The following is a 55,787-nucleotide window of genomic DNA, read 5'->3' on the forward strand; positions in this document are numbered from 1 at the left end:
ACCGTGCTCTTGCGGGCATCCCGGCCGCGTCCGCGCGGGCGGGCCTGGGCCGCGTAGAGCTCGTTTTCGGTGAGGATCGCGATGTTGGCGCCGGGCAGCACGAAGCCCGCCGAGAGCGGTCCACTGGCCAGCCCGAGGCGGGCGTCGGTGGCGAGGAAGCCGGCCAGATCGGCACTGGCGGCGGGTTTCAGATCGTATTCGTGAAAATACTCGGTGATGGTCTGGGCACGGCCGGCTGACTCGGCCAGCACCAACACCCGCCACGGGAAGTTGGCGAGGTAGTGCTTGAGTTTGTGCAGCGGGTCGCTGGCTTTGCGCTCTACGCCAAGATCCGGCAGCGCCGAGCTGAGCGCGTGGCCCTCATTCTTCTCGCCCATGGCGACGCGTGGCAGCGCTTTGGCGGCAAGCCAGAAAGCCTCTGCCGGCAGGAAGAGTTGCTCGGGGGGCAGCAGGGGCCGCGCGCGGTCACCGGCCATCAGGCGGTAGCGGCTGTTGGCCTCGACCCAGAAGGCTTCGATGGCGGCAGGCACATCTTGATGGGTGACCAGCAGCACATTCTTCGGCAGATAGTCGAAAAGGCTGGCGGTGGCATCGAAGAACAATGGCAGGTAGTACTCGATGCCGGCGGAGGCGACGCCGTTGGAGACATCCTTGTAGATCGGGCTCTTGGTCGGATCACCCTCAAAGGCTTCACGGAAGGCGGCACGGAAATGACTGCGCCCCTTGTCGTCCATCGGGAATTCGCGCGCCGGCAGGAGGCGGATTTCCGGCACCGGGTAGACGGTGCGCTGGGTGTCCGGATCGAAGGTGCGGATGGTGTCGATCTCGTCATCGAAAAGATCGATCCGGTAAGGCAGCTTCACACCCATCGGAAACAGGTCGATCAGGCCGCCGCGCACCGAGAATTCGCCGGGGCGCACCACCTGGGTCACATGCTCGTAACCGGCCAGCGCCATCTGCAGCTTGAAGGCCTCCACATCCAGCACCTGCTTGGCCTTCATGAAGAAGGTGTGGCCGGCGAGATACTGGGGCGGCGCCATGCGGTACAAGGCGGTCGTGGCCGGCAGCAGAGTGATGTCCGACTCGCCCTTGTGGATCGCGTAGAGCGTGGCGAGGCGCTCGGAGATCAGATCCTGGTGCGGCGAGAAGTTGTCATAGGGCAGGGTTTCCCAGTCCGGCAGCAAATGCACGCGCAAGCCCTGGGCGAACCAGGCGATCTCTTCGACGAGGCGCTGCGCATCAAGCGGATTGGCGGTGATGACGATCAGCTTCTGCCCGCTGGCCGCGAGCTGGGCGAGTGCGGCGGCATCGGCCGAACCGTGCAGGCGCGGCAGGTCGAAACGCTGGCCGGGCTTGGGCAGGCTAAAGGCGGCGAGGGGCTGGAGCGGGGGCAGGGCTGGGGAGCTCATCGTGGTGTGCAGCAATGGAAAACGCCGCGCAAAAGCCCTTGCGGGCTGCGCGGCCGGTGTGGCGGGGCAGGTTCTGGTGCGCCGGCCGTGCTAGCTGGCCAAGCGCTGACAGGAGCGGATTATAAGGCGTCCGGGCGCGGCCGATGCTGCGCGGTGATTTTCGGCCCCGTCTGCAGGCATGGGTTTCCGTTCGACGGAGCTATCTGCACTCTGGAGGAAAAGACTTGATTGCAGTATTGAACAATCCTCAAGCTCCGCCTACCGGATCCAATTGACATGCCGCAGAGCAAGGGAGAGCGCCCACAGGGAGCGCAGGGATCCGCAACATTATTGGAGAAATAGATGAAGCTGAACCCTCTGTTTGTCGGGCTGCTCGCGGCATTGCTGGCGAGTGGGGCCCAGGCCGCCAACCGGCCGTCAGGCTATACAACCATCTGCAAGGAAGGGGCTGCCTGCAACGTGGCGAGTTCGACCAAAGTCGCTTTTGGTCGCGCTGACAAGTTCTTCTACCGGCAACTTACAGGTGCCTTTACCTGTAGCCAGGCTACCTTCGGTGCGCGAATTCCCGGGGGTGTGAATGAATGTTCGGTGCCGCTGGCAGGATCGAGCAGCAGTTCGTCAACCGCGTCGTCGCGTGCTTCGTCGAGCGCGCTGAGCAGTTCGAGTGCCGCGAGTTCTTCGGTTGCGAAATCCTCTGCTACCAGCTCTGTCTCCAGCAGCGTGACTTCCTCGCGGGCCGCATCGTCGGTGGCGGTTTCGAGTGCCGCAGCTTCTTCCGTGGCTTCCTCGGCAGCTTCGTCCAGCAGCAGTTCGGCCGCGCAATGCAGCGCCTATACCTGGCCGAAGTACACGCCCGATCTGAACTACGACATGAAGACCGATAGCACCAATGCCACGGTGAATCCGGCCAACTTCAAGCTCTATCTGGGTTGCAACGCCAGCCTCGTGGCCGGCTACAAGACCTCCGGGCGCTTTGCCTTCATCTGGGGCAAGAACCGCAACCCGGCTATTACCGATGCCCACATCGATGCCTTGCTCGCACACATGAACAAGGACGCCGACTACATCCACAACGTGATGGGCTGGCCGGTCGATAAGCTGCAGCAGCAAGGCTACTTCAGCAACATCTATCTCTTTGGCTCGGGTCTGTGCACCGACAGCGCCAGCAATACCGAGAAGGGGGGCTGGCAGAGCGGTATCAATGGCTATCCGATGGTGTTGCTGTCCTACTACCCGGTGGTGACCGCTAGCGAGTACAACGGCGTCACGCATGAATACATCCACGCCATCATGGCCAGCATGGGCAACAAGGCTGCCTGGTTCAACGAAGGCTCCAACACCTGGCTGCAGATGACCATGACGGGCAATCGCACTGGCTCGCGTGGCGTGGGCTTCCTGGATGGCGCACCTTTCCTGGCTCCGCACATGCCGGTCGAGAACTACAGCGGCTGGCTGCAGGACGGCACTTTCGGCGGCCCGAACGCTGAAGGCGTGCACATGGAAACTGCGAGCGGACAGCAGATCGGCACCTGGCGGGAATACCTCGGCGGCAACCAGTACAACGCTGCCTTCTCCCACTTCATCGCGCTTTATCTGTCGCAGGGTTCGAACGCCTGGATCTGGAAGAAAGGTACGCAGAACAACATCCTGGCTTCTCTTTCCGAAGGTCTGGGTGATGCGCAGACCCGCCGCCTGATCACTGAATACCGTGCCCGCCAGGCCATGGTCGACTTCGGTGTCTGGACGGATGGTTTCAAGGTGCCCATCAATGACAACTGGGCACGCACCATCGTCTCCGAGGGGTCGGCTGGCGGCTACTACAAGCAGACCAGCCACAAGCTGAGTTTCTACGCGGCCACCACCCAGAGCAGCACGACCCTGATCCCGGCGACCGATACCTTGCCGGGCTGGAGTGGTGCCAACCAGATCCCGTTGAAGGTCAGTGGTAACAAGGTGCGGGTCAACTTCCAGCCGCTGGGCAACAACATGCGCTTCCAGCTGGCCTATCGTGCAGCCGATGGCACGGCGGTCTATAGCCAGCCTGTGGAAAGCGGTGAGTCGTGTCTGGATCTGAGCAAGACGCCGAAGAACGGCGTCGTGGTCGGCATCGCCACCAGCACGGATTACCTCTACAGCGGCGAGGCTACGCGCAAGGCCAAGTATGACTACCGCGTCCACCTGCTTGAAGGGGTGAGCGGTACGGCTCCGCTCTACGACAAGTACTACCAGTAATTCAAGCTCTTGAGTCCTGGCCGTTCTCCCGCTTTGGCGGGGAACGGCCTTTTTTTTCGGACTCAGCGCCGGTAAAGCCGGCACAGGCTGGCGAGCAGTTCGCCATGGCGCGGCTGCAACTGCGCCCATTCGAAGCGCCACTGCCAGTAGCCCTCGGCCTTGCCGGGGAAGTTCATGCGCGCTTCGGTGCCGAGGCCGAGCACATCCTGCAGCGGATGGATGGCGGTGTCGGCTACGCTGGCGCAGGCAGCGCGGATCAGGCTCCAGTGGATGTCAGCGCCGTCGATGGCGAGGTAGTCACGCACATGCTGGCGTTCGGCCTCGCTGATTTCGGCCCACCAGCCGCGCGTGGTGTCGTTGTCGTGGGTGCCGGTGTAGACCACGGTGTCCGGGCTGTAGTTGTGCGGCAGGTAGGCGTTTGCGCTGCGTTCCTCCCCCTGACTGCCAAAGGCGAAATGCAGGATGCGCATGCCGGGCAGGCCCAGTTGCTGGCGCAGGGCGTCGACCGCCGGGGTCAGGATGCCCAGGTCCTCGGCGATGATCGGGAGCGGGCCCAGCGCTGCGCTGATGGCCTCGAACAGCGCAGCGCCCGGGCCGGCCAGCCAGCGTCCCTTGATCGCATTGGGCTCGCTAGCCGGAATCTCCCAGTAGTCGACGAAGCCACGAAAGTGATCGATGCGCACGATGTCGACCAGCTCGAAAGTGCGACGGATGCGGGTGATCCACCAGGCGTAGTGCTCGGCGGCGTGGGCGCTCCAGCGATACAGCGGATTGCCCCAGCGCTGGCCCTCTGCGGTGAAAGCATCCGGTGGCACGCCGGCCACTACCTGCGGCTTGCCATCCGTATCAAGTTCGAACAGATCAGGCCGAGCCCACACTTCGGCGCTCTGATAGGCGATGAAGATCGGTGCGTCGCCAATGATCTGGATGCCTTTTGAATGAGCATAGGTTTTGAGTGAATGCCACTGGCGGAAGAAGGCGCACTGACAGAATTTCCAGAAGTTGATGCGCTCGGCATGCTGCTGGCGTGCTTCATTCAGCGCGGCGGGCTCACGCCGGGCCAGCGGCGCAGGCCAGTCGCACCAGTCCTGCCAGCCATAGTGGTCGGCGAGCGCCATGAACAGAGCGTAGTCGTCCAGCCATCCGGCCTGCGCGGCACAGAAATTGGCGTAGTTCTGGCGGGCCTGGCTGCTGGCAGAGAGGAAGAAACAAGTGGCGGCTTCCTGCAGGCGGGCCATGCGCCAGGGGACGACAGCGGAGAAGTGGATGGCCGTGCCGCTGAACGCCGGATCGGGCGTGAGCGTGGCGGGCAACCAGCCTTGCGCCTGCAACTCGGCCAGATCGATCAGCAGCACATTGCCGGCAAAGGCCGAGCTGCTCATATAGGGCGAGTTGCCGGGGCCAATGCCGCCTAGTGGCAGGATCTGCCACAGCGACTGGCCGCTGGCGGCGAGCCAATCGACGAAGTGGCGCGCTTCGATGCCCAGATCGCCAGAACCATGCGGGCCGGGGAGCGAGGTGGGGTGGAGGAGGATGCCGCTGGCTCGGGGGAAGCGCATGGGGTGAGTCCTTTTTGCTGCAGATACAGAAGATATTTGTAGCCCGGATGGAGGCCGAAGTCCCGAATCCGGGGGCTGCTTCCCGGATTCCGCTGCGCTGCATCCGGGCTACGGGTGTTGCAAGCTGCGGCCTCTGGTCGCGTTTTGTGTAGGTGCGGCTTCAGCCGCATGCCAAGCGAGGACGCCGACTGAAGTCGGCCCTACAGATTCAGTTTCGCTGCTCCCGCCGCGAGCAGCACCATGCTGTGCGCGCCGAGGGCGAAGGGCGTGGTGCTGGACCCGTGCCAGTCGCGTTCGCCGGTGCTGGCCGTGGTGTCGAACCAGCAGCGCCATTCACCGGCAGGCAGGGCGAAGTGGCAGTCGGTGGGTTCGGCATTCACGAGCAACAGCAGGGGTACGCTGGCGCGGCCGGGGTGATTGATCAGGCAGCCCAGCGTGCGGGCGCCAGCATCGCGCCATTCGTGGCTGTGCAGAGCTTCACCATCCTTGCGTAGCCACACGAGGTCGCTTGGCCCGCGCCGGTACCAGTGCGTGGCGAAAAGCATGGCCTGGCGGCGCAGTGACAGCAGCCTGGCAGTGAAGGCAATCAGATCCTGATCAGCTTTGGCCCAGGCAATCCAGGTGCCCGGATTGTCCTGACAATAGGGGTTGTTGTTGCCGCCCTGCGAATGCCCCAACTCATCACCGGCAGACAGCATCGGTGTGCCCTGTGAGAACAGGGCACTGGCCAGCAACACGCGCTGCATACGGGTGCGCAAGGCGAGTACAACCGGGTCGGTGCTGGGCCCTTCTTCGCCGCAGTTACTGGAGAGGTTGTGATTGTGACCGTCGCGATTGTCTTCACCGTTGGCCTGGTTGCGGCGGGCGACATAGCTCACCAGATCACGCAAGGTGTAGCCATCGTGCGAGACGATGTAATTGACTGAGGCCAGTGGCTCGCGCCGGTTGGCCTGGAACAGATCAGAGGAGCCGCACAGGCGCATCGCGAAATCGCCGCGCGTGCACGGGTGACCCAGCCAGAAGGCACGCAGGGTGTCGCGGAAGCGGTCGTTCCACTCCTGCCAGCCGCGCGGGAAACCGCCCAGCTGGTAGCCGCCAGGGCCGATATCCCAGGGCTCGGCGATCATCGTCACGCGCGAGAGCACCGGATCTTGCGCCACGGCTGCGAAGAAGGCCGCACGCGGGTTGAAGCCGCTGTCGTCCCGTCCGAGGATGGGCGCCAGGTCAAAGCGGAAACCATCGACATGCATTTCGCTGACCCAGTAGCGCAGGCTATCCAGCACCAGTCGCAAGACATTGGGCTGACGGATATCCAGTGTGTTGCCGCAGCCGGTGTCGTTGATGAAGATGCGCTTGTTGTTGGCGTCCAGGCGGTAATAGCTGGCGTTGTCCAGCCCGCGGAAGCTGATGGAGGGGCCGGTGGCGTCGCCTTCTGCGGTGTGGTTGTAGACCACGTCGAGCAATACCTTGATGCCTGCCGCATGTAGCGCACGGACCATGCTGCGGAACTCGTCGCGTACCGAAAGGCCATCCGCGCCGCTGGCGTAGCGTGGGTCCGGCGTGAAGAAATTGATGCTGTTGTAGCCCCAGTAATTAACGAGGCCCATCTGCGTGAGGCGTAACTCGTCAAGGTGGTAATGCACCGGCAGGATGCTCAGGGCGGTGACGCCCAGTCGTTTCAGATGAGCGAGGGAGGCGGGGTGGGCGAGGCCGGCGTAGGTGCCACGCAAGCCCTCCGGAATGGCCGGATTTGATTTCGAGAAGCCCTTCACGTGCAGTTCGTAGATCACCGTGTCGGCAGGGCTGATCTCGGGCGGGGCGTCGTCGCCCCAGTCAAAGCCATCCGGGGCGGGCACGCGTGCCTTGAGGGCGTAGCGGCCGTTGTCTTCGGGGCAGGGCTGTTCGTGACTCTCAGGGATCGCGCAGAAGTGGGCGTCGTTCCAGTTGAACTGGCCAACGATCTCGCGCGCGTAGGGGTCGAGCAGGAGCTTTTCCGGATTGAAGTAATGCCCTTCCTGCGGGGCCCACGGGCCTTCGCAGCGCAGGCCATAGATCAGGCCTGGCAGCGCTTCGGGCAAATAACCATGCCACACGTCCAGGGTGTGGCCGAGTAGCGGCAGGCGCGCCAGCTCGGTCTGGCCGTCGGAGTCGAACAGGCACAGGAAGACGGCCGTGGCGTTGGCCGAGAAGACCGCGAAATTCACCCCGCCTGAGTCAGCATGGGCGCCGAGCGGCCAGGGCTTGCCGGGGAGCAGGGTGTGCAGTTCCATCAGGTCTCTCTCAGGTTTGCCACTCGAAAATCACGGTCGCCAGTGGCGGCAGGTCGATCTGGATCGAGTCCGGTTTGTCTTGCCAGGCGAGCCCCTGGGTGCGTGCTGAGGGCGTGCCGACATTGCTGCCGCCATAGAATCCGGAATCGGTGTTGAGGCGTTCGATGTAATGGCCCTCACGTGGCACGCCCAGGCGCCAGGCGTGATGCACGGTAGGCGTGAAGTTGCAGATCACCACCACCGGCGGTGTCTCGCCGTGGCCGTAGCGGACGAAGCTGTAGATTGAATGCTCGGCATCGCTGTGGGCGATCCATTCGAAGCCTCCGCCTTCCACATCGCGCTGGTGCAGGGCAGGGCAATCGCGATAGACGTGGTTCAGATCCCGCACCAGATGCTGAACACCGGCGTGCAGGGCGTCATCGGTGAGGTGCCAGTCCAGACTCTGGTCGTGATTCCACTCGCGCTCCTGCGCGAACTCGCCACCCATGAAGAGCAGTTTCTTGCCCGGGTGAGCCCACATGAAGCCGTAGTAGGCGCGCAAATTGGCGAATTTCTGCCAGCGGTCGCCCGGCATCTTGCCGAGCAGCGAGCCCTTGCCATGCACCACTTCGTCGTGCGAGAGCGGCAGCACGAAGTTTTCGCTGAAGGCATACACCAGCCCGAAGCTCATCTCGTTGTGATGATGCTTGCGGTGGATCGGGTCGCGCGCCATGTACTGCAGGGTGTCGTGCATCCAGCCCATGTTCCACTTGTAGTGAAAGCCCAGTCCGCCTGCGAAAGTTGGGCGCGAAACGGCCGGGTAGGAGGTGGATTCCTCGGCCAGCGTGATGGCCTGTGGGCGCTCTGCGCCGACGATCTCGTTCATGCGCTTGAGGAAATCAATGGCTTCGAGGTTTTCACGCCCGCCCTGCGCATTCGGAATCCACTCGCCTTCCTTGCGCGAGTAGTCGCGGTAGAGCATGGAGGCCACGGCGTCCACGCGCAGGCCGTCGACGTTGTAGCGCTCCAGCCAGTACAAGGCATTGGCGATTAGGAAGTTGCGCACCTCGGTGCGGCCAAAGTTGTAGATCAGGGTGTTCCAGTCCTGATGGAAGCCTTCGCGCGGATCAGCGTACTCATACAGATGTGTGCCGTCGAAGTTCGCCAGCCCGTGCGCATCGGTCGGGAAGTGTGCCGGCACCCAGTCGAGCAGCACGCCGATGCCTGCGGCATGAGCGCGTTCGACAAAACGGGTGAAGCCGGCGGTATCCCCAAAGCGCGCAGTGGGCGAATACAGGCCGATGCTCTGATAACCCCAGGAGCCATCGAAGGGGTGCTCGCTGATCGGCATCAGCTCCAGATGGGTGAAGCCCATCCATTGGGCGTAGGGCAGCAGTTGCTCGGCGAGTTCATCCCAGTTGAGCCAGTCCTGTCCGTCGTTTTTCTTCCGCCATGAAGCCAGATGGACTTCGTAGATGCTCACTGGCTGATCCAGCGCGTTGGCACGCTGGCGCTCAGGGGAGGGGGCAACAGCTGGCGGCAGATGGCTGACCACGCTGGCGGTGGAGGGGCGCAGCTCGCATTGCAGCGCGTAGGGGTCGGCCTTCAGCGGCAGGGTGTGGCCGTTGCTGGCGCGCACTTCGTACTTGTAGCAGGCACCTTCTGGCACATCCGGCAGGAAGATTTCCCACACGCCGCATTCGCGCCGCAGGCGCATCGGGTGACGGCGATTGTCCCAGTCGTTGAAGTCCCCGAGCACGGCGACGCGCGAGGCATTCGGTGCCCATACCGCGAAGCTGGTGCCGGCCATGCCATCCATCTCGCGATGGCGTGCACCGAGGATTTCATAGGGACGCAGATGGGTGCCTTCGCCGAGCCACCACACGTCCTGCTCGCCGAGCACCGGCGGAAAGCGATAGGGGTCTTCGAGGGTAAGGACGCTGCCATCCTGCCAAGTGACGCGCAGGCGGTAATGAAAAGCCTTTTTTGTGTCGATCAGGCCTTCGAAGAACCCGGCCGGGTGGCGCTGGCTGAGCGTGCCGCGGCGTTTGCGGGCCCGGTCCACTACGTCGACGCTGGCGGCGCCGGGCACAAAGCAGCGCAGCCAGAAGCCGTCGTCCGCAGTGGCATGCAGGCCCATGATGGAAAACGGATCGCCGTGGCGAGCCTCGCAGAAAGCCTGGATGTCGGATTCGTTCAGCATACGGCCAGAGTAATCCAATTCCTGTTGCAGGGTGGGGGCAGCTCGGCAGGTGCAACCTGTATGTTGCAGGCCATGCAGGTGTAGGGCCGGCTTCAGCCGGCCTGCCAGGCGCTAAGTGCGGCTGAAGCCGCACCTGCGGGCGCACCTGCAGGGCTCGTTCTTGCTGTTCAGGGCGCTACCGGGATATTCCAGATCTCCTTCGCGTACTGGGCGATGGTGCGGTCTGACGAGAATGTGCCCATGTTGGCCATGTTGATGATGGCCTTGCTGGCCCACTCGTCCGGCTTCGCGTAGAGCGCATCCACTCTGGCCTGGGTGTCGATGTAGGACTGGTAGTCCGCCAGCAACATGTAGTGGTCTCCCCCCCAAAGCAGCGCATCGACCAGCCCGCGATAGCGGCCCGGTTCGTTGGGCGAGAACTGGCCACCGGCAATCGCATCGAGCACCGCCTTGAGGCCCGGGCTGCTCTCGTAGATGCGCATCGGCTGATAGCCGCCTTGCTTCATGGCCAGTACCTCGGGGGTGCGCAGGCCGAAGATGAAGATGTTGTCGTCGCCCACGTTTTCGCGGATTTCGATGTTGGCGCCATCATCCGTGCCGATGGTCAGCGCGCCATTCAGAGCGAGCTTCATGTTGCCGGTGCCCGAGGCTTCGGTGCCGGCGGTGGAGATCTGCTCGGAGAGATCGGCGCCGGGCATGATCACCTCGGCAACCGATACGCCGTAGTTGGGGATGAACACGAGTTTCAACTTATCGCCGATGCGCGGGTCGTTGTTGATGACGTTGCCCACATCGTGGATCAGATGAATGATCGATTTGGCGGCGGTGTAGCTGGAGGCAGCCTTGCCGGCGAAGATCGTGACGCGCGGTGTCCAGTCTGCCGCCGGGTTGGCGAGGATGGCCTGGTAGCGCCAGATTACGTGCAGTACGTTGAGCAACTGGCGCTTGTACTCGTGGATACGCTTGATCTGCACATCGAAGAGGCTGTCCGGATTGACCTTGATGCCGGTGCTGCGGGCGATCAGGGCGGCGAGGCGGGCCTTGTTCTGGCGCTTGACGGCCATGAAATCGGCACGGAACGCGGCATCGTCTTTGAGGGCTTCGAGCTGCTTGAGCTGGTCCAGATGGTTGCGCCAGTCGGGCCCGATGTTCTTGTCAATCAGGGCGGCGAGCCCTGGATTGGCCTGAGAGAGCCAGCGCCGGGGCGTGATGCCGTTGGTCATGTTGGTGAAGCGCTCCGGCCACAGGCTGGCGAAGTCTGCGAACAGGGTTTTGACCAGCAGATCCGAGTGCAGGGCCGACACCCCATTGATCATGTGGCTGCCTACCACCGACAGGTTGGCCATGCGTACGCGGCGTTCGCCGGTTTCGTCGATCAGAGACAGGCGGGCGAGGAAACCGTTGTCTCCCGGCCGATGCTTGGCGGCTTCAGCGAGGAATTCGGCATTAATGCGGAAGATGATTTCCAGATGGCGTGGCAGCACATGCTGCATCAGGGCCACCGGCCAGGTTTCCAGTGCTTCCGGCATCAAGGTGTGGTTGGTGTAGGAGAAGGTCTTCTGGCAGATGCTCCAGGCCTTGGCCCAGGGCATGCTGTGCTCGTCACAGAGCACATGCATCAGCTCGGCGACCGCGATGGCCGGGTGGGTGTCATTCAGATGCATGGCAACCTGCTCATGCAGGTTATCGAGCGTGCCATGTTCCATCATGTGGCGCAGCAGGATGTCGCGTACCGAAGCGGCAACGAAGAAGTACTCCTGGCGCAGGCGCAGTTCGCGGCCAGCCGGCGTGCTGTCGTTCGGATACAGCACCCAGGAAATGTTCTCGTACTCGTTCTTCACCTGGGCGGCGCGGCCATAGTCGCCGGTGTTGAAGGCCTGAAGATCGAGGTCGGCCGGGGCAACGGCTTTCCACAATCGGAGGGTGCTGACTTTGCGGGTGCCGTAACCGGGAATCACCATGTCATAAGCCTTCGCCACCACCTCGCCGGCGTGGCGCCATACCGCGCGATCGCCGATGTGCTCAACCCAGCCACCGAAGCGCACCGGGAAGCTGATGTCGGCACGCGGAAATTCCCAGGGTGTGCCATCGGCCAGCCAGGGATCGGGCAACTCGGTCTGCGCACCGCCGACGATCTTCTGCTTGAACATGCCGTATTCGTAACGGATGCCATAGCCGAAGGAAGGCAGGCCCAGGTTGGCCATCGAGTCGAGAAAACAGGCGGCGAGACGCCCCAGGCCGCCATTGCCCAGCGCCGCATCCGGCTCCTGATCGGCGATTTCTTCAAGGGTATGGGCGTGGTCCAGCATGCCCTGGGCGCCGGCATTGCTCAGGCGCAGCGCGCCGAGCGCGTTGGAGAGCGTACGACCGATCAGAAACTCCATCGACAGGTAGTACACGCGGCGCGCCTTGCCGCCGCGGTCCGCTGCCTGGGTTTCAACCCAGCGCAGCGAGAGCTCTTCGCGAGCCACTTGCGACAGGGCCTTCATCAGATCGGTGCTGGTGGCGTCCTGGCGGGCTACGCCCACGGTGCGCAGAAGCTGTTCATCGATGGCCGCGTTCAGGGCCGGAATGGAGTCTGGGGTCGGTGAATTCACGGCATCTCCTTGTATCGATCTGGCTGGGGTCGGGTTTATTGTCTTGCGCGGCAGACAGGCTGGAATGATTCGTGCCACGTCCTCGTATGTCTGCCTTGTTTCGGTGCATCGAGCGCAATAGACTCATCACCACGCAAGTAGCGGGCCTTGTTGCATTGCGTAGCGCTCGTAGCGCTTCCGTCAGTGGCATTTATAGCGCGGTTTGGGTTTAGGTATTGCAAGTGGTGGTGGTTTCAGCCTGTTTTTCCGAATAACTGGATGAGGATGAATACATGGTCTCCCCCGATCTGGCGCAGAGCCTGGATCTGCCGAAACGTACCGTAGCGCTGGTTCTTGCGGGTGGGCGCGGCAGTCGCCTGAAGAACCTGACTGACCGCCGCGCCAAGCCTGCGGTGTATTTCGGTGGCAAATTTCGCATCGTGGATTTCGCGCTCTCCAACTGCCTCAATTCCGGTATCCGCCGTATCGGTGTGATCACCCAGTACAAGTCCCACAGCCTCTTGCGCCACCTGCAGCGGGGCTGGGCTTTTCTCAAGCCGGAGATGAACGAGTTCATTGATCTCCTGCCGGCTCAGCAGCGCACTGAAGATGAGCGCTGGTATCAGGGTACGGCCGACGCGGTGTACCAGAACCAGGACATCATTGCGGCTTACCGCGCCGACTATATCCTGGTGCTCGCGGGCGACCATATCTACAAGCAGAACTACGCGCTGATGATCGCCGATCACGTAGCGAAAGGCCGCGAATGCACGGTGGGCTGCATCGCTGTGCCGCGCAAGGAAGCCTGTGATTTCGGAGTGATGGCGGTCGATGAAAGCGACAACATCATCGAGTTCGTCGAGAAACCGGCCGATCCGCCGGCGATGCCGGGCAACCCGGAGATGTCGCTGGCCAGCATGGGCATCTATGTGTTTAACGCGCGCTATCTCTACAAGGAGTTGGAGCGCGATCTGGCCGATCCCACTTCCAGCCATGATTTCGGCAAGGACATCATCCCGCGTGCGGTGCGCAATGCCCAGGCTGCGGCCCATCCGTTTGCACTCAGTTGTGTGCGCAATCGTTCCGGCGAAGCACCATATTGGCGCGACGTGGGCACCATTGATGCGTATTGGGATGCCAACATCGATCTCACTGCCACCGAGCCGCAACTGAATCTGTACGACACCCGCTGGCCGATCTGGAGCTATCAGGCCCAGCTGCCGCCTGCCAAGTTCGTGCATAACGAGCCGGGTCGGCGCGGAGCGGCCATCGAATCGGTCGTGTCCGGCGGTTGCATCATTTCCGGTGAAGTCGTGCGCACCATGCTCTTCAACAACGTGCGGGTGCACTCGCATGCCCATGTGCGCTGGTCGGTATTGCTGCCCGGGGTACAGGTCGGGCGCCATGTGCGCCTGAACAAAACCGTGGTGGACCGCGACTGCGTGATTCCTGATGGCATGGTGATTGGCGAGGATCCTGAGCTGGATGCCAAACGCTTCTATCGCACCGAAGGTGGGGTGACTCTGGTGACGCGCGACATGCTGGCGGCCCTGCAGTCATGAGGGTGCTGCATGTAGCTGCTGAAATCTTCCCGCTGGTGAAAACCGGCGGGCTCGCCGATGTGCTCGGCGCCTTGCCCCAGGCCCTGATTGGCCAGGGCGCGGATGTACGCCTGCTGCTGCCGGGCCTGCCGCAGATCATTGATGCCGTGCTCGCCCCCGAGACCGTGTGCGAGATCGGCGCCGTGTTTGGAGCAGCGCGGGTGCGCCTGCTGCGCGGGCTGATGCCCTTCAGCAGGGTGCCGGTGTATGTGGTGGATGCGCCGTATTTCTATCGCCGCGATGGCGGCCCTTATCAGAACAGTGCCGGCCTTGAATGGCCGGACAACCTGCAACGTTTCGCACTGCTGGGCTGGGTAGCGGCGCAACTGGCGGCCGGCGAGCTGGATGCAGACTGGCTGCCGGATGTGGTGCATGCGCATGACTGGCATGCCGCGATGGCCTGTGCCTACATCGTGCAGCATCTGCCGACCCAGGCTGCAACCGTATTCACCGTGCACAATCTGGCTTACCAGGGCCTGTTTTCGCTGGCGGATTTTCATCTGCTGGGCTTGCCCAGCCGTTTCGCCGTGCCCAGTGCGCTGGAGTATCACGGCCAGCTCTCCTTCATGAAGGCCGGCCTCAAGTTTGCCGATGCCGTCACCACGGTGAGTGGCAGCTATGCCCGTGAGATCGCCACACCGGAGTTTGGCTGCGGTCTCGAAGGGGTGATCCAGAGCCGAGCCGGCAACGTCTTCGGGGTGCTCAACGGAGTCGACTACGCGGTCTGGAACCCGGAGAAGGACGTCGGCATCGTGGCGCCTTACAGTGCCGAGCAGCTCGCGGGCAAAGCGTTGTGCAAGGCCGGCCTGCAAGCCGAAATGGGCCTGGCGCCGGCGCCGGATGCGCCGCTCTTCGGTGTGGTGAGCCGCCTCACCGCGCAGAAGGGGCTAGACCTGGTACTGGCCGTGTTGCCAGGCCTGCTCGCAGCGGGGGCGCAACTGGTGGTGCAGGGCAGTGGCGACCGGGCGCTGGAAGCCGCCTTCCTCGAGGCCGCCCGCAGCCATCCTCAGCAGGTAGCCGTGCGTACGGTGTATGACGAAGCCCTGGCGCACCGCGTGATCAGTGGTGCCGATAGCCTGTTCATGCCCTCGCGCTTCGAGCCCTGTGGCCTGACCCAGCTGTATGCCTTGCGCTATGGCTGTCTGCCGCTGGTGCACCATGTGGGAGGGCTGGCCGATACCGTTGTGGATGCCAGCGAGCGTGCGCTCAAGGCAGATCAGGCCACCGGTTTCAGCTTCGGCGAGGCCAGCCCGCACGGTCTCGGGCTGGCCATGCAGCGCGTCCTTGATCTCTACCACCAGCCGGAACAGTGGCAGCAAGCGATGCGTCGCGCGATGCGTCAGGAATTTTCCTGGGATGTGGCGGCGCGCAGCTATCTGGAGCTTTATCGCCGGTTGGTTGCGGCGGCAGCTTGAGTGCGGGGGGCTTTGCTGCGCGACAACCCACCGTTGCACATTGATAAGCTCTTGGTGGGGTGCTTTGCGAACCCACCCTGCCTTTACGTTCCTTCCGTGATCACAACGGACGGTCTTGAAGATACGCCGAAAGCTGGCATTCGTAGGGCGCCGCAGGGAGCAATGAGCGAAGCGAATTGTGCCGGATTGATTCTCGCCGCATTCGGCGCAATTCGCTTCGCTCATTGACGCCCTACGCGTCGTGCCGGAATATTCCGAGTGCGCCGTACGCGGTGGTTTTTTGACCGTCCGCAAACGGGGGGAGTGTCCTCAACGCGCACGGGCTTTGCAGGGTGTGTGCGGTGCCAGCCGCCCCGGATTTTCCTCAATGCGCGCACGAAACAAAAAGTCCCCTCCGCCTGCGGCTCCGGTCGCTCCTCACGTCAATTCGTTAGATCGCAACTGTAATGACCAAGGTAGTCATAAGAAGGGCAGAAGGGGCTGACGCTCCTTCTATCCACTCCCTTTACAAAGAGCTGGTTGATAACCCAGAAGTTTCTGTTTCCCAAGAGCGGGTGGCGACAGTATCTAAAGATCCTCGAACAGTGCTTTTGATAGCTGAGGTTGAAGGTAGTGCGGTAGGTACAGCCCTTGTCTCTCTGTGCTCGGATGTAATGTTCCAGAACCAACCCTTTGCAGTCGTCGAAAACATCATTGTTACCGGCCCTTGCAGAGGATTTGGCGTTGGAGCGTCACTTATGCGAGAGATTGAGCGCTATTGCCTTGAGGGAAACTGTTCAAAAATAATGTTGCTCAGCTCGTTGGAGCGCACCGATGCGCACCATTTCTTTGAGAAAACAGGATTCGCAGGGGCTGTCAAAAAGGGCTTTGTGAAGTATCGCAGGCAATTCGAACATGGTTGAGATCCGATTCTTCAAGCCAAGTAGGGTGCGCACCGTGCACGCGGAACTTGCCGCGGAGAAGAATTTTTGGCAATGGTGCGCAATGCGCACCCTACGAACTGCATCTGGCTACTTTTTCTGAATCGCGAACGGGTTTTGTACAAGGGTGCGGTGCAAACCGCACCGGATTTTTCCCCACGCGCGATGGCGTGCATTGATCTGGATGGCGGAGTTGGCTCTCCGCCCTACCCAGTGCAAGTACGAAACGGAAAGCCCCGTCGGCGATTGTCGGAGGGGCTTTTCTTCGCCGCCACGACAGGCTCACGGATTCCGTGCGGTTGCACCCTGCTGAGCCTTGATTGTATGGAACCCAAGCTTGAACCCAAGGGATTCTTCCGGGCTCACCTCATCGTGTTAGCCACCCAACAGGACCACGATGACCACCATGGTCAGCCCAAACACAGCAGAGAGAAAACCCAGCCGCCATGGGTTGGTATGGGCTGAAAGAGCAAATCCGTATCCAGCTGCAAACATCGAGAGCAGGACAAGGCCATTTGAAACCCTGGCGGCCAGGAAGCGGTCGCCGATGATCAGAAACGGCAGAATCGCCGGCACGGACGCCAACACCATCAACCATACGATCGCCAGCCCACCATAGATGTCTTCAGCCAACACCCGGGTTGGCGGCAGGCCCACCCCCTGAAGCCGGCGCGAAATCTCCAGATACAACACCCGCCTCTCGTCTTCGGTGGCGACCGCGGACAGATGCTCATTCAGTACGCTCCCTACCGCCTCGATCTGCTCGCCCTCGCCATGACTTGTCCGCAGGGCCTGAACAAGGCGTGCCTTGGCGCTACGGCTGAAAAGCTTCGACAACACATGGTTGCTAGCGTCGATCAAGCCCCAGGCAAGATTACAGCCCAGGATCGCCCACATAATCTGGCTTCTGCTGCTGTCCAGACTGCTTGCCAGACCAACCCCCAAGGTAATCGACAGCGCCATGATCAGGGCAAACAGCAGTTCGTTCAGGCGCTCGCCCGGGTTCAGGTAGCGTGCCGCAAATCCTTTCTTGTGCTGCTGCATGGGTGTTCGTTCCTTCACGACAGTGGAATTGATCGGCGCTGCCGTGCCGAAACTATCGGCACAAGAACATGACTGAGGCTGTTCCTGGTTCGAATGGCGGCTGTGACCGAGCTTCGGGCGCTGAGGAACAGATAGGCAGGCGTTCGATGGCTTCATTGTGCGCACCGGTTCATCGTCGGTCAAAGCTGTGCGTGGGCCGATTGCGTGCGACGAGCTGTTTGGGCGTCCGTAATAGCACCCACACCCACCTCGTACGGTGCAGTAGTAAGGGTGGAGTGAAACTCCACCGCATGTGTTGATCGAGGAGGCGGAGTTGGCACTCCGCTCTACCAGCGACCCACTGCAGCATGAAATGAAAAGCCCCGCCTGCGGTGATGCAGGCGGGGCTTCTTCATGCGTTGCTCAGGCGTACGCCGGCGCGAAAGCCTGGTCGGCCGGGCAGCCAAGTAGGGTGCGCATCGCGCACGCGGGCCCTTTCTTGGCAATGGATCGACGCTTGAAACGGTGCGCAATGCGCACCCTACAAATCCCGAAAGCATGAAAAAAGCCCCGCCGACAATCGCCAGCGGGGCTTTTGCATGGCAGCGAATTACGCGTAAGCCGGCGCGAAAGCCTGGTCGGCCGGGCAGTTCTTGACCGGATTCCAGTAGGGTGAAATCTGGCGCAGCTGGGCGATGATCGGTGGCACTGCGGTGATGACGCGCTCGACTTCTTCCAGCGTGTTGTAGCGTGAGAGCGAGAAGCGGATCGTGCCGTGGGCAGCGGTGTAAGGAATGCCCATCGCGCGCATCACATGCGAAGGCTCCAGCGAGCCCGAAGTGCAGGCCGAGCCGGAAGACGCGGCAATGCCCAGTTTGTTCAACAGCAGCAGGATGGCTTCGCCTTCCACGTACTCGAAGGCGATGCTGCTGGTGTTGGGCAGGCGGCAGGAAAGATCGCCAGTGGGGAAGGCATTCGGTACCTGCGCGAGGATGCCGCGCTCAAGCTTGTCGCGCAGGTAGCGCACATCGCTGTTCTCGATGTCGATATGTGCCAGCGCCAGTTCCGATGCCTTGCCCAGGCCGATGATCGCCGGGGCATTCTCGGTGCCGGGGCGGCGGCCGCGCTCCTGCTGGCCGCCGCGCATCAGCGGGCGGTAGCGTGTGCCACGGCGCAGATACAGCACGCCGATGCCCTTGGGCGCATGCAGCTTGTGACCCGAGACGGAGAGCATGTCGATCTTCGTGCGTTTCAGATCAATCGGGATCTTGCCGACGGCCTGCACCGCATCGGTGTGGAATTGCACACCCATGGCATTTGCATACTCGGCCATTTCCTCGACCGGGAAGATGGTGCCCGATTCGTTGTTGGCCCACATGGCGGAAACAATGGCGACGCGATCCGAGAGCAGGGCCTTGTACTCGTCCATGTCGATGCGCCCGCGTTTGTCGACGCGCAGCTTGTGCACCACGTAGCCATCCTTTTCGAGCTGCTCACACAGCGTCAGGATGGCGTGGTGTTCGACCACCGTGGTGATGATCTGGTTACGCTCGGGTTGGGCTTTCAGTGCGGAGAGGATGGCGGTGTTGTCGGACTCGGTGCCGCCGGCAGTGAAGATGATCTCGCTGTCATGCTCGGCGCCCAGCAGCTGCTGGATCTGGCTGCGGGCGGCCTTGATCGCGAGGCCGACCTGATTGCCGAAGCTGTGAATCGAGGAGGCATTGCCGAACTGCTCGGTGAAGAAGGGCAGCATGGCTTCCACCACGGCGGGATCGCAGGCGGTGGTGGCGTTGTTGTCGAAATAGATCGGGTTCATGATTGGATCCTCTCTGGAGGTGCAGGGCGGGGCGGCGACGCGCGCATCGTAGGGCTGACTTCAGTCGGCCTTTTGACCGTTGTCGTGCGACTGAAGTCGCACCTACATTCAGATCAGCGGGCCATTTCGAGTTGCGAGGCAGGCAGGAGGCGCACGTATTCGCCTAGTTCTTCAAACAGCTTCTGCTGGATCGAACCAAGCGTGGCGGCTTCCAGTGCGCAGCCCATGCAGGCGCCCTTGAGATTGACGTAGATGTTCTTGCCGACGATGTCGACGATCTCGATGTCGCCGTGGTCGCGCTGCAGCATCGGGCGCACGGATTCGATGATTTCTTCGATCTTGCGCATGCGCTGGATGTTGGTGAGCTTGGGCTTCTCGCCTGCGGCGAGCGGTGCTACGGCCTCTTCGGCGGGCTTGCTGATGGCGGGTGCTTCACACTGGCTGGCCAGGATCTTTTCCAGTACGCCTTCGATCTTCTCGTGACAGGAGGCGCAGGCACCCCCGGCCTTGGTGTAGTGCGTGACCTGCTCAAGCGTGGTGAGCTTGTTTTCGCGCACCACGGATTCAATGAGGGCGGAATCAATGGCGTAGCACTTGCAGATCAGCTCGCCTTCCTCATGGTCATCGACCCATTCTTCACCGCGATAGTTGGCAATCGCGGCTTGCAGGGCTTCGCGGCCCATCACTGAGCAGTGCATTTTCTCGGGCGGCAGGCCGTCGAGAAAATCGGCGATGTTCTGGTTGCTGACCTTGAGCGCCTCATCTAGCGTCATGCCCTTGATGATTTCGGTCAGCGCCGAGCTGGAGGCTATTGCGGAGCCGCAGCCGAAGGTCTGGAAGCTGGCGTCGAGGATGATTTCGGTTTCCGGCTCCACCTTGAGCATCAGGCGCAGGGCATCGCCGCACTGGATCGAACCGACATCACCGCTGGCGTTCGCGCCTTCGAGCGGGCCGGCGTTGCGCGGGTTGAAGAAGTGTTCTTTGACTTTCTCGGTGTAATCCCACATGGCTTGATCTCCGTTGGTCGTGCGATTGAGGCATGCCTATGCTTTTGCAACACCCGTGCCATGCGGGTTTCGGGGTGTTTTGAGGTGGTTTTTGTCGGCTTTGGCTGTCGGGTTTGCAACAGCCGGAAGTGCCGAACTTGGCGTGGCTATGCGATCTGGCTAGCCGAGGATGTGGGTATAGGCCCGTCGCAGCAGTTCGCGTTCCAGCGCGGGGCGCCTGCGCGCTTCGAGCAGGCTGATGAAACGGGCGTGTAGGGTTTCTGCCAGAGCAAAAGGTGGATCAATGCTGGTGAAACGTGCCAGCAGCACCGGATATGCACTGCCCTCGTGCAGCACTTCTTCGAGGAAGTCGTGATCGGCCTCGAGGGCGTCGTGCGGTAGCTCCAGACGTCGGCAGGCCTCGGCACTCCAGGCGGCCGGCATCGGGCGCACCGTGTGGGGCGTGTGAGCGTTGTCACGTAGGGTCAGCGGGTGAGGCAGGGGGCCGAAGGCGAGAACGCCCTCCGCCAGGCACAGGAAGCGCAGGCGGGCGCTGGTGGCCTGGCTGTGGTAGAGGATAAGGAAGGGGGCCGGGCTGGCATTGCTGAGGGGGGGCATGATTAGGCGTAGCCCGGATGAGGACTGCAGGCAGGAATCCGGGAGTGCGACACTCCCCGGATTCTGCTGCGCTGCATCCGGGCTACGGTGCTCACACTCAGGCTGCCAGCGGCATCGGCGTGTTGGTGAAGCAGGCTTTCGGACACACGCGTGAGCAGGCGCCGCAGCCGGTGCAGTCATCCGGATTGGCCAGCGACATGATCGAGGAGATGCTTTCGCTATCGTCTTCGTCGTCCTCAGAGATGTCGTCCTCGCTGCGGTCGATCAATTCGAGCACGTCGCGGGTGCACACCTTGTAGCAGCGGCCGCAGCCGATACAGGTCTTGGCGTTCAGCGCCGTGGCGAACTCGGGGGTCCAGGGCTTGCCGCCGCGGGTGATACCGGTGATGGGGTCCATGGTGAAACTCCTAGGCTGGTGGTATGAAAATGGCTGATTCAGGGTGTCTCGGTTGGTCGTGCGTCCTGTTGGGCCGCAAGCAGGCGCGCGTTGGCGTCTGCCCAGGCCTGGCAGGCTTCGTAGGTGCTGTTTGAGATGCCGGGAATCTCGGCATAGGCGGCGGGCAGGCGATCTTCGACCAGATCGTGGAGCTGACCGGCCCATTCAGAAGCGATGCGCTTGAGGCGGCGTACTTCCTTGTCCAGTTCGCGCAGCGCGGTGTCGTCCATGACCGGCTCCTCAGAATCCCGCGACTTCGGGGAAGCGGCCGGCCAGTTCGAGGGCCACGGAGAGCTGCTTGTCGGCCTCGGTCTTCATCTTCGAGAAGCTCTCGAAGCCGAAGCGGTGGGCGTCGCGCAGGGCGCGGTCCAGCACCAGCAGTTTGCCCACCGTGATGATCACGCGGCCGAAACCTTCGTGCGACAGGTGCACCAGCGGCACCGCCATCTGCCCGCATTCCTTCTCGATCAGTACTGCAATCGCGTTGTAGAAGGCGCGTACGCGGGAGAGCGTGACCGGATCCGGATCGCCCAGGATGGGAATCGCGCTGCGGGCTTCCTTGCTCAGTACAAAGGGGGCGAGAAGTTGTTCGACGCTCTTGCCGTCATGCACGCCATAGCTATCGAGCGCGCGGACCTGGCGCAGCATTTCGCGCATGAAGTCGGTTTCAAAGATGGGGTCGGTGGTGCTCATGAAGTGCTCCCGGTGGGGGTCTGGAAACAGGGTTGGATGCAGGGTTGCATCTGATCGTCGGCGTAGCGTCGGGCAAGCTGGCGGGCGATCAGCAGGCCGCCGGCGAGCCCCCCGAGCGCGGCGAGAATGGCGGCCAGATCGCTGCCGAACATGGCTTGGCCAAGCATTGCGCCGAGCAGCAGGGCGAGCGCCGGCATCAGCCAGGCAAGCAGGGCGGCGAGCGTCAGCGTGCGGCTTTCGATGCCAAGCAGAATTTCGTCTCCAGCAGAGAATCCGGCTTGCACAGGCAGTTGCAGGCTGTGTTCTGGATTCCCTCCATGGCAGGCCTTCTTGCTGCCACAGCTGCCACAGGCCGAGGCCGGGTCAAAAGCCACCTGCATGTGATCGGCATGAATCGCGATGACGCGGGCGGGGCGCTGGATCATTCCTGCCATCCCTCCTCGGCCATGCGTTCGAAGCGGCTGGCGTCGCCATCCTGCCGCAAGGCCTTGGCAATCCAGGGCACGCCGCCATCACGAATGGCTTCCGAGAGTGCCAGCAGCAGGCCATCGATGGGCACGGCTTCGTCGAGCTTCATCGGCTGGATGCCGGCGGCGAGCAACTGGCGCACCGCCGAGCCACCCACGGCGAGGCAGTACATGGCGGCGCAGCCGGAGAGCGCGTCGATCTTCTCGGCCAGCTTGTTTTCGTTGCCATCCATGGCTTCGGCCGCGAACTCCATGACGCCCGCCAGCCGGGCACGCTCGGCATCGACCGTGTAGAGGACAAAGCCCTCGGCAGCACCGAAGTGCTGGTCGACATGCAGGCGGTCGCGGCTCGCGAACGCGATGCGCAGCGTGCCCGGCTCGGGGTCAGTGGCGGACCAGGCCAGGGTGAGCTTGCGAAGAGGGGAGGGAGACTTCGCGCTCGCGGGGTCCGCCAGACCAGAACACGGAGCGATAGGCGGGAGTGTCATGGTGGTGCTCCAGGACGAGATTGGCGATATCGAAGAGGGCCTGACGCGTGGCGCGGTAGCCCACCCAGGGGCGGGCGAATTCGCCCAGCCGGTCATACACGGGAAAGCCGGCGCGCAGCAGTGGCAGGGCGAGGCGCTGGGCGCTCTGTACCGCGTGCGCACTGCCGATCACGAGTTGGGCGTGATGGGCGCGCGCTTCGCGTTCCAGATCCTGCAGATCGCCCAGATGGACTTGGGCCAGCGGCAGACGCTTGAGGATCTCGGCATTCACCGGGCATACGGCCGCGACGACTTCGGCGCCCGCGCCGGCCAGCAAGGCGTGCAGGCCAGCGAGCAGATCTGGCTCGGCGGCCACGGCGACCCGCAGAAAGCCCGTCATGAAGTGGGAGTCGACCATCGCATCCTGCAGTTGCGCGCGTTGGCGCTCAAAACGCGGCGGCACTGCCTGGCCTGAGAGTTCGGCAAGGGCTTCGGTGAACAGATCGCAACTATCCAGCCCCATCAGATGATCGAAACGATAGTCCGGCACGCCGCTGCGGCTGCGCAGGAGGTCGGCGGCCTTGTTCAGGGAACTGCCGATGACCAGGGTAGCGATGGATTCGCCCATGCTGGCGATCTCGTCGCGCGGCGTGCCGCCCAGCGTTAATGGCGTGGTCTCGGCTTCGATCAGGTGGCCGTCGAGCGAGTCGCCCAGATCCGGCAGGATCACCGCGCGCAGGCCGAAGGCCTCGACCCAGTCGCGGATCACTTCGATGTCGCCCGGCGTGAGGGCGGCGCCGGCCAGTACATTCACCTGGCGCCGGCGCCGTCCGACACTGCTCGAAACGGGCACCAGTGCGTCGATGATCGCCTCCACGGCCTGGGCGAAACCGCTCTCCAGGCTGCCGGCATAGTCCGGGGTATTCACCGGAACGATGGCGATGTGCTCGTACTGCGGATACAGCTGGCGGAACTGGCGTACCAGACGCTGCACATCGCTGCCCTGAGTCTCCGCAAGCCCTGTTGTCGGCAGACCAATGACATCCGGGTTGTTCTTCTCACACAGGGTGCGCAGGCCTTCGATCACGTTTTCATCGGAGTTCATCACCGTGGCGATGTGATCCATGGCCGTGGTCTGCAGCGGGATCGGCTCGCGGAAGTGGCGCACGAAGAACACTTTGCCGAAGGCGGTGCAGCCCTGCGAGCCGTGCATCATCGGGATCGCCCGGCGCAGGCCCAGGAAAGCCAGCGAAGCGCCCAGCGTGGAGCTGGCCTTGAGCGGATTGACCGACAGCGGCTTGCTGCGTTTGATGATTTCGCTCATGGTGCGACCTCAAGTGAATCTTGCTCGTGTAGCCCGGATGAAGGTCGCAGGCCGGAATCCGGGGTTTCGGGCGTGAGCGGTGTTCCCGGACTCCACTGCGCTGCATCCGGGCTACGCAGCCCTAGAGGCGTGCCGGCTGCCTTGCTCCTGGCCCACGGCGCGGGCTTGCGCACGGCAGCCCACACAGGGCTTTCGATTGTCAGCGCGAGCTGTTTCGCCAGCTCCAGCATGCCGCGATAGCCGGCGTAGCCGAATTCGCGCTCCTGATTGATGTCAAGGAAGGGGATGCGGGCCTTCAGCGCGGTGTAGAGGTTGCGGCCACCGGCGATCAGGATGTCGGCGCGCAAATCCTTGTAGGCATTCAGCAAGGCCTTCGGGCTGCCTTCGTCGATCATTACCGCGTCTTCGCCCATCAAGTCCTTGATGCGGGCTTTGTCTTCCTCGGTGGATTTCTTGGTGCCGCTGGCGACTACCGTCATGCCCAGGTCCTGCAGCGCCGAGACGATGGACCAGGACTTCACGCCGCCGGTGTAGAGCAATACGCGCTTGCCGGCGAGGCGCTCGCGCCAGGGTTGGAGGGCCGCGTTGATCGAGGCTTCTTCGCGCACGATCAGCGCTTCGGTGCGGGCTGTGAGGTCCGCATCGCGCAGCAGGCGGGCGAATTCGCGCAGGGCTTGAGAGGTGTCGGCTACGCCGTAGAAGCTGCCCTCGAAGAAGGGCACCTGCCAGCGCTCCTGCAGCTTACGCGCCACGTTCAGCAGGGCCTTGGCACACACCACCATGCTGGCTTCGGCCCGGTGCAGGGTCTGCACTTCGTGGTAGCGCGCATCGCCCGAGAGCGTGCCGAGGATGCGCAGGCCCAGTTCGTCGAAGAGCGGAGCTACGTTCCAGAATTCGCCGGCGATGTTGTATTCGCCGATCAGGCTCACATCATGGATTTTTACATCGGGCATGCCCGGCACGTAGGGCGCTGGCTCCGGCTCGCGGGTGCCGATTACATGCTTGAGCATGGTTTCACCGGCGATGCGGTTGCCGAGGTTCTTGCTGCCATAGAAGCCGGCCGAATCCACCGGTACCACCGGGACACCCCAGCGCGCTTCGGCGGCCTTGCACACGGCGGCCACGTCATCGCCGATCACGGCGGTCACGCAGGTGGTGTAGACGAAAACGGCGGCCGGCGAATATTCGTCGATGGCCTGCTTGATGGCGTGGAACAGGCGCTTCTCGCCGCGGCCCATGATCACGTCCTGCTCGGTCAGATCGGTGGTCATGCCGATGCTGTACAGAGTCGGGCCGGAAGAGCGGGTGCCACGGTTGTCCCAGGAGTTGCCGGAGCAGCCGATCGGGCCGTGCACGATGTGGGCGACGTCGGCAATCGGCAGCAGCGCGATCTGGGCGCCGTCGAACACGCAGCCGCCGGCAGTCGCGCCGGGCTTGGGGCGGGCGCAGCCGGATTTCTCCTCCGCCTTGTTATGGGCGCAGGCCGGCTCGTCTTTCAGCGCAGCAATGTCGGAGGCTTTCATGGCGGCAGTCCGGTGATGAGGGATGCAACTCGCGCCGCAGCGCTGCAAACTCCCCTCTCCCACCCTGAGGTAAAGAGGCGGAGGAGAGGGCCGGAAGAGGATGGGCCACGACCGGCGGACTTAGCTTCGCAAAGCCTGTGCCTGGCCGGAAAGCCTTGATTTAGCGGGGTTTGTGCGCTGTGTCAGGCTGTGGTGAAGCTTACAAAATGTAGGGATTGGTACCGGGAGGGCGGGGGTGGAGCGCCGAACGCATCCGCTCGCGCAGTCGCTGGAGGCCTGCAGCCTCTTCCGGCGCCCTGCCTTGCAGGATGGCTGGCGCAATCCTTGCTGCATGTCTTGCGGAGGACATCGCCATGAACGCAGTCGCTACAGATCTGATCCGCCTGATCGACCAGAGCCCCTCGCTCGAAGTGCTGGTACTGCGCTGCGTGCTGGCTGAATCGCAGCGCGCAGGTGAGCGCCCGCTGATCCGCGGCATCGGACCGGCTTCCTTCGCCCTGCTGCGTGAGACCTGCCTGCCCGGTGTCGAGCTGGACAATGCGGATCAGCCGGCCGCGCGCTTTGACGAGTTCGAAGAGCTGTTCGAGCTGTTGCTGGACTACGCTGCGCCGCTGGACCCGATGAGCATCTGGCTGGCCGCCGCGATTGCCACGGCCGCCCAGCGCGACAATCACCTGTGGCAGGACATGGGCCTGCCTTCGCGGCGTGAGCTCAACGCCCTCCTGCGCCAGCGCTTCCCCTCGCTGGCAGCGCTCAATGTGGGCGACATGAAGTGGAAGAAATTCTTCTATCGCCAACTGTGCGAGCGTGCCGGCGTGCCGATTTGCAAGTCGCCAAGTTGCGGGGTCTGCGTGGATCATCCCGTCTGCTTTGGCCCGGAGGTCTGAGCGCATGGAACGCTGCGTGCCGGATAGGGTGCTGGAAGCCATGCTGGCGGAGGACGCGCCCTTTGGTGACCTGACGACTCGCGCGCTGGGCATCGGTGCGCAGGCTGCTGGCATGAACTTTCGCGCGCGCACTGCAATGCGCCTGGCCGGAAGCGAGGAGGCTGCCCGCCTGATCGAGCTGGCTGGTGGCGAGCTGCTGGCGTGCGTGCCTTCGGGGAGTGCCTTGAGTGCAGGGGACGTGATCCTGCAGGCCGAAGGCCCGGTCGCCGCCCTCCATCTGGCCTGGAAAACTGCCCAGACCCTGATTGAGTACCTCTCGGGCATGGCTTCGGCTGCCGCCGAAATCCTTGACCTGCTGCATGCGGCCGGCTTTGATCTGCCGCTGGCCTGCACACGCAAGAATTTTCCCGGCAATCGCCCGCTCGCCTCCAAGGCAGTGCGGGCGGGCGGCGCGGTGGCGCACCGTCTGAGTTTGTCGGAAACCTTGCTGGTTTTTCCGGATCATCGTGTCTTTGTCGACAATGTCACCTTGCCGCAACTGTTTGCACGGATGCGGCAGCAGCATCCGGAGAAAAAACTGGTGGCTGAGGCGGGTGATCTGGCTGAGGCCCTGTGGTTGGCGCAAAGTGGTGCAGATATCTTGCAGCTGGAGCGCTTCAGTCCGGATGCGTTGGCCGAATGCCGAGCTGCTCTGGTTGCTCAGGGCAGCCATGTGCTGCTGGCCCCGGCGGGGGGCGTAACACTTGGCAACGCACTGGCCTATGCCCGGGCTGGGGCGGTTTTTCTCGTCAGCTCCGCGCCGTATTTCGCCGCCCCGAAAGACGTCAAGGTCACCTTCTCCGCGCGCTGAAGCTTTTCGCCGCTTCCGTTTCTGGCACGCAATTCGCTATATACAAACGTACATAACGAATGCGGATGCCGATCCGGAAGGGAGAGAAAATCATGAATGCCCTGAATCTATCTGCGCAGGCCAGTGGCCTGCCTCAAGCTGGGCGCTGCCAGCGCCGTGAAGCGCAGCCGGATTGGCGTGCCGTATTGCCCAAGCAATGGGCGAGCAGCGTGCTGGCGCCGCGCGCTTTCGAGCGTTTCCGCGACTACGAAATCCTCTCCGAGCGTGTGCTGGGCTATCTCTGCGAGGGCGATGAGTCGCCTTGTTATTGCGAGCATTACTTCGTGCTGACGGATCTTCGCTCGGATGACGACGAGAACTACTACCTTGCACCGAGTTACGGCGAGCACCTGGTGGCTTGGCAGATGAAGGATGGCCGCTGGCTCATCCATCGCCGCATCACACATGGCGAGGCTTGCCAGTCACAGGCCTTTTTCTCCTTCGCGGATGACATGCCGCGCTGAGCGGAGGCGGTCATGCGCGCGCCTGCTCATTCTGCCTGTTCAGTTTTTCACGCCGATGATCACCGAAGAGGCCTTGATCACCGCCGTGGCGGCTACGCCTTCCTTGATGCCCAGCTCGGTCGTGGCATCACGCGTGATGCTGGCGAAGATCTCGGCGCCGCCGGGCAGGGCGATGATCACTTCGGCGCTGACCGGGCCCTGTGCCAGCTTCTTCACAGTGCCGGTGAGGCAGTTGCGAGCCGAGAGTTTCACCCCGCTGCCATCGGTCATGACCATGACGTTCGATGCCTTGACGAGGGCCACTACCGGCTTGCCAACGGCCAGCCCCAGCGTTTGTACGCTGCCCTGGGTGATGGTGGCGACGAGCTTGTCGCCGCCCGCCGTACTGATTTCAACTTCGGCACTCACCGGCCCACTGCTGAGGGCGCTGATCGTGCCTTCAAAACTGTTGCGCGCGCTGATTTTCATCTTCTTGCCTTTCCTGAGAGCTTGCGTGGAGGGATGGGCAGACTGTATCGGGTGCCTCTGCGACAGCTCAACCATAACGGGGCTGGATTCGGAATCTGGAATAAGCACAATTCAAGTCAACTCGCTGTATTGGTGAGAATATAACGATATGAACAAACCGGACATTTCTGGCATGAAAAAAGTCCCACGCATGATTGGCCGTTTCGGTGTCGATCTGGCCGCCGGCAGTTTTCTCGGCGATACCCGCATCCGCCTGCTGGAGGCCATCGAGCAGTGCGGCTCTATTTCGCAGGCGGCGCGCGAGGTGCCGCTTTCCTACAAGGCCGCATGGGATGCCGTGGATGCCATGAACAATCTGGCCGAGGAGCCGCTGGTGGAGCGCTCAGCCGGTGGCAAGCATGGCGGCGGAACCTTGCTGACCGCTTATGGCAAGCGTGTGGTGAGCCTTTACCGGGCGATGGAAGCGGAATATCAGCTGGCGCTGGACCGGGTGACCGCCAGCCTCAGCGATCCGGCCGGCGAAGATCCGCAAGCCCTGCGGCGCCTGATGCGCAGCGTGGGCGTGACACCCAGCGCCCGCAACCAGTTTGTGGGCCCGGTCACTACTTTGCGCGCCGGAGAAGTGACCTTCGAGGTGGGCATCCGCTTTGACGGTATGAACGAGGTGGTAGCCCAGGTGTCGCGCGAAGGTGCCGAACAGTTGCAGCTGACCATCGGTCGGGAACTGCATGCCTGGGTCAATTCGTCGGCGGTGATCCTGATGACAGATGAAAGCTTGCGTATCTCGGCACGCAACCAGTTGTGGGGTGAGGTGCTGCGCATTCACGAAGGACCGGTGTCGGTGGATGTGGTGCTGGGCCTGCCGGCCGGCCGCACGGTGAGCGCCCTGATCACACGCGAATCCCTGCATGAGCTTGGCTTGAAGGAAGGCTTGCGCGCCTGCGCGGTGTTCAAGGCTTCCAGCGTGATGCTGTGTTCTTTTGATTGAGTTTCCTCCTGCTGTAGTCAAGAAAGGTCATCGTCATGAAGGTCCTGATTTCCCTGCTGGCCGCCATCGGCCTTGTTTCACCCGTTCTGGCCGATGAAGTGAAGGTGGCCGTGGCGGCCAATTTCACGGCTCCGATGCAGAAGATAGCCGCCGAATTCGAGAAGGACACCGGCCATAGAGCCGTGGTGTCCACGGGTGCGACGGGCGCTTTCTATGCTCAGATAAAAAACGGTGCGCCCTTCGAGGTCTTCCTGTCCGCCGATGACGAAACCCCGGCAAAACTGGAGGCCGAAGGCGCAGGGCTTAAAGGCAGTCGTTTCACGTATGCGATTGGCAAGCTGGTGCTGTGGAGCGCCAAGGCTGGCGTGGTCGATGACAAGGGGGCGGTGCTCAAGAAGGGGGATTTCGCTAAGCTGGCACTGGCCAATCCGAAGACTGCGCCTTACGGGGCAGCGGCCATCGAGCTGATGAAGAAGCAAGGCGTGTTCGATAGCCTGCAGGCGAAGATCGTGCAGGGGGAAAATATTTCGCAGGCCTTCCAGTTTGTCAGCACCGGCAATGCCGAACTGGGCTTCGTGGCACTGTCGCAGGTCTGGCAGGATGGCGCCCTGAAGAGTGGCTCGGCCTGGATCGTGCCCGCCTCCGAGTACACGCCAATCCGTCAGGATGCGATCCTGCTTGGCAAGGGCGCGGGCAAGCCCGCCGCTGAGGCGCTGCTGAAGTATCTGAAGGGCGACAAGGCGCTCGCCGTGATCAAATCCTACGGTTACGACATCTGAGGAAAAGCATGCTGCAAACCCAGGACTGGTCGGCCATCTGGCTCACCCTGAAACTGGCCACCACGGTTACGGCGCTCTTGCTGCTACTTGGCACGCCGCTGGCCTGGTGGCTGGCCAATACGCGATCGCGCCTGCGTGGGGCGGCGAGTGCCCTGGTGTCGATGCCGTTGGTGCTGCCACCGACCGTGCTGGGTTTCTACCTGCTCTTGCTGATGGGGCCTAACGGCCCCCTCGGCCAGCTGACCCAGTCCCTCGGGCTGGGCCTGCTGCCTTTCACCTTTGGCGGTCTGGTGCTGGCCTCGACCTTCTATTCCTTGCCCTTCGTGGTCCAGCCGATCCAGAACGCCATCGAAGCCATCGGCGCCCGTCCGCGCGAAGTGGCCGCCACCTTGCGCGCATCTCCCTGGGACAGTTTCTGGTCGGTGATTCTGCCCCTGGCGCGGCCCGGTTTTCTGACTGCCGCGGTGCTGGGCTTTGCGCATACGGTGGGCGAATTCGGGGTGGTGCTGATGATCGGTGGCAACATTCCGGGGCAGACGCGAGTGGTCTCGGTGCAGATCTTCGATCATGTCGAGGCGCTGGAATATGCGCAGGCGCACTGGTTGTCGGCCGGCATGGTGGCCTTCTCCTTCCTGGTGCTGCTGTTGCTCTACAGTCTGAATCCGGATTCGCGCAGGAGGGGCGTATGAGCGAATCGATGAAGATCCGGGTTCGGCATGCCTTCACGGGTTTTACCCTGGATGTCGATCTGCAATTGCCGGGGCGTGGCGTGACGGTGCTGTTTGGTCACTCCGGTTCCGGCAAGACCACCTTGTTGCGCTGCGTGGCCGGGCTTGAGCGTGCGGAGCAGGCGCACATCGCGCTGCAGGGCGAGTGCTGGCAGGACGAAGCCGGGCGTTTCGTGCCGACCTGGCAGCGCTCGCTGGGTTACGTTTTCCAGGAAGCCAGCCTGTTTCCGCACCTCGATGTGCGTGGCAACCTGGCCTTCGGCATGAGGCGTGCGACAGGGGCCGTACACGAGGACGAGATCCGGGCGATGGCTGCACGCTTTGGCATCGAGCACTTGCTGGCGCGCAAGCCGGATGGCCTCTCTGGCGGCGAGCGCCAGCGTGTGGCGATTGCCCGGGCCTTATTGACGCGCCCGCGCCTGCTGCTGATGGATGAGCCGCTGTCGGCACTCGATGCTGCACGCAAGCAGGAGATCCTGCCTTACCTTGAGAGCCTGCACGATGAGCTGGATATCCCCGTGCTGTATGTGACCCATCAGATCGAAGAGGCTGCGCGCCTTGCCGATCATCTGGTGCTGATGGAACAGGGGCGGGTGCTGGCCAGTGGCCCGCTGGGCGAGACGTTGGCCCGGCTCGATCTCCCGCTGGCACGCGATCACGATGCCGGGGTGGTGATCGAGGCGCAGGTGCTCGATCACGAGCCGGCCTGGCAACTAACACGCCTGGGCTTTGCTGGCGGTGAGCTGTTTGTCTCGCAGCGCCCGCTGGCAGCAGGCAGCCCGGTGCGGGTGCGCATCGTGGCGCGCGACATCAGCATCGCATTGAGTGGTGATAATGCCTCCAGCATCCAGAATCGCTTCCCGTGCACGCTCAGCGGAATAGCCCCGGCTGAAGATCCGGCGCAATGCCTGGTCGGCCTGGATGCTGCCGGCGTGCCGCTGCTGGCCCGCATCACGCGGCGTTCGGCCGAGCAACTCGGACTGCTGGTGGGGCAGAAAGTGTGGGCGCAGGTGAAAGCGGTGGCGCTGCTGGATTGAGCAAGCGTGCGGCCGGCAGAGGGCAGGGATTGCAGCGGAGCCGCGTGCTATCTTGAGAACTGCTGCCGGGCCGTCTGCCCGCTTTCCAGAGGAGTTTGCCGCGTGACTGCCGCCATTTCGCGCCAGGATGAAGTGCTCAGCCGCCTGCTTGATCTTGCGCGCAGCGAGACGCCCTTGCCCTGTTTGCGCGTGCGGGCTTCCCGTGCCCATCTGGTCAAGGCCTTCGATGTGCCGGGGCCTTCGATCGGCTTCCTCCTGCAGGGGCGCAAGCGCGCCCTGCAGGGTGGGGAGTGGCTCAGTGTCGACACCGGTGAGTTGTTTCTGGTGCCTGGCGCACGCAGCGTGGACGTGGAGAACATCCCCGATCCGCACAGCGGTGAATACCTCGCCATGTGCATTGTGCTGTGCGAGAACGTGCTCGAAGCTGCCCGCCAGCTGCTGCCGGCAATGCCGCAAGTGGAGCCAGGTCCGGTGGCTGCCGTGTCGCTGCTGCCCATGCTGGGCGCGCTGGAGGACTGGTGCGAGGCTTTGCGGCACGGCGATGAAGCGCTTGCGGCCCATGCCATGCTCGGGGTGGTGCTGCATCTGTGCCGGCTGGGCCATCAGGGCCTGCTCAATCGTCCGCCGCCAAGCCTGGCGGCACAGATTCGCAGCATGGTGACGCAGAGGCCTGAGCGTGAGTGGAGTTCGGGTGAGATCGAGGAGGCGCTGGCCATGAGCGGCGCTACCCTGCGACGTCATCTTGCGGCGGAGGGCACGAGCCTGCGCGAGCTGATCGCCAATGCCCGCCTCTCATATGCCCTGCAACTGCTTTATTCGACGCGCCTGCCGGTCAAGACGGTGGCTCAGCGCGTGGGCTACGCATCGGTGTCCAGCTTCAGCAAGCGCTTTACCGAACGTTACGGGATGGAGCCCTCGCGGATCGGCAACGCCTGAAGCCTCCGGCTTGAACGCTTGGCGCGTGTTTTTGAGCGTTTCGCGACAGGCGAGGGCCCTACACTGGCTGCATCCACCCGACTTACCGGGTGATCAATCCTGCTGTATCTGCCATGGAGAGGAACACAAAGATGACTATCCGCCCCGCATTTTCCCGCCAGCTCTTGAGTGTCGCGCTGGCCCTGGCCAGCCTTGGCGCCGGCATGAGTGCCGCTCCGGCGCTGGCCGCGCCGCCTGCCCAGCTCAAGACCCAGGTCCCCGGCTTCTATCGCTACGCGGTGGGTGATTTTGAGGTCACCGCACTGTATGACGGTTATGTCGATCTCGACAGCAAGCTGCTCAAGGGCATGCGTGCCCAGCAGATTCAGAGCCTGATGGCGCGCATGTTCATGCAGGACAGCAAGGGTGTGCAGACCGCGGTGAATGCCTATCTGGTGCATACCGGCGAACGCCTGATCCTGGTGGATGCCGGTTCGGCCAGCTGTTTCGGCCCGACCCTCGGGCGCGTGCTGGAGAATGTACGGGCCGCGGGCTATGCGCCGGAAGCCGTCGATACCGTACTCCTGACGCATATGCACCCGGACCACATGTGCGGGCTTCTGGGCGCCGATGGCAAGCCGGCCTTTACCCGGGCCACGGTGTGGGCTGCGCAGGAAGATGCCGACTTCTGGCTCAGCGAGAAAATCGCTGCTGCGGCACCTGAAGGCAACCAGCCTTTCTTCCGGATGGCACGCGAGGCGGTGGCGCCTTATCAGGCCGCCGGCACCTTCCGCACCTTCAAGGCGGGGGAGGCTATCGTGGCGGGTGTGAGCGTGCTGCCTACGCATGGGCACACGCCTGGCCACAGCTCCTATCTGCTCACTTCCGGCACTCAGAAGCTCCTGGTGTGGGGCGATATCGTGCATAACCACGCGGTGCAGTTCATGCATCCGGAAGTTTCGCTGGAGTTCGATACCGATCAGAAGAAGGCCATTGCTACGCGCAAGGCCTTGTTTGCGCAGGCGGCCAAGGCCGGGTGGGGGATTGCCGGTGCGCATCTGCCTTTCCCGGGCCTGGGGCGCATCCGCAAGGATGCCCAAGGCTATGCCTGGGTGCCGGTGGAGTTCGGACCGATCCGCTCGGATCGCTGAAACAGATCCGCAGCGCTGTGCCGTAGCGAACGGAGGCTCCGTGACGGAGCCCCTTTTTTCATGCGCGGCGCTCAGAAGCGCCGTGTCAGCGCCATGCCGAAGCTACCACCCTGATAGGCGCCACTGGCCTGGCGCACATTGTTCATGACCGAAGCGTACATGCGCAGATACCAGTTACTCCAGATCCCGAAGTAGCCCTGTATCACCGCATCACCGCCGAGCTTGAAGCTGTCCTGGGTGTTGTCCTTGTAGGTCCCGTAGGAGAGTGACAGGCCGATGGCATTGTTGTCGTTGAGCTTCCAGTAGCCCATGCCGGTCAGCGCGTAGCGTTGATAGTGCTGCGGATCGTAGTAGCCATGATCCAGATCGTCGCTGAAGCCAAACCAGCGCGCAGCCACACCCAGATCGATGTTGAAGGACTGGGTGCGCCACATGGCACGGCGCGGCGCGAGGGATACTTCCCAGCGGCGGTTACCGTCGGAGAGATCGTCGTAGGCGAGTTCACTCTCCACCGTGTAGCGGGTGCCCGGCGTCCAGCGCGTGAGCAGGCGGGCATTGCGACGCTCGATGCCCAGCGAGAGGGCGCGTGGTGACACGGCGTAGTAGTCCTGCCCGATCTCGGGGCGCAGCCACCAGTCGTCCGAGGCGCGGATATCGAGACCGGCGCGGTAAGTCTGGCTGGCATCTGCGTCACCGCTGGCCGCACCGCCCAGGCGCAGGTCACCGCTCAGCTCGGGTGAGAAGCTGTGGCGCGCACCGATCCAGGCGCCCTGGTAGTCAGCGTCGCGTGCGCCATTGATGTTGTCGAGGCCGCTGCCGCTGTCAGCCTTCAGCTTCTGCCAGTCGCCACCCGCCAGGAAGCGGGTCTCCGGGCTCATTACGTATTCGCCGACCAGGCCCCAGCGGCCGGTGTGCACCTGATCCGAATCCTTGCCATAGTCGGCATAGGCGGTGACCGAGGAGCGCTGCGGGGTACGCAGATAGAGGGCGAGATCGGCAGTGTCGCGCGTGTCGGGGAGCAGGGTTTCGATCTGCCTCAGGGTTTCGAGGGCTTCACGCGGGCGGTTGGCGGCCTGCAGGGCAATGGCACGGATGGCCAGAATGTCTGCGTCATGTGGTGTTGCGCTGAGCAGGCGGTCGGTGATTTCCAGCGCTGGTTTGCTCTTGCCGAGCCAGGCCAGTGAGCGGGCGCGCAGCTCGTCGTAGGCGCGGTCTGCATCGAAATGCACGCGATAGTCCTCAAGCTCGTCGAGCGCGTCAGGGTAGTTACCGCGCCAGCCTTCGGTGCGGATCAGCTCGAGCCACACTTCTTTCTGTGCTGGTTCGATTTCGAGATAGCGTTTGTAGCCGCTGACGGCTTTGTCGAGCTGGCCGCCCCAGGCATCGAGGCGGGCCACGCCGAGAATGGTCTCGGTATCGCTGCCCGTGCGTTGAGCAATACGCTGGTAGGCATCTATCGCAGCGGGCCGATCACCGGCCCACTTGGCAAGCTCGGCCTTGGCGCGCAGATAGTCGAGATTTTCGGGCGCGAGCTCCACTGCCTTGTTGATCGAAGCGAGTGCGCCATCGCGATTGCCCGCCATCGACTGGCTCTGCGAGAGCTTGTGCCACAGCGTCGGCTCATCCGGCTGCAGACGGCAGGCTTGCTCGAGTGCTGCACTGGCCTGCTCGTACTGCTTGAGATGGCCATGGATGTCGGCCAGGCGCAGCCACAGCTCGCTCTGGCCGGGTTCGGTGGCGAGCGCGCGGCGATAGATGAGGATTGCGCCCTCCCAGTTGCCGGCCATTTCGGCTTTCAGGCCGTCATCCGGTACGGCAGCAGACAGTGCAGCGAAAGGCTGGGCTGAGGCGAGCAGGCAGATCAGGAAGAGTTTCTTCATTTGCGCCACCGTTTGTCCTTGAAGATCCAGATGTCGCCCGCAAAGCGCAGCATGGTGATGAAGTCGAACAGGATCACGAAGTAGCGCACGGGCGTCAGCAGGATGCCCTTGAGCAGGAACTCGAGGCGGTTGCCCTTGGCTGCGGCGACCAGCGCGAACAGCGCCACGAAGCTTTCGAAGGCGATGGTGATGAGGAGCGCCTCCCACATCTGCAGCAACAGCATGATGATCATGCTGACGGGGAAGAAGATCTTCTCCACGGCTGACATGAACATTACCCAGCCTATCGGCCGGCCGTACTGGCGGGTGTAGTCGTCGCCGAAAGGCTGGCGGTATTGCTCGAAGATTTTGCGCTTGTTGAGGATGTCCTTCGGGGTGCTGCGCTCCTTGTTCCAGCGCTTGAAGGATTTGAAGGGGCTGCGCATGAGTCCGTCAAAGTAATAGCAGGTTTGCAGGAAGGAGGAGGACCACAGGTAGAGCTGACGCGGCAGGCGGGAAACCTCGGGTTCGAGTGAGCGGGCCACTACATCGGTGAGCTGGATGTTGCGGTAGCCGTGGTTGAGCATGGCGAAGCCGATGAAGATGTCTTCGGAGTTGGTGAGGTCATCCCCGAGGAGGGGCTCGTACTGATCGAACACATCCTTCACGTACTGGCGGCGGTAGGCCACGGCGCAGCCCACCGGATTCAGGATGCTGCCGAAGAAAACCAGCTGGCCACGGTAGATGAAACGCTGCAGCAGCATGTAGAGCACTTCGCGGTACAGATTGCTGATGCCACGCTGCAGATGGTGTAGCCAGCTCACTTTGGGGAACACCATCGAATCGGGTACGGCCTCGACGAATTTCTGCAGTGCCGGGCTGTGGGCGAGCTGTTTCTGGCGATCACGATCGCGCAGAGGCAGGATGGTGCCGCAGGCCGAGGCGATGCCCTTGCCCTGGTAGAGCTCCTCTACGGCGCGCTCGATGTAATTGTCGGACTCCAGTACGGTGTCGCCATCAAGGATGAACTCCACATCGGCATCGAACTCACGGGCCTGGCGCTTGATCGTGGGCGTCTTGCCGATAGGGTGAGCACGCGGAATGATCATCACCTCCATGCCCTTGAGCTGGGCAAAGCGCTGTGCGAATTCGATGGTGCGATCCTTGCTGCCATCGTCGACCAGGATGATCTTTTCCGGTCGCTTGCTCTGGCGCGCGACCGAGGCTAGGCACAGCACGATGTTGGCCTCTTCGTTCAGGGCCGGGATGACCACGTTCACCCGTGCCGCGCGCCAGTCTTCGGCCGGGGTCGGGGTGGTTTTGTCTGGGCCGTGCACCAGACCGAGAATGCTCAGAATGGTGTTCGGGCTGAGGAAGAATGTTGAGATTGACGCCATCTCATGCCTCGCTTCCGTCGCGGTGTTGCGCGATGAGTTCGTCCAGAGTGCTCTCCAGCGTCCATCGATGCCTGAACCCGGTCAGCCTTTGCAGCTTGGCCAGTGAGGGGCGGCGGCGCTGGATGTCGTCGTACTGCTCGCCGTAGGCTTCAACATAGCTGAGGAATTTTTTTTCGACAGGGCGCTGCGCCCGTTCGCACACCAGGTCAGCCAGTGCGCGGATCGAAATCTCGCGGTCATTGCCCACGTTTACGATCTCGCCTGCAGCGCCGGGCAGGCCGGCCAGGGCATCAAGAGCGGCAGCGGTGTCGCGTGCATCGCAGAAAGAGCGCGTCTGCTGGCCATCGCCATAGATCGTGAGCGGCCCGCCGCGGAGCACTTGCTGCACGAAGCGCGGCACCACCATGCCATATTGCCCGCGCTGGCGCAGGCCGATCGTGTTGAAGAGGCGCACGATGCAGATCGGTAGCTCGTGCTGACGGGCATAGGCGAGGCCCTGGGTTTCGTTGCTGAGCTTGCTGATGGCATAGCTCCAGCGAGACTTGCCGCCCGAGTGCACATAGAGCATTGCCTCTTCCTCCAGTAGTGGGGCGCTGGTCGGGCCATACACCTCGGAAGAGGAGGCGATGATGATCTGGGGTTTCCAGTGCCCGGCCGAGGCGAAGCGCAGCAGGCGTTCGGTGCCGGCGATGTTGGTGGCGAGTACCCGCACCGGATCTTCCAGCACGCGGAACACGCCGACCACGGCAGCCAGGTGGTAGATGCGATCGGCCCAGGCGCTGGCTTTTTCGAGCCCGCCCCAGGTGAGGATGTCGGCTTCGTCAAACTGGAACTTGGGACTGCCGACCCAGGGCTGGATGTTGGTGCGCTGGCCGGTACTGAGGTTATCCACCACATGTACCGAATCGCCCTGCTGCATGTGGCGCTCCACGAGATGAGAGCCGATGAAGCCTGCGCCGCCTGTGACCAGTACATGCATGCTCTCTCTCTCCCGCCTAGAGGCGCCAGACGCGATAGCCGAGGCTGCGCAGGGTGGCTGCATTGAAACTGCTTTTCACATCGACGAAGACGCCGCCGGGCACGAGCTTGGTGCGGTAATCCGCGAGCGGGCGATCGAGCAGGGCACTGTGCGCCACGGCAAGGATCAAGCCTTGCGAAGCGCGCAGGGATTGCCAGGGCACGAGCTCCACGCCGTATTCGTCCAGAGCCTCTTCGGCGCAGGCGACGGGGTCATGCACCTGAACGCGGATGCCATAGCTGCGCAACTCCTTGATGATGTCCAGCACCCGTGTGTTGCGCAGGTCCGGGCAGTTCTCCTTGAAGCTCAGGCCGAGGACGCTGACTACTGCGTCATGTACAGGAAAGCCGGCCTGGATGATGTTCTTGACGGTCTGCTCAGCCACGAACTTGCCCATGTGATCGTTGATGCGCCGCCCGGCCAGGATCACCTCCGGGAAGTAGCCGAGCGTTTCGGCCTTGTAGGTGAGGTAATAGGGATCGACACCGATACAGTGCCCGCCCACCAGGCCCGGGCGGAAGGGCAGGAAGTTCCACTTGGTGCCGGCGGCATCCAGGACTTCTGCGGTATCGATGCTGGCCTGGTGGAAGATGATGGCCAGCTCGTTCATGAGTGCGATGTTCAGATCACGCTGGGTGTTCTCGATGACCTTGGCGGCTTCGGCAACCTTGATCGAAGAGGCGCGATAGACACCCTTGGGCAGGATGGATTCGTAGAGGGCGGCAATGCGCGCAAGGGTCTCAGGGCTGTCGCCGGAGACGATCTTGATGACTTCGGTGAGGGCGTGCACCGCGTCGCCCGGGTTGATCCGCTCGGGGGAGTAGCCCACATGAAAGTCCTCAGGCCAGCTCAGGCCGGAGGCGCGTTCAAGTTCGGGAACACAGACTTCTTCGGTGGCCCCCGGATAGACAGTCGATTCGTACACGACGATGGCGCCACGTCTGAGCACCGAGCCGACCGTTTGGCTGGCGGCAATCAGCGGACCGAAATCCGGTTGATGGGCGATGTTGACCGGAGTGGGGACTGCGATGATGTAAACGTCCGCTTCACGCAGCGCTTGCGGCGCGCAACTGAAGCTGAGCCGCGTGGCACCGGCAAGTGCGTCCGGGGTGAGGTTGCCGTGCGGATCGATCCCGTTGGCATAGTCACGTATGAGCCGTGCCGAGATGTCGAAACCCACGACGGGATAGCGTTTGCCGAATTCAACCGCCAGCGGCAGACCCACATATCCCAATCCGACGACCGCAATCCTGAGCGTCACCGAACAGCCCTCCTTGTTCTTTTAGGCGGGCTGCGGCTTGCACAACGCCCGCTAATCCAAGCTAGCAGCGGTGTGTGGTGGAATTTGTTAAAAAACGTTCAGACGGGGGATCACCGTCATACAGGCAGATGGCATCAGAAGGGTGGGATGCCTTGGCTGAAGCGGCTCGGCGCAGAAATGAAGTATGGATACCGTTGCGTATGTTTTGCCCCTGGATCCGGGGCCGATGAGGCGGTGATGCGGCAGCTTCAGTCCGCCAGCAGTACTGATCGCGTGAGCGCTGCCGCCTCGGCCAGCCAGCCGGCGCGCTGCTCCGGTGTGCTGACGATGATGGATTCGAAGTTGCGCCGGCTTACGAGTGGTACGCCGCAGAAGCCCCATACGCAGGCTTTCCAGAAGTTATCCAGCGGATCGCCGTAGAGGCGCAACTCGGCTTCGCGCGGGGTGTTCGAGGTTGTAAATACCAGCGCAGCCTTGGCTTTGAGCAAGCCGATGATCACGCCTTCACCTTTTTCATTGGTGCCGAATCGATAGGCTTCGCCGGCTCTCAGTACGCGGTCCAGCCAGCCTTTGAGGATGGCCGGTGCTTGTGCCCACCAGTTGGGGTGAATCACTACGATGCTGTCGGCGTTGAGCAGCAGGTCGATGTGCTCACGCACCTGAGCGCCTGGCTGATGACCGCGCGTGAGCTCCTCCGGGGTGAACAACGGGTCAAAGCCTTCAGCGTAGAGGTCGCGCAGGGAAACCTGATGGCCGGCTGCCTCGAGGGTGCTGCGCACCGTGTCTGCAAGTGCATGATTGAAGCTGCCGGGTTGGGGGTGAGCGAGAACAATCAGGATTTTCATGGTGTGCTTGGGCTGAAGGAGTCCGTGGGACACTCATTCGCGGCCAGGACTTGCCGGTTTTGTAGGGCCGGTTTGAGTCGGCCATCCAGGGGTGTGCGCGGCCTGAGAAGCTGTTTACGATCTTACTGCGAGGTCGTGATCAGGGTTCATGCGCTGCTCGGAATCCTCATTTATCAACATAAACTCCGGTTCCCGGGCTGCTTTTCACCCTGCTGACGGTCTCTCGCTACAGATCGTGAACAGCTTCTGAGCCGCAGTGGTGGTGCTACACCGCGCCGCGCATCTCGCGCTGCTTGCCGTTCGAGAGCGCTGGCACGTCGGCCAGTGCCACGCTGACGGCATTGCGCGGGCGGAAGCTGGTCAGCTCGCGATATACGGCCTGAATCTTGTCCGGCGAGGAGAGGCTCTTCACGTCAGCCTTCTCGAGTCCGGCCAGTTGCATCAGCTCGGACCAGGGCAGGCCATCGTCCATCGGGATCAGGTACACGGTGCTGGTGTAGTGATCGAAGATGGCCGGCTTGTTGATGTTCACCACGAAGATCACGCTCAGGGTGTCGGCAGCCATGTCCTTGCCATAGCGTTCGAGCAGTGTGGGCACATCGGCCACGTCGTCGAGCATGCCGGTGAAAAACTTGAGCTGACTGTCGTCGGCCAGCATGGCAGCCTGCTGCAGCACTTTCAGGGGCGGCTTGCGGCGGCCGGAGGTATCGAGCATGGCACCTTCCAGCAGGATCAGTTCGCCACGATAGGCTTCGAGTTTGCCATCGCTGCAGGCTTCGAACAGGTTGGCGTTGAACAGATGGCCGGCTTCTTCGTATTTCTTCAGCAACATTTTCAAATCCTTCGGGAGTGGGTAATGGCGTGGTCTGCGCTGAGGGCGTGATTCAGGATTGACCCGGCTTGCAATCGCAGCCGGTTTGCTGACCGGGGCCGCTGCAGCAATCATTTTTCGGCGTGCGCCCGAGGATCAGATTGAACAGCGAGCCGATGGCATGCGCGGCCTTGCAGGGCACGCCATGGGTAGCAGCACAGAATTTCTCGTGCAGGTTCTGGGCTTCGCCTGCGGGCTTTCCTTGGCACATGAGGGTTTCTCCAGAGGCTTCAGCAGCATTCCATTTCGATCTTGTCGAGCAGCTGCAGGGCTTCGACATCGTTCAAGGTTTCCAGCTGGTCGCGCAGGATGTTGATGTGCGCATGGATCAGGAACAGCTCGTCATGGCGCGGCCCGCTGATGGGAGAGAGCTTCTTCGCAAACAGTGTCCAGAATGGATTGCTGTACTCAGGCTGCTCCATGTAGGGGCGCAGCATGCCCACCAGCTTGCGGGCCTGGCCGTTGCAATCGAGGCCGACGAAACTCACGTAGCGATCACGCGCCTCGCCGCTTTCATCGGCGGCCTCCTGCAGGCAGGGGCAGGGGACGTCATTCCTCATCGTTGAGCAGTCCGATCGCAAGGCCGCCTGCGCCTTCAAGCTGGGCGGTGAGGGCGGCGCAGTGCTCGCCGGTGTTGATGGCATACAGCGCAAAGCCTTCTCCTTCGGCTACCGGTTTGAGGCGCGAAGGGATGTCATTGTCGTCGCAGACCTTGAAGACGAGGCCGGGAAAGGCCTCGCGCAGCTCGGCGTCCACGCCCGGGCGGCGGGCATTGCCGTTGGCAAGTGCGTGGCACACGGTGTCGAGAAACTCCGGTGTGAGGCTCATGCTTCCTCCTCCTCGGCCTCATCGATCATGCTGGCAAACTGGGCCAGTGAGGGGGGCTCCATGCCCATCACCCGGGCCAGCCAGGGCGGCGGGCTGGCAAGGCTTGCCTGCAGACGGGCGACACTGGCACGGGCCGGGCCGGTCTGCGGGATCTTCACCGGATGCACGCTGGCGCGGATGACCTTGGCGGCGGCCGGACCACCGATGGATTGCACGTAGAGCACATCGCAATCGGCGATCAGATTTGCGCGGGCGACGTTTTTGTCCTCGGCAGTTTCGGTGTCGAGGGTCGGGCGGATGCCGATCAGGCGGGATTCACTGGCCGAAACCTGATAGATCAGGAAACGTTCGCAGCTGCCGAAGTGCCCATCCAGGATTTCGCCGGTATTCGATGCGCAGGCGAGACGGATCGAACCGGGCATGTCGCCTTCGAGGTAGGCATCCAGCGCCGGCAGGTCACTGCCGGATACGCCTTCACCCCATAGCAGGCGCACGGCGCGCTTGAGATCTTCCTTCTCCATCTGGCAGATGCCACCATCGCCATCCATGGCTTCGCGCAGCAACTCGACCGAGCAGGTGGCGAGCTTGGTTTCGGTGAGGGGCAGGTCGATCTTCTCGGCGATCGCAAGGGTCAGCTCACGTGGCGTGACCTTCAGTTCGAGCGCCGCCAGACCAATGCGCAGTGCGGCTTCGCGGGTGATGGACGAATTGGTGCTCATGATGGTGCTCCTGGGTAGGGCGTAGGTGCGCATTGCGTACCGTGCGTGAGCCGCTCAAATGGTGCGCGGTGCGCACCCTACGGTAGGCCGATTACATGTAAACAATGCAGGCATCACCCGAAGCACAGGTGGCCTGGCACTTGGGGCCATCGTCACCGTCTTCGCATTCGTTGCAGGTATCGGCCTTGATCTTGACGATGCCGCCCTTGTCGAAGATCGAATTGGTCGGGCAGACCGGGATGCAGTCGCCACAGCTGCTGCATTCGGCGACGAGGATTTTCATTGCCATGATGTGCTCCTTGGTCTCAGGTTCATTCCACGCCATCTACACGCCTGGCCCGTACGGAAATGGGCAGGCGTGGCGCGGGGATCGGATCGATGTAATAGACGCCCCCGTTCCCCAGCTTGATTTCGCCGCCCCATTTTTCCGGGGAGTCGAATTCGATGGAGGTGATGCTGTCCTCGATGTCGCGTTTGGGCAGGTAGAACGAGAGACCGCCGTCTGCGCTTTTACGAACCATGATGTTGGCCATGGGGAAGTACCGGGTGCTGGGTTAGGCGTTGTAGGGTGCGCACCGCGCACCGTATGCGCGGGTACGGTGGTGCGCAGTGCGCGCCCTAAGCTTGGGTTAGCGAACGATGTCGAAGTTGTAGTCCGTGTCGGCCATGAACTTGGTCTTCTCGTCGAGTTGCTCCAGCACTGCGTTGGTCAGCGTGGTGACGAGGTACATGCCGCCCTCGTAACCCAGCGTGGTCATGCGGTGCAGGTGGTGACGATCGAAGATCGGGAAGCCGATACGGATCAGCGGCACTTCGAATTCCGGCCCCTTGTGCAGGGTGTCGCGCTGGATGGTCTTGCCGTAGGTGCTGCCGACGATGAAATCAGGCTTGTCGGTGAAGCACAGGCTGCGCATGTGCCACAAGTCGTAACCCGCATACACCTTGCCATGCACGCCGTAGGGCGAAGATTCGAGCAGGGCCTTCATCCGCTTTTCCCAGCGTTTGTTGCTGTTGTTGCAGAGGATGTGGGTCGGCTCGATACCCAGTTCCAGCATCACCTTGACGAGGCCCAGCAGGAAGTCCGGGTCACCGAACACGGCCATCTTCTTGCCATGCAGCCAGGCGTGGGAGTCGGTCATCATGTCGACCAGGCGGCCACGTTCCTTCAGCAGCGATTCCGGGATCGGCTTGCCGGTGACTTCCGAGACCTTCATCAGGAACTCGTCGGTCCACTCCACCCCCATCGGGATGTTGATCTTCGGTACTTCGTGGCTCCAGGTGCCTTCCACGAACTTGCGGCTCTTTTCCAGGCTGGTGGGCTGGAGCATGAAGGTGGTGATGGCGTTCGGAGCATCCACCACTTCTTCAATGGTCGTGCCGCCGGCATACATTTCGTATTCGCCGTTGGCCGGGGTGTCGAGCACCTCTTCCGGGTCGCACAGGAAGCTGTAGCCCACGCCCATCTCGCGCATGTAGCGCTTGATCACGCGGTAGTTGCCCAGGTAGGTTTCGAAGCCCGGCACGATGTTGATCTTGCCGTTGCTGCCTGGGGTGGCCGGCACTTTCGTGGTGGCCTGGCCAGTGGCTTCATCCACGCCTGCCGTGAAGTAGCTCACGATGCCTTCGAACATGTTGTCCCAGCCAGTGATGTGGGAGCCGACGAAGGACGGAGTGTTGGCGTAGGGGATCGGGAAATCCTTATCCACATAGCCTTCCTTGCGGGCGTTGCCGATGAAGGCGCCCAGGTCGTCACCGATCACTTCGGCGATACACGTGGTGCACACCGCGATCATCTTCGCGCCGTAGAGCTTGGTGGCGTTCTGCAGGCCTTCATGCACGTTCTTCTGACCGCCGAACACCGCAGCGTCTTCCGTCATCGAGTCGGCGATGTAGGCGATCGGCTCCTTGAAGTGACGGTTGAAGTAGGTGCGGAAGTAAGCCACGCAGCCTTGCGAACCGTGGATGTACACCATGGTCTTCTCGAAGCCCATGCCGCACAGGGCGCCGCCAAGCGGCTGGCAGACCTTGGCCGGGTTGATCGTCAGCGCTTCGCGCTTGAAGTTCAGGTCCTGATATTCCAGAGTGGTCGTCCAGGCGAAGGTTTCGGCGACCTTGTCCTTGGAGGGCATTTCTTCCCACAGCTCGCGCTTCTTGGCGAGCAGGTCCTGGTATTCCGGTTCGTTGAAGAGCGGGAAACAGGTCTTGGTATCTTCGACGGTTTGCATCTTGTATCTCCTTGCCCGGCCAACTAGCTGTGGACGCGGGCGAAGCTTGATTGATCGCGGCGCATACATGCCGCGGCTCATAGGTAGGGTGCGCACCGCGCACCCTACGGTCCGGCTTAGGCTGCCTTCAGTTCGCCTTCGGCCTCATCCTTGAGCCAGGGCGCCTTGAGCATGTTCCAGCACGGGTTATTCACGGTCATGTCCATGTCGCGGGCGAAGATGGCGAAACCATCGAAGCCGTGATACGGGCCGGAGTAATCCCAGGAGTGGAGCTGGCGGAAGGGCACGCCCATCTTGTGGAAGGCGTACTTTTCCTTGATGCCGGAGCCGATCAGATCGGGCTTCAACTGACGCACGAATTCTTCAAACTCGTAGCCAGTGACATCGTCATAGATCAGGGTGGCGTCCTTCATTTCCTTCATGGTGCGGTCGTAGTCATCATTGTGCGCGAACTCGTAACCGGCACCGATCACTTCCATGCCCAGATCTTCGTAAGCACCCACGGTGTGGCGCGGCCGCAGGCCACCCACGTAGAGCATGACCTTCTTGCCCTCGAGGCGCGGCTTGAACTTGGCAATGATCGCGTCCATGGCCGGGGTGTACTTGGCGATGACGCGCTCGGCACCTTCCTGGATCTTTTCGTCGAAGTGCGAAGCAATTTCGCGCAGGCTCTCCTTGATCTTGGTCGGGCCGAAGAAGTTGTATTCCAGCCAGGGAATGTTGTACTTCTCTTCCATGTGGCGCGCGATGTAGTTCATCGAGCGGTAGCAGTGGAGGAGGTTCAGCTTCACCTTGGGGGTGTTTTCCATTTCGGTGAGGGTGCCGTCGCCGGACCACTGGGCCACCACGCGCAGGCCCATCTCTTCGAGCAGGATGCGCGAGGCCCAGGCGTCGCCGCCGATGTTGTAGTCACCGAGGATGGCTACGTCATACGGCGTGCCTTCGAAGGCTTGTTCGTCGCGGTTGGAAATGATGAAGTCGCGCACCGCATCGTTAGCGATATGGTGACCGAGCGATTGCGACACGCCGCGGAAGCCTTCGCAGCGCACCGGGATGATGGTCTTGCCGATTTCAACCGCTTTTTTCTTGGAGACGGCTTCGATATCGTCACCTATCAGGCCGACCGGACATTCGGATTGCACCGAGATGCCCTTGGAGAGCGGGAACAGGCCTTCCAGTTCATCGATCAGCTTGGCGAGCTTCTTGTCGCCGCCGAACACGATGTCCTTTTCCTGGAAGTCAGAGGTGAAGTTGATGTCGCAGAAGGAATCCACACCTGAGGTGCCGGAGAAGTAGTTGCGTCGGCCACCACGCGAGTAAGCGCCACAGCCAACGGGGCCGTGCGAAATGTCGATGATGTCCTTGATCGGACCCCACACCACGCCTTTGGAGCCTGCGTAGGCGCAGCCGCGCTGGGTCATCACGCCCGGCAGCGACTTGCGGTTGGAGGTGATGCACTTCTTGGATTGCTCGATGGACTTGTCATTCACCATCAGGTGCTTGGCACGGTCCTTCTTGGCCTTCTCGGGATAAACCTCCAGCACCTCTTCAATGAGGGCCTGGGCTTGCTCGCGGGTGAGCTCAGACATTTGATTCTCCTTTGCACCGGGCTATAGCGCGCCACGGGGCACAAGCGTTGAATATTCACTCTGGCGTCACCCCGGCACAGGCCGGAATGACGTCTTGTTTGATGCTTTGCTTGTGGTCAGGCAGCCAGTTCGGCGGCGGTCTTGCCGACGATCTTTTCGTCTTCCACTTCCATGATCCCGAACTCCATCAGCAGCTCTTCCAGCTCTTCCATTTCGAGCGGGTTGGGGATGATGAACTTCTTGTTTTCCACGATCTTGCGAGCCAGTTCGCGGTACTGGTCGGCCTGGCCGTGGGTCGGGTCATACTCGATCACCGTCATGCGGCGGATCTCGGCGTGCTGCACCACGTTGTGACGCGGCACGAAGTGGATCATCTGGGTGCCGATCTTGGCGGCCAGCGCTTCGATCAGTTCATCTTCGCGGTCGGTGTTGCGGCTGTTGCAGATCAGGCCTGCGAGGCGCACACCACCCGAGTTGGCATACTTCACGATGCCCTTGGAGATGTTGTTGGCGGCGTACATGGCCATCATTTCGCCGGACACGACGATGTAGATTTCCTGTGCCTTGCCTTCACGGATCGGCATGGCGAAACCGCCACACACCACGTCACCCAGCACGTCGTAGAACACGAAGTCCAAGTCTTCCTCGTAAGCGCCTTCTTCTTCAAGGAAGTTGATGGCGGTAATCACGCCGCGGCCGGCGCAACCCACGCCCGGCTCCGGGCCACCGGATTCGGCGCATTTCACGCCCTTGAAACCCACCTGCAGCACGTCTTCCAGTTCCAGGTCTTCCACGGAACCGGCGTCAGCGGCTAGCTGCATGACGGTGTTCTGCATTTTTGCGTGCAGGATCAGACGGGTAGAGTCGGCCTTCGGATCGCAACCAACGATCATGACCTTCTTGCCCGCCTCGGCCAGTGCGGCCACGAGGTTCTGGGTAGTGGTGGATTTTCCGATACCACCCTTGCCGTAAATTGCGCATTGACGCAGTTTTGCCATGGTGCTTCTCCTTGTGGAACAGTGAGTCGGGGGTCAGGCATGTGTGTTGCGTGATTTCCTGCGACACTGGCCTGACGGCTCGCACTACAAGTCGCAACGCTCGTGCCAGATGCCTGAAAATCCACCCAAAGCCTTGTGTGGCAAGGAGAAAGCCCGAAATGAATGATTCCTCAGGCAGTGCGGCTTGCGACAAAGCCCCGGTACTGTGTAGGGATGGCGACAAGGTTGGAGGGGATATCGCCGGGCAGCCCCAGGACCTTTCCAGCCCCCGCACGGGCCGGCTTGATGCCGAAGGCACAAATGGGGGCACTGCTCACGACAATCCCACTTTGCCGAGCTGGGCCCGCTTGCCGATCAATCGTTGCAACCTGCCGGCGGTGATTCTGGGCAGCCTGACCTATCAGCACACGCCTGCGCCGCTGATGCTTGACGGGGTGCATGAGCTGCACCGCGATTTCTTCCGCATGCTCAATACCCGCGAAACGGCAGAAGAGCGCGTGCAGCTTTTTCACGACTACATGACGATGTGTTTCCGGCTGGAGTCGCTGGAGGACGCTGGTTTCGCGCCGGGTATGGCGAAGAACCGCGGCAAGCTCAATTACCTGAAACTCATCCGTGGCTGGCATTTCAACTCCGACAGTGTTGAAGGCGCGGTGCTGAAAGCCTGGGTGGAATCCCGCTTCGGCCTGCTGCCGCGCCATCACCGCGCCCCGATCCGTGATTTCTCCAGCGAGCCCTACCGCCTCTATCTCGAGCAGCGGGCCACCGGGCTCTACAACACCAATGCCCTCGAATCCCAGCTTGATCTGGTCTACACCTTTACCCAGATCGAGCTGGCCCGCCGCTATCCGGAAACGCAGCACTTTCGTCTCTATCGCGGCGTGAATCGCTGGGAAGCGCACGAAATCCTGGGCGAGCGGGTTTCGGGAGGAAAGCGCGAATCCATCCTGCTGCTCAATAACGTGAACTCCTTTTCCACCGACTTCGAGCGGGCCGGCGAGTTCGGCGATCACGTGATTGCCACCGAGGTTCCTCTGACCAAGATCATCTGCTGTGCGCAAGTGATGCCGGGCAAGCTGCAGGGGGAGGGCGAAGCGCTGGTGGTGGGCGGAGTCTATGAAGTCAGGCGTTTGTGAGCGCCAGCCGCGAAGCTGACTCATGGTCCCTCGCAGGAAGCAGGCTTTGCTGACCGGCCACCCCTTGTGGGCAAGCGCTGTTCGAGAGCAGGCTCATTCGCGCGGATCGACGACTACACTGAAAGCCGGGGTTCTCAGCTAGGGGACGTCATGCATTCATGGCGAGAGCGAGGCGAAGCGGCGGGTGCCAGGGTGGCGCAGGCACGCGCTGCGCGTCTGCTGGAGCATGACCACCATGTTGCCGAAGTGGTGCGCGCGGTACTGGCCATCGTAGCCGGCCTGCTCCTGCTGGATAGCCCGGAGAACGTGCGATTGCCGCTCACTGCCGGCGTCATGAGCTTCAGCATTTATGCTGGAGTCCTGCTCTGGGGGGCCGGCCAGAAGGGTTCGCGCTGGGAGGCGCATATGCCCTGGCTGGACGCGCTGTGGTTCATTGCGCTGATGGCTCTGGCTGGCGAAGCCGGCGTGCACTACTTCCTGTTCCTGTTCTTTCCGGTGCTGTTTGCATCCTGGCGCCAAGGCCTGGGCGAGAGCGTGCTGCTGGCCGCTTTCGGCAGCTGTGCGGCGATGGTGGTCTTGCTGTTGCGTTTGCCGGGGCTGCCCTTGCCGGTCTTGCTGGCCCTGCCTGTGGCGCTCATGGTGACCGGGCCCCTGGTGGCCGTGCTGGCCCGTGCCGAGGCCGGCGTGAGGCGGGCCTATGAGTTCGCGGCCTATCTCGTCGACAGCATTGACCCGCGCCCCGGCTTGAGATCCCTGTTGCCGACGCTGATCGAACGGATCGCGCTGGAGTACAAGGCCGGCGGGGCCTTGCTGGTGATGCGCAGCTTCGAGGACGAGGCGCGGGTGCTGTGCTGGGAGGCGGCTGAGGGCTGCGACGAGTTGCCGGCCGCGGTCGGTGGCCCGCTGGTCGAGCAGCTCGCCACACTGCCGTCGGATCTGGCTTTTGCCTGGCAGGGCCGTCGTCACTGGTGGCGAGGCGAGCGGAGTGCCATGCTGGCGCTGGCTGGAGAGCTTGAGGCCGCGCCGGCGGAACTGCAGCCACAGATCCGCCAGCTGGCAGCCTTGCTCGGGGAGCCTGCCATCCTCTGCGTGCCACTGGTCTTTCGCGGCATCGGTAGCCTGCGCCTGGTGCTGACGGGGACGTGCGGCAACCTGCCCGTGAGCAGCCTGCGGATGCTGGTGCATCTTGCCGACCAGCTGGCGCCCTCACTCGAGAATGCCCTGCTGCTTGAACGCCTCTCGAGCGAAGCGGCCGATGGCGAGCGGGCGCGCATTGGTCGCGATCTGCACGATAGTGCGGTGCAGCCCTACATCGGTTTGAAGTTTGCCGTAGAGGCCCTGGTCCGCGAGGCCGGGCCAGAGAATCCCGTTCATGACAGCCTGCTACGGCTGCAGGAGATGGTTACCGGGGAGCTGGCCAGCATGCGTCAGGTAGTGAGTGGCCTGCGCGGCGCTCCGGGCCAGGCGGGGGCGTTGCTGGCGGGGGCGGTGCAACGCCAGGCCGAGCGTTTCTCGCAGCTCTTCGGGATCGCGGTCGAAGTGGCCATCGATGGCAAGTTGCCGGTAGACCGGCGTGTTGCCGGCGAGCTGTTTCATCTCGTGGCCGAAGGGCTGGCCAATCTGCGTCGCCATGCCCAGGCGCGCCGTGCCAGTATTTCGCTGAGCAGCGAGGAGGGCGTGCTGATCCTGCGCGTGCGTGACCAACGTGAGGAGGCCGGTGAAGTTCGCAGCTTCGTGCCACGATCGATCTCGGAGCGGGCGGCGGCCTTGGGCGGAAGTACCCGGGTGGAGGCCGATGCGCTTGGCAGCACCGTGATCGTTTCGATTCCGCTGGAGTGAGCATGAATGAGACCGCTGCTCCGATCCGCGTAATGCTCGTTGATGACCACAAGGCCATCCTGTGGGGCTTGCAGCGTCTTGTCGAGAGTGCAGCTCCGGCCATGGAGGTGGTGGCTACAGCCGCTAGCAGCAATGAGTTGCTGGCCGGGGCCAAACGCGCCCGGCCACATGTGGTGCTTCTGGATCTAGATCTCAACGGCGAGAGCAGCCTGGCGAGCCTGCCCTATCTGCGCCAGCTTTGTGAGGCGCGCGTGCTGATCCTCACCGGGGATCGTCATCCCGCTTCGCACCGCGCCGCCATCAGTGCCGGCGCGCGCGGTGTCGTGCTCAAGGATGAGCCGGCGGAGGTCGTCCTGCAGGCCATCGAGCATGTTCATGCAGGTGGGTTGTGGCTGGATCAGCGGCTCATGGACGGCATGCTGAGCCTGATCGCGCCGAACATGGAGGCGCCGGTCATGGACGACAGCGAACGCCGGATTGCCGCCCTGACGGCGCGCGAGCGCAGCATCATCCGCACCCTGCTGGCCAGCCCTGGCGCGCGTACGGCCGACATCGCCGCCCTACTGCAGGTTGGTGAGCACACTCTGCGCAATCAACTGAGCGCCCTCTACGAAAAGCTGGGGGTGCGCAACCGCATCGATCTCTTTGCCTTCGCCAGTGAACATGGCCTTGGTGAGGGCGGCGAGCAGCCGTGAGGCGTTCTTTCCCTGACACAAGATGTAACGGAGCCTACTGGCGCAACTCGCCAGCCTGCGGCGGCACCTGTTCCGTGAAGCAGTTCACTAATCGCTCATTCGAACATACTCATTCGTATTGGTTCTGTCTGTTCTTCGTAAGCCTCGGAATGCCTCGCTGCAGCGTGTGGTGCCGGCTTTCTTTCGCCGTGCAGGGCATAGTTTCCCTTGCTTGAATCTTCGTCTTCCGGGATGACAAATGTCATGTCCGCAGCGGGCGTCTTGTCACCCCTTGATTGCGGGAAAACATCCATGGGAAGGGGCTTTCAGCTGCCTATAGTGAGCACAAGGAAGGGGCGTTCACATCATGAAATCCGCTACTCCATCTGCTTCATCGCTCTGCAAGGATTCGCCCACTGGAAGCAGTAGTTCGTGGGCAGAACTCCTGGCGGATGAAAGCGCCGCGACCGCAATCGAATACGCGCTGATGGCTTCGCTGATTGCAGTTGTCATTTCAGCCAGCGTAGTCGTCCTGAGCGGATCGGTACTGGCGATGTGGGAAATGGTGGCTGAAAAGCTCGATGAAGTGATGTAGCTGGGCGCTTTGAATGGAATCAAGGAATGTCGGCTTCTGCCGGCAGGAGAGCTTCAGGTCAGGCAGGAGTGCCAGGTCTGGACGATTGACCACCGCGAGGTGGAAACCTGAAAGAGGAGTGAATCATGAAAACCCTGCGTACATTCTGGCAAGACGAAGAAGGCGCGACCGCAATTGAATACGGTCTGATGGCTGCCTTGATTGCGGTGGTGATTATCGCTGCCGTTCGTTTGATCGGCACGAATCTGGATGCGACGTTTGACGCGGTTGGTGCTGCCGTCGCCCCGTAATGGTCATGCTATTGAAGCGTAAGCCGGTGGGAGAAGATTCTTCGCCGGTTTGCGAGCATGAGTTACGACGCTTGCTCGTATGAGCATTGGGCTTCTTAGCTTGCCTGCCGTAGCCCTGTTGCTGGGGCTCTCGTTATGGCATGACATCGCCAGCCGGCGCATCCCCAACCGGGTTGTGCTGGCTGGTTTGATTGCAGGTCTTGCCCTGCAGCTCCTCCTGCCGGCGGGTGGCGGGCTCTTCATGGCCTCTGCAGGCAGCCTCGGCATTCTTTCAGCTGGGCTGGGGGTCGTGATCGGCGGGGTGCTGCTGCTGCCGCTTTATGCTTTCCGGGTGATGGGGGCGGGCGACGTCAAACTCATGGCCGCCCTCGGGGCTTTTCTCGGCCCGCTCCAGGTGAGCGGCGCCGTGCTTCTGAGCCTGGTTGCCGGCGGGGTGCTGGCGCTTGTCGTGGCGCTGTTCACGCGCGCCTTGCCGCAAGTGATGGATAACCTGCGCCTGATGTTGCTGTGTACGGTGGCAGGCCGGGGCAGTGGTTTGAAAATTTCGGATTTACCTACCACCGGGCGTTTGCCTTATGCCCTGGCAATTGCCTGCGGCACGCTCGCCCAGATTCTGCTCGCGCGTTTTACAAGCTGGCCGCTAGCCTGATTTTAGTTAATGCCATTGGCGTTTTTTGGCCAGAGTTTTTGTTTCAATTGTGGCTTTGTGTGGAATCGTCTGGCGACTGTGGAATAGTTGCTGACAAAAAGGGTGGGGTACTGGCGAAGCAAAATTCGCGAACCACAATCAGGTGCAAGAAACACATTTGCGGCGCCGCAGAAAATGGCTCCGCCATGCGACGCCGCGTCAGCTTTTATCCAGACGCCTCGCCGCTCTCCAGGATCATTTCAAGGAGGGCCTGTTCATGAAAAATACTCGCAGCATCGTGATGCTGGTCGTGGCGGTACTGGCAGGTCTGGCCGCCGTACTGATCGCCGCACGATGGATTCGCGAACAGAGCCGCGTGAGCGCGGATCGTGTCGCAGTGGCCATGATGGATGTGCAGCTCGGCTCGCGCATCACTCCCGAAATGATCATGATGATCGATTGGCCGATGGGCACCATGCCCTCCGGCGCGCACAAGGATCCGGGCAAGCTGGCAGGGCGGGTGGTGCGTACCAGCCTCACGCGTGGCGAGCCGATTCTTGAAGGCAAGCTGGCGCCCGAGGGCACCCAAGGCGGCCTCTCTGCAGTGCTGAGCGCAGGCAAGCGTGCAATCACCGTGCGGGTCAATGATGTGGTGGGTGTGGCCGGTTATGCCTTGCCCGGCAACTATGTGGACATCATGGTCAACACCCAGGAGGCACAGGGCTCCCAGCGCACCAACGACAAGGATCTATCGATCTCCAAGATCGTGCTGGAACAGATCCTGGTGCTGGCGGTGGGCCAGGAAGCGGGGCGCGATGAAACCAAACCGCGGGTGGTGAATGCGGTGACGCTGGAGGTCACGCCGGAGCAGGCCGAGAAGATCGATCTGGCGCGTTCCGTTGGCAATCTGTCGCTGGTCTTGCGTAACCCGATTGACCAGACACCGAGCGCTACGCGCGGGGTAACCAAGGAAATCCTGCTGGCCAGCATGGAAACTTCGGCGCCGGTGGCCACACCGACGGCGAGTGCCCCAGTCGTCGCTCCCCCAGCCAAACCGGTGGCGCGCTCCCCCGTGCGCAAGCCTGCCGCAGCCCCGGTTGCCAAGGCACCGGCAAGGCAAGGTGATTGCGTGGAAGTCATCCGTGGTACCAGCAAATCCGTCGAGTGCTTCTGAGCACCCACGGCAGGAGGTTCAGCCATGAGATCCAATTCATTCCGTTTGCTTGAACTGGCCACCTTGCTGGCCCTTGCTTCCATGACCAGCGCCGTGCAGGCCGCTCCGGCGAAAGCCGCGCAGGGCAGCTCACCTTGCAGCCGGGTGGAAATCGGGCCGGTCGTGCGTCTGCCGCTGGGCAAGTCCACCCTGCTCAAACCGCCGGCACCGGTGGTGCGCCTCCTGCTGGGCAATCCGCAGAATACCCAGGCGGGGCGACCGGCAGAAAAGAGCAAGGATGAGGAAGACAAGAACCTCAGCGCCGCCCGCAACGCGGCCCGCAGCAGCGTGGCCGATGTGGATGTGCTGCTGCTGAGCCCGACCGAACTGTTCCTGCTCGGCAAGACGGTGGGCAGCACCAATCTCGTGCTGCAGGGCAGGGATGGGATGTGCACCATGTTCGATGTGGTGGTGGGCATGGACACTACGGCACTGAACGCCAGTTTTCGTGAGTTCCTGCCTGCTGAGAGCGGCCTGAAAGTGAGCTCGGCGGGGGATTCGCTGGTGCTCTCCGGAATGGTGAGCGATGCGGCGGTGGTGGATCGCGTGCTCGATATCGCAGGCGCTTTTGTGCGCAGCTCAAGCGGTGGTGGCACGGCTCGCCCGGGCAGCAATGAGCGCATCATCAACATGCTCGAAGTGGCCGCGCCCCAGCAGGTGATGCTGGAGGTGAAGGTGGCCGAGATCTCCAAAGCTTTGCTGGATCAGTACGGCATCAATTTCACGCGGGCGCTGGTTTCGGCCGACGGTTCCATGATGCGTTTCATGACTGGCCTGTTTGGTGGCTCTGGCCTGCTCTACGGGCAGGTGGCCGGCGCGACTGGCGCTACGGTGGGAAGCGGCATGGTGGGTTCCTTTACGAATGGTGGAACCACCACGGCAACTACCGCCCCGACTGGCAGCGCGAGTATCGGTGGCAGCTCGGTGACCGTGCCGATGGTGGCGGGGCAGAACACCACCGTCATCAATGCCGACATGCAGAAGCAGGATGGCCTGGTGAAGATCCTGGCCGAACCGACGGTGATGGCCATCTCAGGCCAGGAAGGCTCCTTCCTCGCGGGGGGCCGGATCTTCATCCCGGTGCAGACCAATAACGGAGGCGGTGGTACCGCCATCGCGCTGGAGGAGAAGGAGTTCGGTGTGAGCCTCAAGTTCACGCCCACCGTGCTCGCCGGCGGGCGCATCAATCTGAAGGTGAATCCGGAGGTCTCCGAGCTTTCTTCGCGTGGGGTCACGATTTCTTCCGGCGGTATCGGCGGCAATACGATCCTGCCCTCCTTCACCACCCGCAAGGCCATTACCACCGTACAGCTAAGGGACGGGCAGAGCTTCGCGATCGGTGGCCTGATCAAGAACAACGTCTCGTCCAGCATCACCGCTTTCCCCTTCCTGGGAGAGCTGCCGATCATCGGCGCCTTGTTCCGCAGCACCAGTTTCCAGAACGACCGCACCGAGCTGGTCTTCGTGATCACTCCGCGTCTGGTGAAACCGCTGCCGGCCGACTATGTGCTGCCTACGGACGCTTACAGCGAACCGACACGTTACGACATGATCATGGATGGCAAGCTCGAAGGGCGGCAGCCTTCCGTACCGCCTGCACCGCCGGCAGCAGCCAATCCGGCGCCCGCCCAAGGCGGCTTTGAAGTGAAGTGAGGGAGGACGAATCATGCGCACCCTGAAATCATCCAGCGTTGTTCTGTTGCTGCCGCTGCTCGCAGCCTGTGTGGCCAGCACCACGCCACGCACCGACGAGCAATTCGGCACTTCACTCAATTCGCTCAAGGCCATGCAGACGAGCAACCCGGCCGCTTCACTGGACTCCGATCCGGTGCGCGGTGTCGATGGCAAGGCCGCAGGCGAGGCCATGCGCAACTACAACGAGAGCTTCCGTCAGCCAGCGCCAACCGGTATGCAGACGCCATCTTCCGGTGGGACTGGCAGCAGCGGTGGCAGCACCACGAAGTAGGTGACTGAACATG

55 protein-coding genes (2 of these 55 cut by a window edge) are annotated in these 55,787 nt (G+C 62.4%); 23 read left to right on the top strand and 32 right to left on the bottom strand.

Annotated elements, in window-relative coordinates; translation table 11 throughout:
• Positions 1-1,409, bottom strand: partial view of a transcription-repair coupling factor gene (gene mfd, locus HJ583_RS06550; RefSeq protein ID WP_170021141.1) — the 5' end (the start) only. 2,032 nt of this gene lie to the left of the window's left edge; 1,409 of the gene's 3,441 nt are visible here — the first part of the coding sequence; it begins with the start codon at positions 1,407-1,409; its stop codon lies off the left edge, out of view.
• Positions 1,410-1,751: 342 nt separating this feature from the next.
• Here mfd and HJ583_RS06555 point away from each other — a divergent pair, with 342 nt between their 5' ends.
• Complete coding sequence (locus tag HJ583_RS06555) at positions 1,752-3,641, top strand: hypothetical protein (protein ID WP_173863640.1); 1,890 nt, start codon at positions 1,752-1,754, stop codon at positions 3,639-3,641.
• A 62-nt stretch (positions 3,642-3,703) separates the two neighbouring features.
• Here the strand turns inward: HJ583_RS06555 and malQ are convergent, their stop codons facing one another.
• From malQ to HJ583_RS06575, 4 genes are all read right to left on the bottom strand, one after another.
• Entirely contained in the window at positions 3,704-5,200 is a 1,497-nt protein-coding gene (gene malQ / locus HJ583_RS06560) for a 4-alpha-glucanotransferase (RefSeq protein ID WP_170021142.1), read from the bottom strand.
• Positions 5,201-5,400: 200 nt separating this feature from the next.
• The gene (gene glgX / locus HJ583_RS06565; protein WP_170021143.1) at positions 5,401-7,470 is read right to left on the bottom strand and encodes a glycogen debranching protein GlgX; all 2,070 of its coding nucleotides are present in this window, start codon (positions 7,468-7,470) and stop codon (positions 5,401-5,403) included.
• Positions 7,471-7,480: 10 nt separating this feature from the next.
• A complete protein-coding gene (gene glgB / locus HJ583_RS06570; protein ID WP_170021144.1) occupies positions 7,481-9,652 on the bottom strand; it encodes a 1,4-alpha-glucan branching protein GlgB in 2,172 nt (723 codons plus the stop codon).
• A 167-nt stretch (positions 9,653-9,819) separates the two neighbouring features.
• A complete protein-coding gene (locus tag HJ583_RS06575; RefSeq protein WP_328824840.1) occupies positions 9,820-12,249 on the bottom strand; it encodes a glycogen/starch/alpha-glucan phosphorylase in 2,430 nt (809 codons plus the stop codon).
• A gap of 272 nt (positions 12,250-12,521) precedes the next feature.
• Here HJ583_RS06575 and glgC point away from each other — a divergent pair, with 272 nt between their 5' ends.
• The 3 genes from glgC to HJ583_RS06590 all read left to right on the top strand — a co-directional run bounded on the left by glgC (position 12,522) and on the right by HJ583_RS06590 (position 16,146).
• The gene (gene glgC / locus HJ583_RS06580) at positions 12,522-13,790 is read left to right on the top strand and encodes a glucose-1-phosphate adenylyltransferase (RefSeq protein ID WP_101943047.1); all 1,269 of its coding nucleotides are present in this window, start codon (positions 12,522-12,524) and stop codon (positions 13,788-13,790) included.
• The gene (gene glgA, locus HJ583_RS06585) at positions 13,787-15,244 is read left to right on the top strand and encodes a glycogen synthase GlgA (RefSeq protein ID WP_170021145.1); all 1,458 of its coding nucleotides are present in this window, start codon (positions 13,787-13,789) and stop codon (positions 15,242-15,244) included. The genes glgC and glgA overlap by 4 nt, the downstream gene beginning before the upstream one ends.
• 446 nt (positions 15,245-15,690) lie before the next feature.
• Positions 15,691-16,146 carry a GNAT family N-acetyltransferase gene (locus HJ583_RS06590; protein WP_170021146.1) on the top strand — a complete coding sequence of 152 codons (456 nt, stop codon included), beginning with the start codon at positions 15,691-15,693 and terminating at the stop codon, positions 16,144-16,146.
• A 393-nt stretch (positions 16,147-16,539) separates the two neighbouring features.
• On the opposite strand, the gene HJ583_RS06595 is transcribed toward HJ583_RS06590, so the two are convergent.
• The 11 genes from HJ583_RS06595 to nifE all read right to left on the bottom strand — a co-directional run bounded on the left by HJ583_RS06595 (position 16,540) and on the right by nifE (position 25,517).
• Positions 16,540-17,364 carry a hypothetical protein gene (locus HJ583_RS06595; protein WP_170021147.1) on the bottom strand — a complete coding sequence of 275 codons (825 nt, stop codon included), beginning with the start codon at positions 17,362-17,364 and terminating at the stop codon, positions 16,540-16,542.
• A 433-nt stretch (positions 17,365-17,797) separates the two neighbouring features.
• Positions 17,798-19,003 (bottom strand): cysteine desulfurase NifS, encoded by a 1,206-nt coding sequence (gene nifS, locus HJ583_RS06600; RefSeq protein ID WP_170021148.1) that lies wholly within the window; start codon positions 19,001-19,003, stop codon positions 17,798-17,800.
• Positions 19,004-19,116: 113 nt separating this feature from the next.
• A complete protein-coding gene (nifU, locus tag HJ583_RS06605; protein ID WP_101943042.1) occupies positions 19,117-20,010 on the bottom strand; it encodes a Fe-S cluster assembly protein NifU in 894 nt (297 codons plus the stop codon).
• A gap of 159 nt (positions 20,011-20,169) precedes the next feature.
• The gene (locus HJ583_RS06610; protein ID WP_170021149.1) at positions 20,170-20,607 is read right to left on the bottom strand and encodes a hypothetical protein; all 438 of its coding nucleotides are present in this window, start codon (positions 20,605-20,607) and stop codon (positions 20,170-20,172) included.
• A gap of 97 nt (positions 20,608-20,704) precedes the next feature.
• Complete coding sequence (gene fdxB / locus HJ583_RS06615) at positions 20,705-21,004, bottom strand: ferredoxin III, nif-specific (protein ID WP_101943039.1); 300 nt, start codon at positions 21,002-21,004, stop codon at positions 20,705-20,707.
• Between the two features lie 38 nt (positions 21,005-21,042).
• Entirely contained in the window at positions 21,043-21,273 is a 231-nt protein-coding gene (locus HJ583_RS06620; RefSeq protein WP_101943037.1) for a CCE_0567 family metalloprotein, read from the bottom strand.
• Between the two features lie 10 nt (positions 21,274-21,283).
• Positions 21,284-21,736, bottom strand: coding sequence for a NifX-associated nitrogen fixation protein (locus HJ583_RS06625; protein WP_101943036.1), 453 nt, complete (start codon positions 21,734-21,736; stop codon positions 21,284-21,286).
• Positions 21,733-22,161, bottom strand: a complete 429-nt coding sequence (locus tag HJ583_RS06630) for a SoxR reducing system RseC family protein (protein WP_170021150.1) — start codon at positions 22,159-22,161, stop codon at positions 21,733-21,735. Before HJ583_RS06630 ends, HJ583_RS06625 begins: the two co-directional genes overlap by 4 nt.
• On the bottom strand, positions 22,158-22,691 hold the full coding sequence (locus HJ583_RS06635) for a NifB/NifX family molybdenum-iron cluster-binding protein (RefSeq protein ID WP_170021151.1): 534 nt from the start codon (positions 22,689-22,691) through the stop codon (positions 22,158-22,160). Before HJ583_RS06635 ends, HJ583_RS06630 begins: the two co-directional genes overlap by 4 nt.
• Positions 22,588-23,994 carry a nitrogenase iron-molybdenum cofactor biosynthesis protein NifN gene (nifN, locus tag HJ583_RS06640; protein WP_170021152.1) on the bottom strand — a complete coding sequence of 469 codons (1,407 nt, stop codon included), beginning with the start codon at positions 23,992-23,994 and terminating at the stop codon, positions 22,588-22,590. The genes HJ583_RS06635 and nifN overlap by 104 nt, the downstream gene beginning before the upstream one ends.
• Complete coding sequence (gene nifE, locus HJ583_RS06645; RefSeq protein ID WP_170021153.1) at positions 23,991-25,517, bottom strand: nitrogenase iron-molybdenum cofactor biosynthesis protein NifE; 1,527 nt, start codon at positions 25,515-25,517, stop codon at positions 23,991-23,993. The genes nifN and nifE overlap by 4 nt, the downstream gene beginning before the upstream one ends.
• A gap of 353 nt (positions 25,518-25,870) precedes the next feature.
• Between nifE and HJ583_RS06650 the strand changes: the two genes are divergently transcribed.
• The 3 genes from HJ583_RS06650 (at position 25,871) to HJ583_RS06660 (ending at position 27,757) form a co-directional block, all read left to right on the top strand.
• Entirely contained in the window at positions 25,871-26,404 is a 534-nt protein-coding gene (locus HJ583_RS06650) for a nitrogen fixation protein NifQ (protein WP_170021154.1), read from the top strand.
• Positions 26,405-26,408: 4 nt separating this feature from the next.
• Complete coding sequence (modD, locus tag HJ583_RS06655) at positions 26,409-27,254, top strand: ModD protein (RefSeq protein ID WP_170021155.1); 846 nt, start codon at positions 26,409-26,411, stop codon at positions 27,252-27,254.
• A gap of 92 nt (positions 27,255-27,346) precedes the next feature.
• The gene (locus HJ583_RS06660) at positions 27,347-27,757 is read left to right on the top strand and encodes a hypothetical protein (RefSeq protein ID WP_170021156.1); all 411 of its coding nucleotides are present in this window, start codon (positions 27,347-27,349) and stop codon (positions 27,755-27,757) included.
• A 39-nt stretch (positions 27,758-27,796) separates the two neighbouring features.
• On the opposite strand, the gene HJ583_RS06665 is transcribed toward HJ583_RS06660, so the two are convergent.
• Positions 27,797-28,225, bottom strand: coding sequence for a TOBE domain-containing protein (locus tag HJ583_RS06665; RefSeq protein ID WP_170021157.1), 429 nt, complete (start codon positions 28,223-28,225; stop codon positions 27,797-27,799).
• A 172-nt stretch (positions 28,226-28,397) separates the two neighbouring features.
• On the opposite strand from HJ583_RS06665, the gene HJ583_RS06670 reads away from it, so the two are divergent.
• From HJ583_RS06670 to HJ583_RS06695, 6 genes are all read left to right on the top strand, one after another.
• Entirely contained in the window at positions 28,398-29,213 is an 816-nt protein-coding gene (locus tag HJ583_RS06670; protein WP_235943704.1) for a TOBE domain-containing protein, read from the top strand.
• Positions 29,214-29,248: 35 nt separating this feature from the next.
• Complete coding sequence (modA, locus tag HJ583_RS06675) at positions 29,249-29,992, top strand: molybdate ABC transporter substrate-binding protein (RefSeq protein ID WP_170021158.1); 744 nt, start codon at positions 29,249-29,251, stop codon at positions 29,990-29,992.
• Positions 29,993-30,000: 8 nt separating this feature from the next.
• Positions 30,001-30,681 (top strand): molybdate ABC transporter permease subunit, encoded by a 681-nt coding sequence (gene modB / locus HJ583_RS06680; protein WP_101943018.1) that lies wholly within the window; start codon positions 30,001-30,003, stop codon positions 30,679-30,681.
• Positions 30,678-31,757 carry a molybdenum ABC transporter ATP-binding protein gene (gene modC, locus HJ583_RS06685; protein ID WP_170021159.1) on the top strand — a complete coding sequence of 360 codons (1,080 nt, stop codon included), beginning with the start codon at positions 30,678-30,680 and terminating at the stop codon, positions 31,755-31,757. Before modB ends, modC begins: the two co-directional genes overlap by 4 nt.
• Before the next feature lie 102 nt (positions 31,758-31,859).
• Entirely contained in the window at positions 31,860-32,693 is an 834-nt protein-coding gene (locus HJ583_RS19315) for a helix-turn-helix domain-containing protein (protein WP_170021160.1), read from the top strand.
• Between the two features lie 131 nt (positions 32,694-32,824).
• A complete protein-coding gene (locus HJ583_RS06695; RefSeq protein WP_170021161.1) occupies positions 32,825-33,823 on the top strand; it encodes an MBL fold metallo-hydrolase in 999 nt (332 codons plus the stop codon).
• 71 nt (positions 33,824-33,894) lie between these two features.
• On the opposite strand, the gene HJ583_RS06700 is transcribed toward HJ583_RS06695, so the two are convergent.
• The 15 genes from HJ583_RS06700 to nifH form a co-directional block, all read right to left on the bottom strand.
• Entirely contained in the window at positions 33,895-35,703 is a 1,809-nt protein-coding gene (locus HJ583_RS06700; protein ID WP_170021162.1) for a tetratricopeptide repeat protein, read from the bottom strand.
• Positions 35,700-37,079 (bottom strand): glycosyltransferase family 2 protein, encoded by a 1,380-nt coding sequence (locus HJ583_RS06705; RefSeq protein WP_170021163.1) that lies wholly within the window; start codon positions 37,077-37,079, stop codon positions 35,700-35,702. Before HJ583_RS06705 ends, HJ583_RS06700 begins: the two co-directional genes overlap by 4 nt.
• Before the next feature lies 1 nt (position 37,080).
• On the bottom strand, positions 37,081-38,058 hold the full coding sequence (locus HJ583_RS06710) for an NAD-dependent epimerase/dehydratase family protein (RefSeq protein WP_170021164.1): 978 nt from the start codon (positions 38,056-38,058) through the stop codon (positions 37,081-37,083).
• Between the two features lie 16 nt (positions 38,059-38,074).
• Positions 38,075-39,358 (bottom strand): nucleotide sugar dehydrogenase, encoded by a 1,284-nt coding sequence (locus HJ583_RS06715; RefSeq protein ID WP_170021165.1) that lies wholly within the window; start codon positions 39,356-39,358, stop codon positions 38,075-38,077.
• Positions 39,359-39,606: 248 nt separating this feature from the next.
• On the bottom strand, positions 39,607-40,203 hold the full coding sequence (locus HJ583_RS06720; protein ID WP_170021166.1) for an NAD(P)H-dependent oxidoreductase: 597 nt from the start codon (positions 40,201-40,203) through the stop codon (positions 39,607-39,609).
• A 265-nt stretch (positions 40,204-40,468) separates the two neighbouring features.
• Positions 40,469-41,035 carry a hypothetical protein gene (locus HJ583_RS06725; RefSeq protein ID WP_170021167.1) on the bottom strand — a complete coding sequence of 189 codons (567 nt, stop codon included), beginning with the start codon at positions 41,033-41,035 and terminating at the stop codon, positions 40,469-40,471.
• A gap of 52 nt (positions 41,036-41,087) precedes the next feature.
• Positions 41,088-41,285, bottom strand: a complete 198-nt coding sequence (locus HJ583_RS06730) for a hypothetical protein (RefSeq protein WP_170021168.1) — start codon at positions 41,283-41,285, stop codon at positions 41,088-41,090.
• Positions 41,286-41,304: 19 nt separating this feature from the next.
• A complete protein-coding gene (cowN, locus tag HJ583_RS06735) occupies positions 41,305-41,634 on the bottom strand; it encodes a N(2)-fixation sustaining protein CowN (protein ID WP_170021169.1) in 330 nt (109 codons plus the stop codon).
• Positions 41,624-41,902 carry a DUF6129 family protein gene (locus HJ583_RS06740; RefSeq protein WP_170021170.1) on the bottom strand — a complete coding sequence of 93 codons (279 nt, stop codon included), beginning with the start codon at positions 41,900-41,902 and terminating at the stop codon, positions 41,624-41,626. Before HJ583_RS06740 ends, cowN begins: the two co-directional genes overlap by 11 nt.
• Positions 41,899-42,621: a dinitrogenase iron-molybdenum cofactor biosynthesis protein gene (locus HJ583_RS06745; protein ID WP_170021171.1), complete on the bottom strand. Its 723-nt coding sequence runs from the start codon at positions 42,619-42,621 to the stop codon at positions 41,899-41,901. The genes HJ583_RS06740 and HJ583_RS06745 overlap by 4 nt, the downstream gene beginning before the upstream one ends.
• Positions 42,622-42,712: 91 nt before the next feature.
• Positions 42,713-42,910: a 4Fe-4S binding protein gene (locus tag HJ583_RS06750; protein ID WP_101943200.1), complete on the bottom strand. Its 198-nt coding sequence runs from the start codon at positions 42,908-42,910 to the stop codon at positions 42,713-42,715.
• 22 nt (positions 42,911-42,932) lie between these two features.
• On the bottom strand, positions 42,933-43,154 hold the full coding sequence (gene nifT, locus HJ583_RS06755; protein ID WP_101942998.1) for a putative nitrogen fixation protein NifT: 222 nt from the start codon (positions 43,152-43,154) through the stop codon (positions 42,933-42,935).
• Between the two features lie 96 nt (positions 43,155-43,250).
• A complete protein-coding gene (gene nifK / locus HJ583_RS06760; RefSeq protein ID WP_170021172.1) occupies positions 43,251-44,846 on the bottom strand; it encodes a nitrogenase molybdenum-iron protein subunit beta in 1,596 nt (531 codons plus the stop codon).
• 116 nt (positions 44,847-44,962) lie between these two features.
• On the bottom strand, positions 44,963-46,435 hold the full coding sequence (gene nifD, locus HJ583_RS06765; RefSeq protein ID WP_170021173.1) for a nitrogenase molybdenum-iron protein alpha chain: 1,473 nt from the start codon (positions 46,433-46,435) through the stop codon (positions 44,963-44,965).
• 116 nt (positions 46,436-46,551) lie between these two features.
• The gene (nifH, locus tag HJ583_RS06770; protein WP_101942994.1) at positions 46,552-47,433 is read right to left on the bottom strand and encodes a nitrogenase iron protein; all 882 of its coding nucleotides are present in this window, start codon (positions 47,431-47,433) and stop codon (positions 46,552-46,554) included.
• A 158-nt stretch (positions 47,434-47,591) separates the two neighbouring features.
• Between nifH and HJ583_RS06775 the strand changes: the two genes are divergently transcribed.
• The 10 genes from HJ583_RS06775 to HJ583_RS06820 all read left to right on the top strand — a co-directional run.
• Positions 47,592-48,569, top strand: coding sequence for an NAD(+)--dinitrogen-reductase ADP-D-ribosyltransferase (locus HJ583_RS06775; protein WP_170021174.1), 978 nt, complete (start codon positions 47,592-47,594; stop codon positions 48,567-48,569).
• A 150-nt stretch (positions 48,570-48,719) separates the two neighbouring features.
• Complete coding sequence (locus tag HJ583_RS06780) at positions 48,720-50,408, top strand: sensor histidine kinase (protein ID WP_170021175.1); 1,689 nt, start codon at positions 48,720-48,722, stop codon at positions 50,406-50,408.
• A 2-nt stretch (positions 50,409-50,410) separates the two neighbouring features.
• Positions 50,411-51,103: a response regulator transcription factor gene (locus HJ583_RS06785; RefSeq protein WP_170021176.1), complete on the top strand. Its 693-nt coding sequence runs from the start codon at positions 50,411-50,413 to the stop codon at positions 51,101-51,103.
• A 346-nt stretch (positions 51,104-51,449) separates the two neighbouring features.
• The gene (locus HJ583_RS06790; RefSeq protein WP_170021177.1) at positions 51,450-51,677 is read left to right on the top strand and encodes a Flp family type IVb pilin; all 228 of its coding nucleotides are present in this window, start codon (positions 51,450-51,452) and stop codon (positions 51,675-51,677) included.
• Between the two features lie 125 nt (positions 51,678-51,802).
• The gene (locus tag HJ583_RS06795; protein WP_170021178.1) at positions 51,803-51,967 is read left to right on the top strand and encodes a Flp family type IVb pilin; all 165 of its coding nucleotides are present in this window, start codon (positions 51,803-51,805) and stop codon (positions 51,965-51,967) included.
• Positions 51,968-52,067: 100 nt separating this feature from the next.
• Complete coding sequence (locus HJ583_RS06800; protein ID WP_217423278.1) at positions 52,068-52,616, top strand: A24 family peptidase; 549 nt, start codon at positions 52,068-52,070, stop codon at positions 52,614-52,616.
• 256 nt (positions 52,617-52,872) lie between these two features.
• Entirely contained in the window at positions 52,873-53,769 is an 897-nt protein-coding gene (cpaB, locus tag HJ583_RS06805) for a Flp pilus assembly protein CpaB (RefSeq protein ID WP_170021179.1), read from the top strand.
• Between the two features lie 24 nt (positions 53,770-53,793).
• Positions 53,794-55,461, top strand: a complete 1,668-nt coding sequence (locus HJ583_RS06810) for a type II and III secretion system protein family protein (RefSeq protein WP_217423279.1) — start codon at positions 53,794-53,796, stop codon at positions 55,459-55,461.
• Positions 55,462-55,474: 13 nt separating this feature from the next.
• Positions 55,475-55,774 (top strand): hypothetical protein, encoded by a 300-nt coding sequence (locus HJ583_RS06815; RefSeq protein ID WP_170021180.1) that lies wholly within the window; start codon positions 55,475-55,477, stop codon positions 55,772-55,774.
• Positions 55,775-55,784: 10 nt separating this feature from the next.
• On the top strand, positions 55,785-55,787 hold the beginning of the coding sequence (locus HJ583_RS06820; RefSeq protein ID WP_170021181.1) for a pilus assembly protein TadG-related protein. Its footprint extends 1,257 nt past the window's final position; the window shows 3 of its 1,260 coding nt (coding positions 1-3); the start codon lies at positions 55,785-55,787; its stop codon lies off the right edge, out of view.

This window comes from Uliginosibacterium aquaticum, from assembly GCF_012972705.2.
In the GTDB taxonomy this organism is placed as follows: Bacteria; Pseudomonadota; Gammaproteobacteria; order Burkholderiales; family Rhodocyclaceae; genus Uliginosibacterium; species Uliginosibacterium aquaticum.

Bases quoted from the DNA above. Each gene is read 5' to 3' on its own strand.
- nifK (WP_170021172.1), bottom strand. From the start codon at position 44,846: ATGCAAACCGTCGAAGATACCAAGACCTGTTTCCCGCTCTTCAACGAA.
- HJ583_RS06810 (WP_217423279.1), top strand. From the start codon at position 53,794: ATGAGATCCAATTCATTCCGTTTGCTTGAACTGGCCACCTTGCTGGCC.
- HJ583_RS06610 (WP_170021149.1), bottom strand. From the start codon at position 20,607: ATGCCCCCCCTCAGCAATGCCAGCCCGGCCCCCTTCCTTATCCTCTAC.
- modA (WP_170021158.1), top strand. From the start codon at position 29,249: ATGAAGGTCCTGATTTCCCTGCTGGCCGCCATCGGCCTTGTTTCACCC.
- HJ583_RS06670 (WP_235943704.1), top strand. From the start codon at position 28,398: ATGAAAAAAGTCCCACGCATGATTGGCCGTTTCGGTGTCGATCTGGCC.
- HJ583_RS06555 (WP_173863640.1), top strand. From the start codon at position 1,752: ATGAAGCTGAACCCTCTGTTTGTCGGGCTGCTCGCGGCATTGCTGGCG.
- modC (WP_170021159.1), top strand. From the start codon at position 30,678: ATGAGCGAATCGATGAAGATCCGGGTTCGGCATGCCTTCACGGGTTTT.
- HJ583_RS06665 (WP_170021157.1), bottom strand. From the start codon at position 28,225: ATGAAAATCAGCGCGCGCAACAGTTTTGAAGGCACGATCAGCGCCCTC.
- HJ583_RS06595 (WP_170021147.1), bottom strand. From the start codon at position 17,364: ATGAAGCCATCGAACGCCTGCCTATCTGTTCCTCAGCGCCCGAAGCTC.
- HJ583_RS06630 (WP_170021150.1), bottom strand. From the start codon at position 22,161: ATGATCCAGCGCCCCGCCCGCGTCATCGCGATTCATGCCGATCACATG.
- HJ583_RS06620 (WP_101943037.1), bottom strand. From the start codon at position 21,273: ATGGACGACACCGCGCTGCGCGAACTGGACAAGGAAGTACGCCGCCTC.
- fdxB (WP_101943039.1), bottom strand. From the start codon at position 21,004: ATGGACCCCATCACCGGTATCACCCGCGGCGGCAAGCCCTGGACCCCC.
- HJ583_RS06660 (WP_170021156.1), top strand. From the start codon at position 27,347: ATGAATGCCCTGAATCTATCTGCGCAGGCCAGTGGCCTGCCTCAAGCT.
- nifD (WP_170021173.1), bottom strand. From the start codon at position 46,435: ATGTCTGAGCTCACCCGCGAGCAAGCCCAGGCCCTCATTGAAGAGGTG.
- HJ583_RS06730 (WP_170021168.1), bottom strand. From the start codon at position 41,285: ATGTGCCAAGGAAAGCCCGCAGGCGAAGCCCAGAACCTGCACGAGAAA.
- HJ583_RS06790 (WP_170021177.1), top strand. From the start codon at position 51,450: ATGAAATCCGCTACTCCATCTGCTTCATCGCTCTGCAAGGATTCGCCC.
- HJ583_RS06705 (WP_170021163.1), bottom strand. From the start codon at position 37,079: ATGGCGTCAATCTCAACATTCTTCCTCAGCCCGAACACCATTCTGAGC.
- modB (WP_101943018.1), top strand. From the start codon at position 30,001: ATGCTGCAAACCCAGGACTGGTCGGCCATCTGGCTCACCCTGAAACTG.
- HJ583_RS06780 (WP_170021175.1), top strand. From the start codon at position 48,720: ATGCATTCATGGCGAGAGCGAGGCGAAGCGGCGGGTGCCAGGGTGGCG.
- HJ583_RS06785 (WP_170021176.1), top strand. From the start codon at position 50,411: ATGAATGAGACCGCTGCTCCGATCCGCGTAATGCTCGTTGATGACCAC.
- HJ583_RS06635 (WP_170021151.1), bottom strand. From the start codon at position 22,691: ATGACACTCCCGCCTATCGCTCCGTGTTCTGGTCTGGCGGACCCCGCG.
- glgB (WP_170021144.1), bottom strand. From the start codon at position 9,652: ATGCTGAACGAATCCGACATCCAGGCTTTCTGCGAGGCTCGCCACGGC.
- HJ583_RS06700 (WP_170021162.1), bottom strand. From the start codon at position 35,703: ATGAAGAAACTCTTCCTGATCTGCCTGCTCGCCTCAGCCCAGCCTTTC.
- HJ583_RS06695 (WP_170021161.1), top strand. From the start codon at position 32,825: ATGACTATCCGCCCCGCATTTTCCCGCCAGCTCTTGAGTGTCGCGCTG.
- glgX (WP_170021143.1), bottom strand. From the start codon at position 7,470: ATGGAACTGCACACCCTGCTCCCCGGCAAGCCCTGGCCGCTCGGCGCC.
- cpaB (WP_170021179.1), top strand. From the start codon at position 52,873: ATGAAAAATACTCGCAGCATCGTGATGCTGGTCGTGGCGGTACTGGCA.
- HJ583_RS06815 (WP_170021180.1), top strand. From the start codon at position 55,475: ATGCGCACCCTGAAATCATCCAGCGTTGTTCTGTTGCTGCCGCTGCTC.
- nifS (WP_170021148.1), bottom strand. From the start codon at position 19,003: ATGAACCCGATCTATTTCGACAACAACGCCACCACCGCCTGCGATCCC.
- nifH (WP_101942994.1), bottom strand. From the start codon at position 47,433: ATGGCAAAACTGCGTCAATGCGCAATTTACGGCAAGGGTGGTATCGGA.
- HJ583_RS06650 (WP_170021154.1), top strand. From the start codon at position 25,871: ATGAACGCAGTCGCTACAGATCTGATCCGCCTGATCGACCAGAGCCCC.
- HJ583_RS06775 (WP_170021174.1), top strand. From the start codon at position 47,592: ATGAATGATTCCTCAGGCAGTGCGGCTTGCGACAAAGCCCCGGTACTG.
- nifU (WP_101943042.1), bottom strand. From the start codon at position 20,010: ATGTGGGATTACACCGAGAAAGTCAAAGAACACTTCTTCAACCCGCGC.
- HJ583_RS06720 (WP_170021166.1), bottom strand. From the start codon at position 40,203: ATGAAAATCCTGATTGTTCTCGCTCACCCCCAACCCGGCAGCTTCAAT.
- HJ583_RS06795 (WP_170021178.1), top strand. From the start codon at position 51,803: ATGAAAACCCTGCGTACATTCTGGCAAGACGAAGAAGGCGCGACCGCA.
- HJ583_RS06745 (WP_170021171.1), bottom strand. From the start codon at position 42,621: ATGAGCACCAATTCGTCCATCACCCGCGAAGCCGCACTGCGCATTGGT.
- HJ583_RS06725 (WP_170021167.1), bottom strand. From the start codon at position 41,035: ATGTTGCTGAAGAAATACGAAGAAGCCGGCCATCTGTTCAACGCCAAC.
- HJ583_RS06750 (WP_101943200.1), bottom strand. From the start codon at position 42,910: ATGGCAATGAAAATCCTCGTCGCCGAATGCAGCAGCTGTGGCGACTGC.
- nifT (WP_101942998.1), bottom strand. From the start codon at position 43,154: ATGGCCAACATCATGGTTCGTAAAAGCGCAGACGGCGGTCTCTCGTTC.
- cowN (WP_170021169.1), bottom strand. From the start codon at position 41,634: ATGAGGAATGACGTCCCCTGCCCCTGCCTGCAGGAGGCCGCCGATGAA.
- nifN (WP_170021152.1), bottom strand. From the start codon at position 23,994: ATGAGCGAAATCATCAAACGCAGCAAGCCGCTGTCGGTCAATCCGCTC.
- HJ583_RS06590 (WP_170021146.1), top strand. From the start codon at position 15,691: ATGACCAAGGTAGTCATAAGAAGGGCAGAAGGGGCTGACGCTCCTTCT.
- modD (WP_170021155.1), top strand. From the start codon at position 26,409: ATGGAACGCTGCGTGCCGGATAGGGTGCTGGAAGCCATGCTGGCGGAG.
- malQ (WP_170021142.1), bottom strand. From the start codon at position 5,200: ATGCGCTTCCCCCGAGCCAGCGGCATCCTCCTCCACCCCACCTCGCTC.
- HJ583_RS06740 (WP_170021170.1), bottom strand. From the start codon at position 41,902: ATGAGCCTCACACCGGAGTTTCTCGACACCGTGTGCCACGCACTTGCC.
- glgC (WP_101943047.1), top strand. From the start codon at position 12,522: ATGGTCTCCCCCGATCTGGCGCAGAGCCTGGATCTGCCGAAACGTACC.
- nifE (WP_170021153.1), bottom strand. From the start codon at position 25,517: ATGAAAGCCTCCGACATTGCTGCGCTGAAAGACGAGCCGGCCTGCGCC.
- HJ583_RS06710 (WP_170021164.1), bottom strand. From the start codon at position 38,058: ATGCATGTACTGGTCACAGGCGGCGCAGGCTTCATCGGCTCTCATCTC.
- glgA (WP_170021145.1), top strand. From the start codon at position 13,787: ATGAGGGTGCTGCATGTAGCTGCTGAAATCTTCCCGCTGGTGAAAACC.
- HJ583_RS06625 (WP_101943036.1), bottom strand. From the start codon at position 21,736: ATGAGCACCACCGACCCCATCTTTGAAACCGACTTCATGCGCGAAATG.